Source organism: Arhodomonas aquaeolei DSM 8974, assembly GCF_000374645.1.
GTDB lineage: Bacteria > Pseudomonadota > Gammaproteobacteria > Nitrococcales > Nitrococcaceae > Arhodomonas > Arhodomonas aquaeolei.
Map to the genome: position 1 here is coordinate 1 of NZ_KB894801.1, position 55602 is coordinate 55602.

The window sequence follows — 55602 nt, forward strand, 5'->3', positions numbered from 1 at the left end:
GAGATCCTTGATCCGCTTCAAATCCGACGCCTCAAGGCCGCCGTACTTCGAGCGCCACTGGTAGAACGTCGCCGTGCTGATACCCAGCTCCCGGCAGATATCCTTCACCGCCACGCCCTCTTCGGCGCGCTTCAGGGCGCTGACGATCTGGTGTTCGCTGTACCGGCTCTTACGCATGATGACCTCCAGGTCGAGACCGCCATCATGCCGGAAGTTCTACTAATCCGTGGACCTAATCTACGGGAAGGGGACACCAGATCGTCGCATTGACTATTTAACATAATATACATTACACGCAATTATGGATGCGTTAGGCGCGTGTGGAGCCGTCCGCCGGTCAAGGTAATCTGCCCTGGGCCTTCTGATCTTCCCGTGGGCCTATTCCGGCAACGGGATGTAGTCGTACTCGTCGCCGACGACCTTGGGAAAGGTCTGCGCTCTCCACTCGGCCTTGGCCTGTTCGATGCGTGCCTTCCGGCTGGATACGAAGTTCCACTCGATATGGCGTTGTCCCAGAGGCTCTCCGCCGACGATTGCGATGCGTGCGTCGCGAGTGGCCTCGAGGATGATCCCTGGCGCGTCGGTGAATACCGCCATGGTGTGCTCCGGGATTGTCGTGCCCCTGGCGGTCAGCCCGCCTTCCACGACATAGACGGCGCGTTCGTGCGCTTCCGGTACCGCCAGGCGCTGGCCTGCGCGCAGGCGGGCCTCGACGTAAAGCGTCTGTGCGTACGTCCGCACCGGTGAGCTGACGCCGAATGCGTGGCCCATCATCACCCGGACCGGGACGCCGTCGACCTCCACGCGGGGTATCGTGGTGTCCGGATAGTGATGGAATGCAGGCGCCGTCTCCTCGTCGGCCTCCGGCAGAGCGAGCCAGAGCTGGAGGCCATTGAGACGATGAGGCGCGGCGGTCACCTCCGGGCGCTCGCGCTCGGAATGCGTGATCCCTTTGCCCGCCACCATGAGATTGATGTCGCCGGGCCGAATGGGCTGATAGCTGCCGAGCGAGTCACGGTGCAGGATCTCCCCCTCGAAGAGATACGTCACGGTCGCCAGGTTTATGTGCGGATGCGGCCTTACGTTGATGCCGTCGCCTGGTGGGAAGTCCGTGGGACCCATGTGGTCAAAGAAGATCCACGGCCCGACCAGCTTGCGCTCGCGGGTCGGCAGCACGCGCCGGACGGAGAAGCCGCCGAGGTCGCGCTTGCGGGGCTCGATCAGCAGCTCGATGGCGTCGCAGCTCCGGGGGGCACTGCAGTCCTGCTCGTAGGTTTCACTGGATTCCGGGGCCAGGTTGCTCATCATTCCCTCCGGCGGCGGCGATTTTCCGTCGCGACGTGGTAATGGTAGATCGCACGGCACGGCGATGCCTGTGCCGGGGAAATGCGTCTGCCCCTCTGTCGGATCGTTATCGTTGCCCGTTCGTCGAACTGATTTCTCTTAAAACAATTCTTTATCGACAAAGTCTAGAGAAGGTTCAAGCGTTCCCCGATCACCGCGGCGCGCTCGGCGGTGGTGTTCGCGAACGCGACACGCAGGTAACGCGCCTGGTCCGGGCCGAAGAAGTCTCCCGGCACGGTCACCACGCCGGCGTCCCTCGCCAGCCGCTCGGCGACCCCGCTCGAGGTCTCGTCCGGAAAAGGATGCCGGATGTAGGCGAAGTACGCGCCCATCGAACTCACCGGCCAGTCGGGCACGCCGGTCATCGCGTCGCGGAACGCCTCGGCACGCCGTGCCATTTCGCGGCGGTTGTCCTCGCGCCACGCTGCGAGCGCCGGCAGGGCCCGCGCCACGGCGAACTGCGGGACGCGCGGGGCGCAGATCTGGAGGTTGTCCATGACCTTGGCGATCTCGGTGATGACGTCCGCGCCGGCGGTGACGGCGCCGAGCCGGTGCCCCGGGATGCAGAAGGACTTCGAGAAGCTGTAGAGCTGGATGACGTCGTGCGTCCAGTCCGGCTCGCCGAACAACCCATGGGGCATCTGGTCCTGCGCCGGGAGGAAGTCGCGGTAGGTCTCGTCGACGATGAGCCAGAGCCCACGCCGCCGGCAGACGGTGTGGATGGCCGCGACGGTCGCCGGCGGATAGATCGCCCCGGTCGGGTTGTTCGGCGTGACCAGTACCACCGCGCGGGTCCGTGGGCCGATGGCGGCCTCTACCCCGGTGGGATCGGGTACGAAACCGTATTCCGCGAGGCTTTCCAGGTGCTCCGTGCCGATGCCGAGCATCGACAGCGAGCTCTCATGGTTGAAGTAGAACGGATTGACGAGCAGCACGTTGTCGCCGGCCCCCGCCACGGCCATGACCGCGGCCAGAAACGCCTGATTGCAGCCGGCGGTGATGTGCACGTTCTCCGGGCGGATGTCGCCCTTGTAGAGCGCGCTGACATGTTCGGCGTAGGCACTGCGCAGCGCGGCCTCGCCTTCGATGGGGCCGTAACCGGCGAATTCCGCGCTCCCGGCGGCCTCTGCGAGCCAGCCCAGGATGTCGGGGTGCGGCGGGTAGCCCGGCACGGCCTGGGCCAGGTCCACAAGGGGGCCGTGATCGCCGCTGTATGCCCTCGCCCACTGCTGGACGGCGGCGATGGGGGGCGGCGCGAGGCCGTGCACGGCGGGGTTGAATCCGGCGGTGTCGGTCATGGGTTTCCGGCTGTGTCGCTGTCTCGTGTGTCGTGTCGGGGGCGAAATGCCTGCTGCGTCAGTGATCTGTACCGTCGCGGGGTGCGCCCGCCCCGGTCGCCGCCGCGGCATCGTCATGCCCGGCCCCGGAGGGGACATTACCACTACTGCGCCGCCGCCCGCTCCTGCGTGTGCCGGACTGTGGCTCCGCCAACGCGTTGCTGCCGTCGCGGGCGGCGTAGAGCCAGTCTATGAACACCTTCACGATGGGCGCCGCCCTCGCCTCGCTGCGGCAGGCGACGTAGAAGCTGTCCACGGCCGGCACGGAGCGGTCGAAGGGGCGGACGAGCACGCCCCGGGAGAGCAGTCCGCTGGCGGTCATGGTATCGCCCAGGGCCACGCCGTGGCCGAGCACCGCCGCCTCCAGGCCAAGGCGCGCGTCGCTGAGGAAATGATGGGTGCAGCGCCCGGCGAGGTCCGGGGCATCCAGCGCGCAGAGCCAGGCGTGCCATTCCCGGTGATCGGCGATGTGGAGCATTACGTGCTGTTCGAGGTCCCGGGGCGTGCGTAGCGGTCGGCTGTTCAGCAGCGTCGGGCTGACCACCGGGAAGAGCTCGAGGTTCGACCACAGCCGCACCCAGCAGTCCGTCAGGTTGCCGTCGCCGTAGAGGATGCAGACGTCGTGCTCCGGCGAGTGCACGTTCTGCGGATCGTTGGATGAGGTCAGTGTCAGGCGGACGTCCGGAAACTGCTCGTTGAACTCCCGAATCCGCGGCAGCAGCCAGAACGAGAGCAGCGCCGGCGTGCAGCTCACCGACAGGTCTCCACGCGTGGAAGGCCGCCGGATCTCCGCCATCGCGGTGGCGATCTCCTCGAACGCCGAGGATACCGAAGGCAGCAGCCGTGCCCCCTGCGCGGTGAGCTTGAGGCGCTGCGCCTTGCGCTCGAAGAGCTGCACGTCGAGGGATGATTCCAGGGCGCGGAGCTGGTGACTGACGGCGCCGTGGGTCACGTTGAGCTCCCGCGCGGCCTCGGAGACCGAGCCCCTCCGGGCAGTGGCCTCGAAGGCGCGGAGCGGATTCAGCGGGGGTAACCTGGAAGGCATTGTCAGGCCTCTCTTCGTGAGAAAAACTCACAAACAACAGAATAACATTGTCAATTGAACTTTCATGTCGCGTTGCAATACTTCAGTAATAGCCAAACGGGCAGTTCTGGAACAGCGGGCCGGCACCGATAGCCTCGGTGGCCCGCACAACATTGAGTGGACGTAACATGGCCTGGGATCAGGACAAGCTCGAAGCACTGCGGCAGCGCTACTCGTCCAGCGGCGGTGACGATTTCCACGACCCGCGCTTCAAGCGCGTGGCGGCACAGGTGTTCGAGGGCGGAAACCGCTCCGCGCCCTATGCCGGGGTGCCCACCTTCCTGGATGCGCCCTACTCGCCCGTCGATCCCGCCAATCCGGACTTCGGCGACCTGCAGGTGGGCATCGTCGGCGTGCCCATGGATCTGGGTGTGACCAACCGTCCCGGGGCGCGTTTCGGGCCACGGGCGCTGCGCGCCATGGAGCGTATCGGCCCCTACAACCACGCGCTGGACTGCGCGCCGGTCATGGATCTCCGCGTCGCGGACATCGGCGACGTGCCCATGCGCAGCCGGTACCGCCTGGAGCAGAGCCTGGAGGATATCGAGGCCTTCCTGGCGAGGCTCGTGGATGCCGGCGTGGTGCCGCTCTCAGCCGGCGGTGACCACTCGATCACGCACCCCATTCTCAAGGCCGTGGCGCGGCGCCATGGGCCCGTGGGCCTGGTCCATATCGACGCCCACTGCGACACCGGCGGGCCGTTTGACGACACCAAGTTCCACCACGGTGGACCGTTCCGCAACGCGGTGCTGGACGGCGTCCTCGACCCGACACGCACGATCCAGGTCGGCATCAGAGGTTCCGCGGAATACCTCTGGGAGTTCTCCTACGATGCGGGTATGACCGTCATCCACGCCGAGGAGGTGCCGGGCATGGGCATCCCCGCGGTGATCGAGCGCGCCCGCGAGGTGGTCGGCGGCGGGCCGGTGTACGTCTCCTTCGACGTCGACGGCATCGATCCCTCCTTCGCGCCGGGCACCGGCACGCCGGAGGTCGGCGGCCTGAGCTCCCGCGAGGTGCTGGAACTGCTGCGCGGGCTCAAGGGACTTGAAATCGTGGGCGGCGACGTCGTCGAGGTCGCCCCCGAGTACGACACGACGACCAACACCGCCCACGTCGGTGCCCAGGTGCTCTTCGAGATCCTGAGCCTGATGGTCTACAGCCCGTCGATGGCGCGTCCGTCGCGGGAATGAACCGAAGCAAACGTCCAAAGAAGCCGGGGAGATACATATGAGCGACGAAACCAAGAACGGCATCACGCGCCGGGAATTCATCGGCGCCGGTCTGGCGGGGGCGGCGATGCTGTCCATGCCGCCGATCCTGCGGGCACAGAACCGGACCCTGAAGGTCGGCGTCTACGGCGGCTACTTCAAGGATTCCTTCGACAAGCACATCTTCCCGGACTTCACCAAGGAGACCGGCATCGAGGTCCAGTCCGTCGCCGAGCCCACCGGCGAGGCCTGGCTGGTTCAGCTCCAGAACGCCGCCCGTGCCGGCCAGGCCCCGGCGGACGTCTCGATGATGGCCCAGGTGCCGCGGCTCAAGGGGGCCAATGCGAAGCTCTGGGCACCCCTTGATGCGGCGAAGCTCGACAACCGCAAGTACCTGCTGGATAACTTCGTCCATACCTATGACGACGGCAGCATCTCCGGTCTGGGGGCGGTGAGCTGGTACATCACCCTGGTGACCAATACCGATACCTACCCCGAGCCGCCGGAGAGCTGGGCCGCCTTCTGGGACCCGGCGAACCGCGACAAGCTCGGCCTGCTTGCCCTGGTGAGCAATTCGTTCCTCCTTGAGATCACCGCGAAGACCTTCTTCAACGGCCACGACAGCCTCAAGAGCGAGGACGACATCCTCAAGGTCCTCGACAAGCTCGCCGAGGTGAAGCCGAACGTGCGTCTGTGGTACCGCGATGAGGGGCAGTTCCAGCAGGCGCTGCAGAGCGGCGAGATCCCCATGGGCCAGTACTACCACGACGTCACCGGTCTCGCCGCGGCGGACGGCTTCCCGGTGCGCTCGACCTTCCCGAAGGAAGGCGGCGTGCTCGATTCCGGCTCCTGGTGCGTGTCCAAGGCCTCCAACCGGCTCGAGGAGGCGCACCTGTTCATGAATTACATGTGCCGGCCGGATATCCAGGCCAAGCTCGCCCGCCGGGTGGGCACAGCGCCGACGGTCAAGCGCGAGCACCTGGACCTCAGCGACGAGGAGTTCGCCGCGGTGGCCAGCGACAAGCCCCCGATCCTGCCGTACTACCAGATGTATCTGGATCGTGGCGACTGGCTCTCGGACCGCTGGACGGCGATGATCACCGGATAACCCGGAACCGTGGGCGGTGCCGTAACGGCACCGCCCTCCTCGCCCACTTGAAAAATCATCATTAACCACCTGGAATCCCAATGAATGCAGACAGCCACGACGCGCTGACGCTGCAGGGCGTCAGCCGGCATTTCGGTGACGTCGCCGCCGTCTCCGAGGTGGACCTCACCGTGCCCCGCGGGAAGCTGGTCTGCTTTCTCGGCCCCTCCGGCTGCGGCAAGACCACGCTGCTCCGGCTCATCGCCGGGCTGGACATGCCCACCGGCGGGCGCATCGAGTTCGCCGGCCGGGACGTGACCGCCCTGCCCGCGCACAAGCGCAACCTGGGCATGGTGTTCCAGTCGCTGGCGCTGTTCCCGCACCTGAGCGTCGCCGAGAACATCGCCTATTCACTGCGTATCCGCGGGCAGGACAAGGCCGCCCAGCGCCAGCGCGCCGAGGAGCTGTTGGACCTGGTGCGCCTGCCAGGGGTCGGTGACCGCCACGTCTCCCAGCTCTCCGGCGGCCAGCGCCAACGCGTCGCGATCGCCCGGGCGCTGGCCCTGGAGCCCGAGCTGTTCCTGCTCGACGAGCCGCTCTCCGCTCTGGACGCCAAGCTCCGCGAGGAGATGCAGGTGGAGCTCAAGCTGCTGCAGCAGCGCGTCGGCGTGACCACCATCCTGGTCACCCACGACCAGCGCGAGGCCATGACTATGGCGGACATGGTGGTGGTCATGCGTGACGGCGAGGTGCAGCAGATCGGCACGCCACTGGAGGTCTACCGGGACCCGGCGAATGCCTTCGTCGCCGAGTTCATCGGTACCAGCAACCTGCTCCAGGGCGAGGTGGTGGACGACACCAGCGTGCGCGTCGACGGCCATGTGCTCCAGGCCGCGCGGCTGCCCGCCGGCGCTGCGGCGGGCACCGCCGTCACCGTCTCGGTCCGCCCCGAGGACGTGCACCTCTATGCCGGCGACGAGGATGGTCCGAACCGCCTCTCGGGAACCGTGGCGTTCGTGCGCGACGTGGGTCAGAGCGTCGAACTCTATGTGGACTGCGGCGGCACGCGTATCACCAGTCACGTCCAGCCCCGCGATAAGCCGGATGTCCACCAGGGCCAGACCGTGACGGTGGAGCTTCCCCCCGAGGCCTGCGTGGTACTGAAGCGATGAGCACGACTGCGACCGAAGGCACGACGGCCCGCAAGTGGCTTTTGAGCTATCCGACCCTGATGCTGGGCGTGTTCTTCGTGGGCCCGTTCGGAATCATGCTCGCGGTGAGCTTCTTCCAGCGCGTGGAGAGCGCGTTCTACAAGCCGGCGTTCGTATTCTCGAACTACGCGCGGCTGTTCTCCTCGCTGTTCCTGGACAACCTCGCGTTCTCGCTCTATCTGGGCATGCTGGTCGCCGTGATCAGTGTCTCCGTGGCGTTCCCGTTTACCTACCTGCTCTCGCGCATGCGCATGCGCACGCAGACGATCTGGTTGGTGTTCCTGCTCTCGGTGCTCTCGCTCTCCGAGGTGATCATCGCGTTCAGCTGGTCGATCCTGCTCTCGCGCACCGCGGGGGTGTCCAACCTGCTGGTATGGCTCGGGCTGATGGATCACCCGGTGGGGCTCGCGCCCGGGTTCACCGCGGAGGTGCTGGGCTACTGCTACCTCACCCTGCCCTACACCGTGCTCATGCTCTACCCGTCCATGTCGCGGCTGGACCCGGAGCTCACCGAGGCCGCGCGCACCCTCGGGGCCTCGCCGCAGCGGGCGTTCTTCAACGTGGTGATCCCGGCGATGCGCCAGCCGATCGTGGCCTCGCTGATCCTGGTGTTCGTGTTCACGCTGGGCGTCTACCTGATCCCGCAGATACTGGGCAATCCGGAGCACTGGACCCTGTCGGTGCTGATCACCGACCAGGCGGTCTACCAGTCCAACGTGCCGTTCGCGGCGGCGCTGGCGGTGTTCCTGCTGCTGACCAGCCTGGCGCTCATTCTGCTGACCTTCGTGCTGGGTGCGCGTGAGCGTATCCACACCGCGAGCTGAGGGCCGCTGCCATGACCCGCACCGTCCGCAATCTCTATTTCGCCGCGGTGGCCGTGTTCCTGGCCTCGCCCATCGTGGTGGTCCTCGGCGTCTCGCTGAACGCCAAGAAGCGTCTGTTCTTCCCGCCGGATGGGGTGTCGCTGCGCTGGTACGCCGACATGCTCACCGACGCCGCCTGGCGCGGGCCCATCGAGAACAGCCTGATCATCGCCACGGTGGCCGGCCTGGTCGCGACCTCCATCGCCCTGCCCCTGGCCTACGTGCTCTGGCGCCATCGCCTGCTCTACGCGAAGATCCTCTACGGTCTCGGCATCGCGCCGTTCATGCTGCCGCCGGTGATCACCGCGGTGGGCTTCATGGTCTTCTGGGCGGCGCTGGGCCACTACGGGCAGTTCGAGAATGTCGTGATCGCCCACGGGATCTTCCTGGTGACCCTGCCGCTGATGACGATCTCCCTCGGCCTGGAGGCGCTGGACCGGGAGATGCTGGAGGCCGCACGCACCATGGGCGCGGATGAGAAGACGACCTTCCTGACCGTGGTCCTGCCGCTGGTCCGCCCTTACATCATATCGGGTTACGCGTTCACCTTCGTGCTCTCCATGAACGAGTACATCATCGCGTACATGGTTGCCGGCTTCACGGTCGAGACCCTCCCGATCAAGATCTTCAACGCCCTGCGCTACGGCTACTCGCCGGTGATGGCCGCGGTGGCGGTGATGTTCGTGATGATCGCCATCCTCGTGTTTGGACTGATCGGTCGCTTCGGGAACCTCCCGCGCCTGCTCGGGCGCTGGGAGCCGATGGACCGGTAATGGCCGCGGGAGCCGCCACATGAAGCTCGCGATACACCAGACCGCCGGCAACGCCGGCGACCCCGCGGCGAACATCGCCGATCTGGAGCGCACCGCGGCGCGCGCGGCGGCGGAGGGCGTGGCGCTGCTCGTGCTCCCGGAGATGTGGCTGAGCGGCTACAACATCGGCACCGACGCCTGGTCCCTGGCGGAACCGGCGGACGGCCCGTCCGCCGAGCGCATCGCGGCGATCGCCCGCGAGGCGGGGCTCGCCATCCTCTACGGCTACCCGGAGCGCTCCGCCGCCGGCGTGTACAACGCGGCCCAGCTCATCGACGCGACGGGCGGGCGCGTCGCCGGGATGCGCAAGGCACACCTGTTCGGTGACGGGGAGCGGCGATTGTTCCTGCCCGGCGACACTGGCCTGCCCGTGGTGGACTGCGCCGGGCTGCGCTTCGGCATCCTGATCTGCTATGACGTGGAATTCCCGGAGGCGGTGCGTCACGCCGCGATCCACGGCGCGGACGCCGTGCTCGTGCCCACCGCCCTATTCCATCCCTTCAGTTACGTCGCCACTCATGTAGTGCCCGTAAGGGCCTGGGAAAATGGCCTTTTCGTCGCCTACGCGAACCGCTGCGGTGCCGAGGACGGGGTGCGCTATACCGGTCGCAGCTCGATCTGCTCGCCGAACGGCGAGCCCATCGCCGCCGCCGGGGCGGATGAGGCGCTGCTCGTCGCCGAGGTCGATCCCGCCGCCTTCCGCCGGGACGACCCGGTCGGCAACACCTACCTGCAGGATCGCCGCCCGGAGCTCTATGCCGACCTGAGCGCCCCCGCCGTCCGCCGCTGAGTCCCCGTGACCGGCCCCCGGTGGCCGCGCCAGTCCCCCCGACTCGACGTTGGATGACCAGCGTCAATAATCCAGTCAGCGGAGCGGACTAGATTGGCAGTGGGCATTGGAGCATTCCACAGGGAGGCCGCCATTGGCGACGTCGGGCATCGACGTGCAGGGACTGCCGCTTGCCGGCATCGTCTCGGAGGTACAGGGACCGGTGGTGGTCATCCGCTGTGAGCGGCTGCCGCCGCTGCGCCAGTCCCTGTGTACCGTGCTCGACGGCGAGCACTATGTCTTCGAGGTCCATCAGCATCTCGACCGGCATCATCTGCGTGCGGTAACGCTCCACACCACGCGTGGGCTGAGCCGCGGAATGCCGGTCTACGACCTCGGCACGCCGCTGCACGTGCCGGTCAGCCGCGGCTGCCTCGGCCGTGTGCTCAACGTCTTCGGCGAGCCGGTGGACGACGGCCCGCCGGTCGAGGCGGAGGAGTATCGCAACGTTCACGCACCGCCACCGCCGCTGGAGCAGTCCTACGGCACGAGCACGGTGCTGGAGACGGGCATCAAGGTCATCGATCTGCTCTGCCCCTTCGCCCGGGGCGGCAAGACCGGCCTGTTCGGCGGCGCCGGTGTGGGCAAGACGGTACTCATCATGGAATTCATGCACGCGGTGACGGCGCTGCACCGGGGCGTGTCCGTGTTCGGGGGCGTGGGCGAGCGCCTGCGCGAGGGTCACGAGATCTGGCACGAGCTGGACCGCACCGGTGTGCTGCCGGACGCCACCCTGGTGTTCGGCCAGATGGACGAATCCCCCGGTGTGCGTTTCCGCGTCGGTCTCACCGCGCTGACCTACGCGGAGTACCTGCGAGACACGCTGCACACCGAGGTCCTGCTGCTGCTCGACAACGTCTTCCGCTTCGTGCAGGCGGGCAGCGAGGTCTCCAGCCTGCTCGGGCGCATGCCCGCGACGGTGGGCTACCAGCCGACCCTGGGCACGGAGGTGGCGGAGCTGGAGGACCGCATCAGCTCCACCGCCGCCGGCGCGGTGACCTCGGTACAGGCGGTCTACGTCCCCGCCGACGACATGACCGACCCGGCGGTCTCGACCATCCTCAGCCACCTGGACACGACCGTGATCCTCTCCCGGTCGCAGGCCGGCCAGGGCATCTATCCCGCGGTGGATCCGCTGGCTTCCGGCAGCAAGCTCATGGACCGCCATGTGCTCGGCGACCGCCACTACGCCGTCGCCGAGGGGGTGCGGGAGCACCTGGCCCGCTACCACGAGCTGGAGGACATCATCAGCATGGTCGGCCTGGAGGAGCTCTCCGCCGCCGACCGCCAGGTGGTGCTGCGCGCGCGCAAGCTCCAGCGCTACCTCAGCCAGCCGTTCCACGTCACCGCCGGGCATTCGGGCATCGCCGGGGTGTCGGTGCCGCTGACTGACACCCTCGCCGACTGCGACGCCTTTCTGGCCGGCCGTTTCGACGACGTTCCGGAGGACCAGTGCTATATGCGCGCGAGCATGAACCGGACGACGCAGTGAACACCTTCGAGATGGCGCTGCGCTCGCCCATCGCGGAGGAGACGGTCACCGGGGTGAGCGATTTCATCGGTGAGGACGCCACCGGTAGCTTCGGCCTGCGCGCCCGCCACGAGGCGTTCATGACCGTGCTCGTGTTCGGCCTCGCGCGCTTTCGCGTCGGCGAGGGGGCGTGGGAATACCTGGCGCTGCCCGGCGCCCTGCTCCATTTCAGCGACAACCGCCTGTGGCTGACGACCCGGCGTTATCAGCGCGACACGGACTACGAGCGCATCACCGCGGCGCTGTCGAGCACGCTGGTCGCCGAGGAGGAACGGATGCAGGCGGGCCGGGAGAGCCTGCGGCGCCTGGAGGAGGCGATGCTGCGCCGGCTCTGGGAGATGGGGCGCGGGCGATGAGGATGAACGACACCGAGCGGCTCAAGCGCGAGGTCCGGCGCCAGGCGGCGCGGATGCGCCGCGCCGAGCGCGACCGTCCCACGCTGATGGCGCAGACCGTCTACCTCACCACCCTGGGGCTGCTGCTGGTCATCCCCGTGGTGGCGGGGGCGTATCTGGGCCTGTGGCTGGACGGTCGTGACCCGGGCTACTCGGTGTACTGGACGCCGGTCTGCCTGGTCGGCGGCGTCGTGCTGGGGGCCAGCAATGTCTATCTGTTCATACGGGGGCGGGACCGGTGAACGGCGGCGGACTGCTCGACGGCGGCGGCGTGGCCCTTGGTCCGGTCACGCTCAGCGACACGGTGCTCTACACGTGGCTGATCATGGCCGTGCTGGCGCTCGCCTGCCGGCTGCTCACCCGTCGCCTGGGCGACGACCCGGGCATGGTCCAGGCGGCGCTTGAGGGCATCGTCGAGGCCATCGAGGGCGCCGTGGCGCAGGTCATGCCGGATCATCCGGAACGGGTGGTGCCGCTGGTGGGGACCCTGTGGGTGTTCCTGGTGGTGGCCAACCTGCTCGGTATCGTGCCGGGGCTGCACTCGCCCACCGGTGATCTATCCGCCACCGCCGCGCTCGCGTTCGTGGTGTTCGTCTCGGTGCACGTCTTCGGTGTGCGCTACCAGGGCCTGCGCGGCTATCTCCGGCACTACCTCTCGCCGAGCCCGATCCTGCTGCCGTTCAACGTCATCGGCGAGATCACGCGCACGGTGGCACTTGCGGTGCGGCTGTTCGGCAACATCATGAGCTTGGAGCTCACGGCACTGCTGGTGCTCGTGGTGGCCGGATTCCTCGCGCCGGTGCCGATCCTGATGCTGCACGTCATCGAGGCCCTGGTGCAGGCCTACATCTTCGGCATGCTCGCGCTGGTGTACATCGCCGGCGGCATCGCCTCCCAGCGACTCACCCAGCAAGGAGAGTGACCGATGTCCGATCTCAGCGTCCTGATCATCGCCTCCACCGCCGTGGCGCTGATCGCCATCGCCCTGGGTGTGATGCTGCCCGCCTGGGCCATGGGCAAGGCGATCAGCAAGGCCCTGGACGCCCTCGCCCGCCAGCCCGAGTCCGAGCGCGCGATCACCCGCACGCTGTTCATCGGCCTGGCGATGATCGAGTCCCTGGCCATCTACGTGCTGGTGGTGGTGCTCATCGTGCTCTTCCGCAACCCCCTGCTCGGCTACCTTCTCGGGCAGTAGGAGCCGGTCATGGAACTGAGCTGGACCACGTTCGCGCTGGAGGTCGTCAACTTCCTGATCCTCGTGTGGATCCTGCAGCGCTTCCTCTACCGGCCGGTGCAGGCCGCCATTGCACGCCGGCGCGAGGGTGTGCGCGCTGCGCTCGAGGCGGCGCGCTCCGAGCGGGAGGCGGCCGAGACCCTGCGGCAGGACTACGAGGCCCGCCAGGCGGAATGGGCCGCCGAGCGGGAGCGCGCACGGGCGGCGCTGGACGAGGAGATCGCCGCGGAGCGGCGCCGGGCCATGACGGCCCTGGAGGACGAACTCGACGCCGAGCGCCGCAAGGTTGCCGCGCTCGCCGAGCGGGGGGTGGAACGCGAGGCCGAGCGTCACGAGGCGGAGGTCCGTTCCCTTGCCGCCGGGCTCGCCGCACGGCTGCTGGAGCGTGCCGCCTCCCCCGCGCTGGAGCGCAGTCTCATCGACATGGCCGTCGAGGACCTGGCCGGCCTGGACGAGGCGCAGCTCGCGCGCATGCGCGAGGCCGAGGGGCCCATGGAGGTGGTGAGTGCCTACACACTGGCGGCGACGGACCGCGATGCCCTGCGTGAGGCGGTGGAAGCGCGGCTGGGCGCCGGCCGCGAGTGGCGTTTCAGCGAGGATCCGGCGCTGATCGCGGGTGTGCGCCTGCGTGTCGGTGCCTGGGTGCTCAAGGCCGATGTCGCCGACGAGCTGGCGTTCTTCGCCGGGGAGACCGCATGAGCCGGGGCGCGACCACCGCCGGGCGTCTTGCCGGCTACCGCCCCGGTCTGCGGGTGCGCGAACAGGGCACGGTGATCTCCGTGGGCGACGGCATCGCCTGGGTGGACGGCCTGCCCTCGGCGGGCATGGACGACGTGCTGCGTTTCGAGGACGGCAGCCGCGGGCTCGTCTTCGAGCTCACCGAGGGACGGCTCGGTGCCATCCTGCTGGAGGAGACGGACCGGCTGGAGGCGGGCACCCGCGCCATGCCCCTGCGCGGCGGTCTCGCCATCGGCGCGGGGGACGCCCTGCTCGGCCGCGTGGTCGACCCGCTGGGGCGCCCCCTGGACGGTGATCCGCCGCCGCAGACGCGCGCCCGCCGCCCCCTGGAGGCGCCGTCACCGCCGATCACCGCCCGCGCGTTCGTCGACCGGCCGCTTTACACCGGCACGCGGATTATCGACACGCTGGTGCCTGTGGGCCGTGGCCAGCGCCAGCTGCTCATCGGTGACGAGGGCACCGGCCGCTCCGCCATCGCCATGGACGCGGTGATCAACCAGCGCGACCAGGGCGTGCTCTGCGTGTACTGCCTGATCGGGCAGAAGCGTTCCACCACCCTGTCCACGGTGGAGACCCTGCGCCAGAACGGCGCGCTGGCGCATACGGTGGTGCTGGTGGCCGAGGCGGTAAGCCTGCCGGGCATGAAATACCTCGCCCCGTTCGCCGCCTGCGCCCTGGCCGAGGAGTGGATGTACCGCGGCCACGACACCCTGGTCGTCTACGACGACCTGTCCACCCACGCCCGCGCCTACCGCGAGCTCTCGCTGCTGCTGCGCCGCCCGCCGGGGCGCGAGGCCTATCCCGGCGATATCTTCTACCTTCACGCCCGGTTGCTGGAACGCTCCACCGCCCTGGCGCCGTCGGAGGGCGGCGGCTCGATGACCACCCTGCCGGTGGTGGAGACCCAGCAGGGCGAGATCGCCGCGTACATCCCCACCAACCTGATCTCCATCACCGATGGCCAGGTGTATCTCGACCGCGACCTCTTCGCCGGGGGGTTCCGCCCGGCGATCGACGTCGCCCGCTCGGTCTCGCGCATCGGCGGCCAGGCCCAGCACCCGGCGGTGCGCGCGGCGGCCGCCCACCTGCGGCTGGACTACCTCCAGTTCCTGGAGATGGAGGTGTTCACCCGCTTTGGTGCCCGTCTGGAGGCGAGCATGGAGCGGCGCCTTGAACGCGGGCGGCTGCTGCGGGAGCTGTTGAAGCAGGACCGGCTGGCGCCGGTGCCGGTGGTGTTCGACCTCGCCTGGATGATCGCCTACCAGGCGGGGCTGCTCGATGACCTGGGTCCGGAACAGGCGGCGGCCCGGCTGAATGACCTGCTCCTGCACGTGGGTGCCAGCGGGTTGACCCTGGATTCGCCGCGGGACGCCTGGCTGGAGGCCCTGCGTGGCTGGCTCGGGGGCGGGCCGTGAGTGGCCGGGCCCGGGTGGAGGCCCGGATCGCGACGCTTGGCGAGCTCGGCGAGATACTCGGGAGCATGAAGACCCTCGCGGCCGTCGAGGCACGTACGCTGGCCAGGCTTCAGACCCATCAGGCCGGTGTGAGTGCGGTCATCGACACGGCTTCCCGGGCCTTCTGGCAGCACTATGGCGGGACGCTCCTGCCGGATGCCGGCACGCCGGTAACCCTGGCCGTGGGCAGCGAGCGCGGATTCGTGGGGGACTTCAACCGCCGGGTCGCGGCGGCGGTCCCCGCGGGCGCGCCCTGCCTGACCGTGGGCCGGCGCCTGCCCGGCCGGCTGCCGGCGGGTGTGCCGATGGTCGGGACGCTGGATGGGCCGGTGGTCGCCGACGAGGTGGAGCCCGTGCTCACGGCCACGCTGGCGGCGTTTGCACGGTTCATCGAGGGCCTCGGGCCACCGCGGATCACCGCCGTCTATCAGGTCCCCGGCGGCGTCGGAGTCCGCCAGCGGCAGATCTTTCCGCCGTCCCCAGAGCCGCCGGCGGTGCACGGTGCCGGCAATCCGCCGTTGCTCAACCTCTCCCCCGGGGACTTCCTGCGTGAGCTGCTGGACTACCACCTCACGGCCGCACTCCGGGACGTCGTCCTGTCCTCGCTCACCGCGGAGAACGAGCAGAGAACCCAGCACCTCGACGCCGCCGTGCGCCGGCTCGATGAACGCCGTGCGGCACTCAGGCGGCGCGGCCAGGCGCTGCGCCAGGAGGAGATCACCGAGGAGATCGAGGTGATCCTGCTCGGTGAGACGGCACTGGCGCCCCTGCACCGCGAGTGACGGCTCGGCGGCTCAGCTGATCCCCTCCCGGTGCAGCTCGCGGGCGATGGTGCCGAGCCGGGCGACGGCGTCCGCCACCGTGTCTGTCCACGGGTGCGCGCAGTTCAGGCGCAGGCAGTCGCGGTAGCGTCCGCTCGAGGAGAAGATCGGGCCCGCGGCGATGCTGATCCCCACCGCCCGGGCACGCTGCTGGAGGATGACGGCGTCGGTGCTCCGCGGCAGCTGCACCCAGATCACGAATCCGCCGCGCGGGCGCGTCACCCGTGTGCCTTCCGGGAAGTGGCGGCCGATGGCATCCACGAAGCGCCGCACCTGGCGTTCGTAGCGCCGGCGGGCGCGTCGGAGGTGCCGCTCGTAGCCGCCCTGCTCCAGGTAGTCCGCTACCGCGAGGGTGGTGACCGTGGGGCTCGCCTGGCTGCCGGCGTACTTGAGATACATTACCCGGTCGCGGTAGCGCCCCGGTGCCACCCAGCCCACCCTGAGCCCCGCGCCCAGGGTTTTCGAGAAGGAGCTGCAGTAGAGGACGTCGCCGTCCTCGTCGTAGGCCTTGGCGGCCCACGGACGCACGCTGTTGAAGGCGAGCTCGCCGTAGACGTCGTCCTCGATCAGCGGCACGCCATGCTCGCGCAGAAGCGCCACCAGCGCGGCCTTGCGCGCCGGCGGGGCCAGGTGGCCCAGCGGGTTGCCGAAGCTCGGCATCATCACGCAGGCGCGGATCGGCCAGGTCCTGAGGGCGTGGGCGAGCGCGTCCGGGATCATGCCGTCGGCGGGGTCCGTGGCGATCTCCAGTGCACGCATGCCCAGGGACTCGATTGCCTGGAGGATGCCGTAGAAGGTCGGCGACTCGATGGCCACCACCTCCCCCGGGTTTGCCACCGCCCGCAGGCTCAGCACCAGCGCCTCCTGGCAACCGGAGGTCACGACCAGCTCGTCCGGGCCGGTGCTGCAGCCGGCATCGGCCATGCGCCGGGCGACCTGCACGCGCAGCTCCGAGCTGCCCGGCGGGAAGTCGTAGCCGGCGATGCGCCGGCGTGCGCGCCGGCGTACCCGCGCAAAGGATCGGTCCAGTGCCGCCCCGGGCAGAAACCCGGCATCCGGTACCGCGGCGCCCAGGGACATCAGGTCCGGATCGTGATGGGCCTGTACGAGCTCGAGAACCCGCTCCTGGCCGGAGACCAGGGACGGCCCCGGTGTCTCCTCGGCACTGACCTCCGGTGGCGCCGTGGCGTGGCGTGCACGGCCGCGCACGTAGAAGCCCGAGCGGGGCCGCGCCTCCAGGATCTCGCGCTGCTCCAGCAGCTCGCAGGCGGCCACCGCCGTGGCGACACTGACGCCGTACTGGCGGCGGAGCTTGCGCACGCCGGGCAGGCGCTCGCCCGGGGCGTAGGTGCCCTGTTCGATCTGTGCCTGTATTCCTGCCGCGACGCGTTCGTAGAGGTAATCACTCATCGCGGCCCATGATAGGCCAAACTGTACCGGTCAGCATTGCCCGCAACTGAATCTGTGTCTGCCGCCAGCCTTTCCCTAAGGTAAGCAGCGGTCGTGGTCGGGCCCCACCGGGACCTCCCCGGTGTCGCGGGGCCCGCCGCTCCCATCGCTGACCACCCGTGCCCGGCACGGGCGACGGCACAGCCGTCTACCGATGGGTGAGCGGGCCCGGCCGTCGATTGCGGCCGGGTCATCTGTGACCACGCAATTTCATGAGGAACGACCGATGTCAGCCGTTCTGAATTCCGACAAGGGCAACGAGTACCATCAGTACACCCCGACCTTCGCCGACTACTGGGACGACCTGGTCGGCTGGGAATCCCGCCTCGAGCGCGAGGGCCACTTCTACAACCGTCTGATCGGGTCCCAGGGCGCGAAGGACGTCCTCGACATCGCCTCGGGCACGGGCGTGAACGCCGTCTCGTTGGCCCGCGCGGGCTTCAACGTCACCGCCGTGGACGGCTCCGAGAACATGATCGCGAAGACGCGGGAGAACGCGAAGAAGTATGGCGTTTCCTTCGTCGATTCGAAGGCCGTGGACTGGCTGTCGCTCGACAAGGTCCTGGGCACGGAGCGCTATGACGCCGTCGTCTGCCTCGGCAACTCCTTCACCCACCTGTTCGACCACGAGCAGCGGCGTGATGCCCTGCAGGCGATCCTCGCCGTGCTCCGTCCGGGCGGGATGCTGGTGATGGACCAGCGCAACTACGACACCATGCTCGACGAAGGCTACAGCTCGAAGCACGAGTTCTGCTATACGGGTGCGGGCGTGGATGTCGGCCCGGCCGAGCTCAACCGCCGGCTCGCGAAGTTCGAGTACCGTTTTCCGGACGGCGCGACGTTCCAGCTGAACATGTACCCGCTGCGCCAGGATTACCTGACGCACCTCCTCGAGGATGCGGGCTTCATCAACGTGGAGCGTTTCGGCGACCTGCAGCGGCCCTACGATCGCCGCAACGTGGACTTCGTCCAGCAGGTGGCCTTCCGCCCGCGCTAAAACACGCCCACCGCGGCCGGGGCCCGTCAACGCCCGGCCGCCCACGGGTCGGTTGCGCGGCGGCGAACGTCGCCGTCGCGCGACATCCCCCTCGCGCGGCCCTGAACCCCATTCGACACCTTTGCGGCAGCGCGTAGGCTTCGGCGATAATGCGCCCTTTACTGGCCGCCATCGGATCACCCCCTCCCCATGTCAGAGACCCCCGCGGATCACCTGGTGCGAACGGTCGAGGTCGGCGCGACCACCTTCACGTTGCTGGGCACCGCCCATGTCTCCCCGGAGAGCGTGGCCGACGTGCGCCGCGAGATCGATACGGGGCGCTACGACGCCGTCGCTGTCGAGCTTTGCGAGAGCCGTCACAACGCCCTCATGAATCCCCGCGCGCTTGAGGAGATGGATCTCTTCCATGTCATCCGGACCGGCAAGGCCGGGATGGTGGCGGCGAGCCTGGCGCTGGGCGCCTATCAGCAGCGGCTCGCGGAGCAGTTCCAGATCCGCCCGGGTGCCGAGATGGAGGCGGCGATCCAGCGCGCCCGCGACGGCGGGCTGCCGCTGTATCTCGTGGACCGCGAGATCGGTGTCACCCTCAAGCGCATCTACCGGCGCACGCCCTGGTGGCAGCGGCTGATGCTGGTCTCGGGGCTGTTCGCGAGCCTGTTCTCCCGCGAGCGCATCGACGCGGAGGAGATCGAGCGGCTCAAGGAGGGGGATATCCTGGAATCCACCTTCTCGGAGTTCGCCGACCGCTCCCGGGTGCTCTACGACACCCTGATCCACGAACGGGACCGCTTCATGGCGGCGCGCCTGCTGAGCGAGGCGGCGGAGCACCGGCCGCGCCACGTGCTCGCCGTCGTCGGCGCGGGGCACCTCGCCGGCCTGGAGGCGGCGCTGCGCGAGGGGATCGCGGAACCCGAGGCGGAGGTCCAGCGGCTGAGCTACACGCCGCCGCGGGCGCGCTGGGTCCGCGCGATTCCGTGGCTGGTGGTGGCCCTGGTGCTCACCGGCTTCATCATCGGTTTCAACCGCAGCACCTCGCTGGGCATCGAGCTGGTGCTCGAATGGGTGCTGATCAACGGTGCGCTCTCGGCGCTGGGCGCGGCCGTGGCCCTCGCCCATCCGCTCACCGTGATCACCGCCTTCGTGGCCGCACCGTTGACCTCGCTGAACCCCACGGTCGGGGCCGGGATGGTCACCGCGGCGGCGGAGATGGCCCTGCGCAAGCCCCAGGTGCGCGATTTCCGTGCCCTGCGCCGCGATGTCACCCGCCTGCGCGGGTGGTGGCGTAACCGGGTCGCGCGTACGCTGCTGATCTTCCTGCTGAGCACCCTGGGCTCCGCGGTGGGGACCTACCTCGCCGGATTCCGTATCGCCGGCAAGCTCTTCGGCTGACCTGCCGCCGTCGCGGGCACGCGACGGCGGTGACACACACGGCCTGAGGGCGATCAGGAGATAGCCATGCACGACGAATTCCCCCAGGACGAGTCGCTCATCTACCTCAACCACGCCGGCGTGAGTCCGTGGCCGAAGCGCACGGCGGATGCCGTGGCCGCCTTCGCCGGAGTGAACGCCCGCCGCGGCGCGGCGGACTACCCCGCGTGGCTCCGCACGGAGGCCCGGCTCCGCGAGCAGCTCGCCTGGCTTGTGGGGGCGGAGGGCAGCGACGACATTACCCTGGTGGCGAACACCTCCGAGGGCCTGTCCATGGTGGCCCACGGCCTGCGCTGGCGTGCCGGCGACAACGTGGTGATCAACGACCAGGAGTTCCCCTCCAACCGGATGGTCTGGGAGTCGCTGGCGGAGCGCCACGAGGTGGAGATCCGCGAGGTGACGCTGACCGGGGCGGAGGATCCCGAGGGCGCGCTCATCGACGCCATGGACGAGTACACCCGGGTCCTGCCGGTGAGCGCGGTGCAGTACGGCAGCGGCCTGCGCATCGACCTGGAGCGCCTCGGCAGTGCCTGTTCCGAGGCGGGCGCACTCTTCTGTGTGGACGCGATCCAGCAGCTGGGCGCCTTGCCCTTCGACGCCACCGCCGTCGGGGCGGACTTCGTGGTCGCCGACGGCCACAAGTGGATGATGGGCCCGGAGGGGCTGGGCGTGCTCTACACCACGCCGGCGGCGCGGGAGGCGCTGGAGCTGAACCGCTTCGGCTGGCACATGGCGGAGGCGCTGGGGGACTTCGACCGCCGTGACTGGGCGCCGGCGGCCTCCGGCCGGCGCTTCGAGGCGGGCAGCCCGAACATGCTCGGCATCCACGCCCTGTCCGCGAGCCTGTCACTTTTCGAGGACGAGGGTATCCAGGCCATCGGCGATTTGGTGATGACCAACGCCCGAACGCTGCTGGAACGCATCGCCGATGAGCCGGCGCTGAGTGCGGTCACGCCGGTGGCGCCCGAGCGGCACGCCGGCATCGTAACCTTCCGCGTGGCCGGGGTGGCGGACCCCGGGGACCTGCTCGGGCGTCTGCGCGGCGCCGGCATCCCCTGCGCGGCGCGTGCCGGCGGCATCCGCTTCTCGCCGCACTTCTACAACACCGGCGAGCAGCTCCACGCCGCGGTGGACCGCGTTCTCGCCCTCGCGGGCGGCTGACGGGCTCAGGCGCTGGCGTGCGCCGGGCGGGTCTGCGGGAAGAGCCGGTAGAAGTTCTCGCTGGTCACCGCCGCCACCTCCTCGACGGACTCCCCGCGTACCTCTGCGAGGCACTCGGCGACGTGGCGGACGTAGGCGGGCTGGTTTTCGCGGCCGCGGTGCGGTACCGGGGCGAGATACGGGCAGTCGGTCTCGATGAGCAGCCGGTCCCCGGGGATGTGCGCCGCGGTCCCACGCAGTGCGTCGGCGTTGCGGAAGGTCACGATCCCGGACAGCGAGATGTGGAAGCCCTCGTCGAGCATGGCCCGGGCGGTGGGCCAGTCCTCGGTGAAGCAGTGGATGATGCCGCCGACCTCGCGGGCGCCCTCCTCGCGCAGGATCGCGAGCGTGTCCTGCGGTGCGGCCCGGGTATGCACGATCACCGGCTTGCCGATGAGCCGTGCCGCGCGCACATGCCGGCGGAAGCGCTCGCGCTGCCACTCCGGCCGGTCCTCGTTGTACGCGTAGTCGAGCCCGGTCTCGCCAACGGCGACGATGAGCGGGTGGTCGGCCAGCGCCGCCAGGGTCTCCTCGTCCGGGTCCTCGCCGGTGCCGCTGGGATGCACGCCGATGGAGGTGGAGATCTCGGTGTGGCGCTCGGCCAGCGCGATCAGCGCGTCACGGCTCTCCACGTCGATGGCGACGTTGAGGAAGTGCTCCACGCCCTCGTCGAGCGCGGCGGCCAGGGCACGGTCGGTGTCGGCGTTGTCTTCGAGCAGGTGGAAGTGGCAGTGGGAGTCGACGAACAAGGGCGTCCTCGCGGTCGTGAGTCTACATGGTATGGGTGGGACGCTCGGATTCCAGCGTGCCGGCGAGATAGGTCTCGATCTTGTTGCGCGCGGGGCCGCCGTCCTTCTCGGTGAACTGCACGCCGATGCCCGCGGTGCGGTTGCCCTGGGCGCCCTGGGGGGTGATCCACACGACCCGTCCCACCACCGGGATCTTCTCGCTCTCCTCCATCAGGGTGAGCAGGATGAAGACCTCGTCGCCGATCTCGTAGCGCTTGGTGGTGGGCACGAACAGTCCGCCGTTGCGGATGAAGCCCATGTAGGCGGCATACAGCGCGTTCTTGTCGCGAATGGACAGCGACAGGATCCCCTGGCGCCCTCCGCCCCGGTTACTCTGGGTCATGGTACCCCCACTGACGGTCCCGCGCGTGCGCGCTCCATTCGGCGAACAGCGCCTCCGCCATCAGCTGGCCGTGCAGCGGCTGTTCGGCGGCGGCGCGATACTGCGACAGGCGCCGGTAGAACGCCTGTACGGCCTCACAGTCTACCGTTGCCGCCAGTCGCGACAACCCCTCGACGTCCGGTCCGCGGCCCGCCCCGGACGCGCCCCGGCGCGCGATCTCGCCGACCGCCATCTGCATGAGCTCGACGAAGCCGGCCCGGTCGCCCCCCTGCCAGTGGGCCGCAGCGGCGGTGGGCGTGGTCTCCCCGGCGGCGACGGCGGCGAGCTGGCGCACCACGGTGTCGTAGGCGTCACCGCCCTCGGCGTCGGCCAGCGCCATGGCGCGCAGCGGCGCGCCCCCGGCAAGGCCGAGCAGGCGCCCGGCCTGTGGGGCGTGTTGGCCGAGCCACTCCGCGCCGGCCTCCGGAGACGGTACCGGCACGGCGATCTGGTGGCAGCGGCTGCGGATCGTCGCCGGCAGGGCCGCCGGGCGCTCGCTGACGAGCACGAGCACCGCCCGTGCCGGCGGCTCCTCGAGGGTCTTGAGCAGGGCGTTGGCGGCCTGCGGGTTCATGGCGTCGGCGTCGGGCAGGACCGCGACACGGAAGTCGCCGTACTGGCTGGACAGGGTCACGAATTCGCTGACGGCCCGTATCTGGTCCACCCGCAGCCGGCTGCGCCCCTTCTCCACCGTGGCGATGAACAGGTCCGGGTGGGCGCCGGCGAGACGCATGCGGCAGCCGTGGCACGCGTCGCAGGCCTCGTCGTCCGCCGTGGGGTTGACACACAGCAGCCGGGCCCCAAGGCGGTGCGCCAGTGCCGTCTTTCCCACCCCCCGGGGGCCGTGGACGAGCACGGCATGGGGCATGGTGCCGGCGGCGATGCGACCGATAAGCCGCTGCCACGCCGCCTGGTGCCAGGGCATGCCCCGGGATTCGGCGGCCCCGCTCATTCGGACTCCCCGAAGGCCACGGCCAGCGCGGCGCGGATGCGCCGCTGGACGGTGTCGGTGTCGGCGGAGGCGTCGATCAGCCGCATCCGTTCCGGGTGCTCGGCGCAGCGGCGCCGGTAGACGGCGCGGGCGCGCTCGAAGAAGGTCCCGCCCTCGCTCTCGAATCGGTCCGGGGCACTGCGCGCGGAGGCGCGCTCACGGCCCTGCTCCACGGGTAGGTCCAGGTAGAGGGTGAGATCCGGGCGCAGCCCCTGCTGCACCCAGCGCTCCAGCTCGGCGATGCGTGCCTCGCCGAGGCCGCGCCCGCCGCCCTGGTAGGCGTAGCTCGCGTCGGTAAAGCGGTCGGAGACCACCCACTGGCCCTCGGCCAGCGCCGGGCGGATGACCCGGGCGACGTGCTCGGCGCGGGCGGCGAAGACCAGCAGCGCCTCGGTCTCGGCGGTCATGCCGTGGTAGTCGTGGTTCAGGAGCAGGCCGCGGACGGCTTCGCCCACCGGTGTACCGCCGGGCTCGCGGGTCATCACCGGCTCCAGTCCGCGCTCGATGAGCCAGTCGCGCACGGTGTCCATGGCGGTGGTCTTGCCCGCGCCCTCGAGCCCCTCGATGGTGATGAAGCGCCCCGCGGTCATGTCACTGTCCCCCATTGAGCTGATAGCGGCGTACCGCGCGGTTGTGGGCCTCCAGGGTCGAGGAGAACACGTGCCCGCCCTTGCCGTCGGCCACGAAGTACAGTGCGTCGCCGTCGGCGGGATGGACAGCCGCATGGAGGCTGTCCCGCCCCGGTAGCGCGATGGGCGTCGGCGGCAGGCCCGCGCGGGTATAGGTGTTGTAGGGATTGTCCCGGCGCAGGTCGGCGCGGGTGAGATTGCCGTCGAAGCCCTCGCCCAGGCCGTAGATGACGGTGGGATCGGTCTGCAGTCGCATTCCGCGACGCAGCCGGCGCGCGAACACGCCGGCAATGCGGGCGCGCTCGCCGGCCACACCGGTCTCCTTTTCGATGATCGACGCCAGGATGAGCGCGTCATCGGGGTTTTCCAGCGGGAGATCGTCCGCACGGCCCTCCCAGGCGTCCGCCAGGGCGCTGTTCATGGCGCGGTAGGCGCGCTGGAGGAAATCGCGGTCGCTGGTGCCCCTTGGGAAATGGTATGTCTCCGGCAGGAACCGGCCCTCCGCCTTCTGGTCGGGATGGCCGAGGGCGGCCATCACGGCCTGCGGATCGTCGAGCGCAAGGGTGTGTTCGAGGGCGTCGTGATTGGCGACGGCGTCGAAGAGCTGGCGTGCGGTCCAGCCCTCGACGATGGTCAGCTCGTGCTGGATTACGTCGCCGGTGACCATCGCCCGAAGCAGGCCGGTCGCACTGGCGCCGGGGGCGATGCGGTACTCCCCCGCCTTGATCCGCGCGGCATCGCCGGTGTAGCGGCCGTACAGCCGCAGCGGCCAGGCGGCCTTCAGGCGCTCCTCACGGACGAGCCGCCGGGCGATGCCCGCCAGCGTGTCGCCCCGCGCCACCGTGATTTGTGCCGGCTCGGACCCGGCCGCGACGAGGGGCCGGCTCATGGTGGTCTCGTAGGTCTGCCACGCCCAGGCCGCGGTTGCGGCGGCGGCGAACACGGCGGCCATGCAGAGAGCGGTCAGCCATCGCTTCATGGCGAATGCCATCCCTTCGGGGTGATGATCGCCCCGGCGGCGGCGAGTGCATCGATGCAGGCCCGCGCACCGGCGGCCTCCGGCCAGGCCCGTCGCTCCAGGCGCGCCACCGGCCAGACGCCGACGAGGCTGTTGCTCAGCCACAGCTCGTCCGCCCGGGCGAGCCCGTCCCATGTCAGCCGCCGCACCCGGGGGCGCAGGCCGAGGCGGGGCGCCAGCGCGATGATCCGCCGCCGCATGACCCCGGCGATGCCGCAGTCGGCGACCGGTGGTGTGCACAGGATGTCGTCGAAGCGGGCGAACACATTGCTCATGGTACCGGCCACAACGTTACCACGGGTGTCGGCCATGAGCCCCTCGGCGATCCCGGGGTCGTCCCATTCCCGCCGGGCGAGAACCTGCTCCAGGCGGTTGAGGTGCTTGATGCCCGCGAGCGCGGGCTGTACGGCGAGTGCTGTCACGCAGCGGTGAACGGTGATGCCCTCCCGCCACCAGTGCACCGGGCGTTCGGGTACGCCGCCCCGGTGGGTGAGCACGCGGGGCCCGGCATCCGTGGGCGGGGTGTAGCCGCGCCCGCCGCTGCCGCGGGTGACGATAAGCTTGATGACGCCGTCGCCCTGCCCTGCCAGTGCCGCGACCTCGGCGTCGACCCGTTCCAGCGGCGCGGCGAAGCCGAGGCGGGTACAGCCGCGTGCGAGCCGTGCCCGGTGATCCGGCCACAGCGCAGGGTGGCCGCCGACGACGGCCACCGTCTCGAACACCCCATCGCCGTAAGCCAGCCCGCGGTCGTCCGCCGGGGGGGCGGCGCCGGGTCGACCGTCGACGCGCCACATCGCCGCTGCCGCCGGATCAGTCGATCCGGCGGAAGATCACGGTGCCGTTGGTGCCGCCGAAGCCAAAGGAATTGGACAGCACGCCGCGGACGTCGCGCTCGCGGGCGCCACCGCTGACGATATCGATGCCCAGGTCTTCCTCCGGGTCGTCCAGGTTGATGGTGGGCGGGATCACGCCGTCGCGCAGCGTGAGCACGCTGAACACCGCCTCCACGCCGCCCGCGGCGCCGAGGAGATGGCCGGTCATGGACTTCGTGGAGGTGACCGCCACCTTCGGGGTGTGCTCGCCGAACGTGCCGCGCATCGCGATCGCCTCGGCGCGGTCGCCCAGCGGCGTCGAGGTGCCGTGGGCGTTGACGTAATCGATCTCGTCCGGGTTCATGCCCGCGTCCCGCAGGGCGTTGGTCATGCACCGGCGCGCGCCCTCGCCGTCCGCCGGCGGCTGGGTCATGTGGTGGGCGTCGCCGCTCATGCCGAAGCCGGCGACCTCGGCGTAGATGCGCGCGCCACGGGCCACGGCGTGCTCGTAGTCCTCGAGCACCAGCACCCCTGCGCCGTCGCCGAGCACGAAGCCGTCACGGCCGCGGTCCCACGGGCGGCTCGCCGCCTGCGGGTCGTCGTTGCGTGTCGACAGTGCCTTGGCCGCGGCGAAGCCGCCGAGCCCGGTGGGCGTCGTGGCGAACTCGGCACCGCCGGCGATCATCACGTCGGCGTCGCCGTAGGCGATGATGCGCGCGGCCTGGCCGATGTTGTGGGTCCCCGTGGTGCAGGCCGTCACCGTGGCCACGTTGGGCCCCTTGAGCCCGAGCAGCACGGAGAGGTTGCCCGAGATCATGTTGATGATGGCGCTCGGGATGAAGAACGGCGAGATCTTGCGCGGACCGCCGCCGAGGTAGGCCTCATGGCCCTTCTCGATGGCACTGATGCCGCCGATGCCGGAGCCGACGGACACGCCCACGCGTTCCGCGTTGGACTCGTTGATCTCCAGGCCGGAATCCCGGACCGCGTCGACGGAAGCGGCGATGCCGTAGTGGATGAAGGGGTCCATCTTGCGGGCCTCCTTGCGCGAGAGGTAGTCGGAGACCTCGAAGTCCCGCACCTCACCGCCGAAGCGCACCGAGAACGCGGATGCGTCGAAGCCCTCGACCGGACCGATCCCGGAACGACCCGCGAGCACGTTCTCCCAGGCCCCTTCCAGGGTGTTGCCGACCGGGGAGATGATCCCCAGCCCGGTAACCACTACGCGGCGTCTGCTCACGCCCCACCTCCGTAAATGCCAACCACCCGAAACAGCACAGGGCCGGCGACGACCGGCCCTGTGTCAGCGTATCGATCCGACGGGGACCGTTACTCGAGGTTGGCGTTGATGTAATCGACCGCCTGCTGGACGGTGGTGATCTTCTCGGCTTCCTCGTCGGGGATCTCGCACTCGAACTCTTCCTCAAGGGCCATCACGAGCTCGACGGTGTCGAGGGAGTCTGCGCCGAGATCGTCGACGAAGGAGGCCTCGGAATTCACCTCTTCCTCCTTCACCCCCAGTTGCTCCACGACGATCTTCTTAACGCGCTCTTCGATACTGCTCATCTTGATCCTTCCTCCGGAGTGTAGAAAGTTCCGACCCGCCTACGCGGCCCCCAGCGTCAGACCCCGGGCCGAATCCGGCCGTATTTTAGGTGAACCGTCCCGGGCATGCCAGCGACTCGCGTACGACCGGTTCAGGCCATGTACAGGCCGCCGTTGACGTTGAGCGTCTCACCGGTGACGAAACCCGCCGCCGGCGAGGCGAGATAGCACACCGCCGCCGCGATGTCCTCCGCCCGGCCCAGCCGGGCCAGGGGTGTCTGGCCGACAAGGGCCTCGCGTTGCGCCTCGTTGAGCTCGTCGGTCATGTCCGTCTCGATAAAGCCCGGGGCGACGGCGTTCACGGTGATGCCGCGGGTGCCGACCTCGCGTGCCAGCGAGCGGGTCATGCCCATGACCCCGGCCTTCGCCGCAGCATAGTTCGTCTGACCGCTGTTGCCCATCAGGCCGACCACCGAGGCGATGTTGATGATGCGTCCGCGCCGCGCCTTCATCATGCCCCGTAGCACCGCCTTGCTCATGCGGTACACCGAGCTCAGGTCCGTGTCGATGATGTCGTCCCACTCATCGTCCTTCATGCGCATGAGCAGGTTGTCGCGGGTGATACCCGCGTTGTTCACCAGCACCGTCGGGGCGCCGTAAGCCTCGGTCACGGCAGCCACCGCCGCACTCACGCTGTCGGCGTCGGTCACGTTGAGGGTGACGCCGAAGCCTTTGATACCGGCCTCTTCGAGGTGGGCGGTGATGCGTTCCGCGCCCGCCCCGGAGGTCGCGGTGCCGACCACCCGGGCGCCGGCCTGGCCGAGCCCGGTCGCGATCGCGCGCCCGATGCCGCGGCTCGCGCCGGTGACGAGTGCCGTTTCGTTTTCGAGTGAGAACATCACGTTGCGCCTTATTCCTGAAGTGCCTTTTCAAGCGTGTCCGGGTCGAACACCGGCAGCGCCGGCATGCGGCGCTCGATACGGCGGTTCAGCCCGGCGAGAACCTTGCCCGGCCCGGCCTCGACCAGGCGGGTGACGCCCCGTGCCTGCATGGTGCGGATCGTGTCGACCCAGCGGACCGGGCTGTGGAGCTGGGCGACGAGTCGCTCGCGGATCGCCCCGGCGTCCGCCGCCGGCTCGGCGTCGACGTTGTGGATCACCGGCACGGTGGGCTCGCCGATGGTGACCGAGGCGAGCCGTTCCTCCAGGCGTTCCGCGGCCGGGCGCATCAGCGCGCAGTGGGACGGCACGCTCACCGGCAGGGCCACCGCCTTCTTGGCGCCCGCCTCCCGGGCGGCCTCGATGGCCCGGTCCACGGCGGACCGGTCCCCGGCGATCACCACCTGTCCGGGGGCGTTGTAGTTCACCGCCTCGACGATCTCGCCCTGGGCGGCCGACTCACAGGCTGCGCGCACGGCGTCGTCGTCCAGGCCCAGGATCGCGGCCATGGCGCCCTGCCCCTCCGGCACGGCGCTCTGCATGAACCGGCCGCGATCGTGAACGACCGCGACCGCGTCGGCGAACTCCATGGCCCCGGCACACACCAGCGCGGTGTACTCGCCGAGGCTGTGCCCCGCCATGATCCCCGGAGCGGCGCCGCCGCGTGCCTGCCAGACGCGCCATACGGCGACGCCCGCGGCGAGCAGCGCGGGCTGGGTGATTTCGGTACGGTTGAGGCTGTCCTCCGGGCCGTTGACGGCGATGTCCCAGAGGTCGGTGTCGAGGATCGCGCCGGCTTCCTCGAAGGTCTCACGTACCGCCGGATAGGTCCCGGCGAGCGCATCGAGCATGCCCACCGACTGCGAACCCTGGCCGGGGAAGACGAATCCGAGGGTGTTGTCTGTCGTCATGATCGTCTGTGCTCCACTCGTGCGCGTCAGAAGCGGACCAGTGCCGAGCCCCAGGTGAAGCCGGCGCCGAAGGCCTCGAGCAGCAGAAGCTGCCCCGGCTGTATGCGCCCGTCGCGGACGGCGACGTCCAGCGCGAGGGGGATGGACGCCGCGGAGGTGTTGCCGTGGCGGTCCACGGTCACCACCACGCGGTCCATGGGCAGCTCCAGCTTGCGTGCCGTCGCCGCCATGATCCGGATGTTTGCCTGATGGGGGACGAGCCAGTCGATGTCGCCGCGCTCCAGGCCGTTGGCGGCGAGGGTCTCCTCCACCACGGCGCCCAGGGTGCGCACGGCGATCTTGAAGACCTCGTTGCCGCGCATGGTGACCTTGCCGGAGGCCGGGTCGGTCATGAGGGCCTCGACGCCCTTGGAGACGCCCCAGGGCACGTTGAGCAGCGGTTCCTGGCGGCCGTCGGAGTGCAGGTGCGTCGACAGCACCCCGGGGGTCTCGTCCGCTTCCAGGATGACCGCGCCGGCACCGTCGCCGAACAGCACGCAGGTCCCGCGATCCTCCCAGTTGAGGATGCGCGAGAAGGTCTCCGCGCCGATGACCAGGGCGCGCCGGGCGCCGCCGGTGCGGATGAAACGGTCGGCTGCATCGAGGGCGTAGATGAACCCCGAGCAGGCGGCGGCAATATCGAAGGCGATGGCGCCGCCCGGGATGCCCAGCCGGTGCTGGATGAGGCAGGCGGTGCTGGGGAAGACCTGGTCCGGCGTGGACGTCGCGAGGATGAGCAGGTCGATGTCGCCGGGGCCGACGCCGGCGGCCTCCATCGCGGCCTCGGCGGCACGCGTGGCGATATCGCCGCAGGTCTCACCGTCGGCAACGACGTGCCGCTGGGCGATGCCGGTGCGTTCGCGGATCCAGCGGTCCGAGGTCTCGACAAGACGTTCCAGCTCTTCGTTGGTGACCACCCGCTCGGGCAGGTGGCTCCCCGTCCCCCGGATCCTGGCGTATACGCTCACGACGTCTGCAATCCTCTCGTCAGGGTCTCGCCGAGGCGCTGGTCGATGAGCGTCGGCACGGCGTTACGCGCCTCCAGGACGCCCACGTCGATGGCGTGCTCGAAGGCGACGGCATCCGCGCCACCGTGACTCTTGACCACCACGCCGCGCAAGCCGAGGAGGCTCGCGCCGTTGTAGCGCCGGGTGTCCAGCCGCCGGCGCAGCGAGCGCAGCACCGGCATCGCGACCAGGCCGGCGAGCCGAGTGAGCAGGTTACGGCAGAATTCCTCGCGCATGTAGTGCGAGATCATGCCGGCGACGCCCTCGCTGGTCTTGAGCGCGACGTTGCCGGTGAAGCCGTCGCAGACCACCACGTCCGCGGCCCCACGGAACATCGAGTCGCCCTCGACGTAGCCGACGTAGTGCAGGCTGCTGTCCTGCAGGAGCTGGCCGGCCTGCTTGACCTCGTCGTTGCCCTTGATCTCCTCCTCGCCCAGGTTGAGGAGGCCGACCCGTGGGGCCTCCAGTCCGCCTACGGTCTCGGCGAGCACCGAGCCCATGACGGCGAACTGGAAGAGGTGTTCGGCGGTGCAGTCCACGTTGGCACCGAGGTCGAGCATCTGGAAGGCGCCACCCTCGCAGGGGATGGTGGTGCAGATCGCCGGCCGGTCGATACCCGGCAGGGTCTTGAGCACGTAGCGGGCGGTTGCCATCAGTGCGCCGGTGTTGCCCGCGCTCACGCAGGCGTCGGCCTCGCCGGACTTCACGAGGTCGACGGCGACCCGCATGGACGAGTCCTTTTTCGCGCGCAGTGCCTGTGAGGGCAGCTCGTCCATGCCGACGAGCTGACTGGCGTGGTGCACGCGCAGCTGCCCGCCCTCGTCCGCGCCGTGGCGGGACAGCGCGTCGCGCAGGGCATCCTCCTGGCCCACGAGGATCAGGCTGACCGTATCCCCGTGGCGGCGGCAGGCGGCGAGTGCCGCCGGTACGACCACGTCCGGACCGTGGTCGCCGCCCATGGCATCGACCGCGATGGTTTGACGCCGTGTCATGCTGCTCTCTCGAACTGCCTCGGGCGCAACGCGAACGGCCGCCGCGCCCGGTCCGGGCGGCCGCGCGGCCGGGGGCCGCTCGTTCAGTCTTCCTGGCCCTTGGCGACCTTGCGGCCGCGATAGTAGCCGTCGGCCGAGATGTGGTGGCGGCGGTGGGTCTCGCCGGTGGTCTGCTCGGTGGACAGCGTGGGCTTGCCCAGCGCGTCGTGGGACCGGCGCATGCCGCGCTTGGACGGGGTCTTGCGGTTCTGTTGGACTGCCATGGAGGCTACTCCTGTATCGGATCCAGCGACTCAGTGATCGTCCCGCCGCTTGAGCTCGGCGAGGACGGCAAACGGATTCTCGCGCTCGGGCTCCGGTTCGCCCGGCGGGCCGAAGTGCTGCTTTGAGTCCGCGCAGCCACTGTCGGCGTCGTGTAGCGCCACTACCGGCAGCTCGAGGATCAGCTCGTCCTCGAGCAGCGCGAATACGTCGAGGCGATCGTCCAGCGCGACGACCGCCTCGTCATGACCCTCGGTGTCGGCCTCGGTGGCGACCACCACCACGCGGAAGTCCGCGTGCCTCGGCACGGTCACCGTGCCGAGGCAGCGCTGACACTGCAGTGCCAGCCCGGCATCGACCTGCCCTTCAGCGATGACGAGCCCGCCGGGCTCACGGCTCACGCGGATGTCGGCGCTGGCCGTGCCGGTCGACTCGACGAGGCTCCCTGCCAGCCGTTCCCGGCCTGCCAGAGGCATGCTGCCGGTGAGACTCGCGCCGTCGTCGCCGAGCCGGCGGAGGTCGACAAACTGCGGCAAGGTTTCCTCGTGCATAAGGCAGCCCATATTATCCACGGCACGGGACGGTGTCAAAACGCTGTCAGACGACCATCAACCCCCCGCCAGCGCGCGGGCGCAGGAGGTGACGACGTGACGGAACCCCGGCGGCTCGTTCTCGGCTCCGGCTCGCCCTACCGTGCGGCGCTCCTCGAGCGCCTGGGTCTCTCCTTCGAGCAGAGGAGCCCCGAGATCGATGAAGTCCGGCACGGCGACGAGTCCCCGTCCGCACTGGTTGTACGCCTGGCGGCGGAGAAGGCCCGTGCGGCGGGCGCCGGCCTGGATGACGCACTGGTCATCGGCTGCGATCAGGTGGCCTGTCTCGACGACGGTCACGTCCTTGGTAAGCCTGGGGATCGCGCCGGCGCGATCGCGCAGCTGCGGGCGGGCAGCGGCCGCCGGGTGGGTTTCCTGGTCGGTCTCGCCCTGCTCGACACCCGCACCGGGGCGCTCGCCGAGCGCCTGGAGACCGTCGACGTCGTCTTCCGCGATCTCTCCGCCGCCGAGATCGAACGCTACGTCGACCGGGACCGGCCCTGGGACTGTGCGGGGGCGTTCCGCGCCGAGGGCCTCGGGATCGCGCTGTTCGAGGCGATCGAGGGCCGGGACCCGAACACCCTCGTCGGCCTGCCCCTGATCGCCCTCGCAGAACTGCTGCGCGAGGCGGGGGTACCCCTGCCCTGACCCGGCACGGAACCGTCTAGCGCACGGCACCGGTGAACGGCCCGCCGAACCGCTGGGCGAGACGCACCGCGGTCACGCCCAGGCGGTTCATGACCCGCTCCAGGAAGCCGCCCCGCGGGGTGTAGTCCACCGTGCGGGCCACGCCGACGACGTCCCGTGCGACCTCGTCCGGGGTGGCCAGTGCGTCCGCCAGGCCCAGGTCCACCGCGCGGGCACCGGTCCAGACCAGCCCGGAGAAGATGTCGTCGCGGTCGCTGGCGAGCCGGTCGCCCCGGCCCTGCTTTACCGCGTCGATGAACTGCTGGTGGATCTCCTCGAGCATCGACTGCACATGCTCCTCCACCGCCGGGTTTGTCTCGCTGAACGGATCGAGCATCGCCTTGTTGCGTCCGGCCGTGTAGAGCCGGCGCTCGATGCCGAGCTTCTCCATGGCCCCGGTGTAGCCGAATCCGCCCATGATCACGCCGATGGAGCCGACCAGCGATGCGGGGTCGGCGTAGATGCGGTCAGCCGCGGCGGCGACGTAGTACGCCCCGGACGCCGCGATGTCGCCGGTGACGGCGTACAGGGGTTTGTCCGGATGGGCGGCACGGAGCCGCTGGATCGCGGCGTAGATCCGGCGTGCCTGCACCGGGCTGCCGCCGGGGCTGTTGATGCGGAGCATGACCGCCCGCGCCCCGGAGGCGGAGAAGGCCTCCTCCAGGCCGTTGATGACGCGGTCGGCGCTGGCCGGGGTGTCGGCCGCGATGGTGCCGTCCAGGTCGACCACGGCCGTATGCGGCGCCGTGCCGGGCATCTGGGCTTCGCCCTGCAGCGACGGCAGGGTGAGCAGGAGGATCGCCACCAGGTAGGCCAGCAGCAGGAATTTGAACAGCAGGCCCCAGCGGCGCGCCCGCCGGCGCTCGCGGATGCCCTCCAGGGCGATGTCGCGCAGGGTCGCCTGCGCCCAGTCGTCGCGCTCGTCCGTGGCCATCTGCTAGCTCTCCTTGTCCTGGTGGTGTTCGGAAAGGCGGTCGAGAAATCCGGTGAGTTCCGTGGGCAGCGGCGCCTCCACGGTCAGCCGCGTGCCGTCCGCTGCGGGCAGCGACAGCCGGGCGGCATGGAGGAACATCCGCCGCAGTCCGAGGCGGCGGGCCTCGCGGTTGCGTTCGTGCTCGCCGTAGCGGTCGTCGCCGGCGAGCGGCGTGCCCAGGTGGGCGGCATGGACACGGATCTGGTGCATCCGCCCGGTTTCGAGGTCGACGTCCACGAGGGTCCAGCCGGTATAGCGCCGGCGACGGTGAAAAACGCTGCGTGCCGGCCGCCCGGCCGCGCTCACCCGGACCATGGATTCCCCGCCCGGTCCGCTCTGGCGCTCCAGTCGTGCCTCCACGGGTATCGTCGCCGCGCTCATCCCGCCGGCGAGCAGCGCGGTGTAGCGCTTGTCCAGCCCGCCCTCGCGCAGCGCCGCGTGCAGACGTTTCAGGGCGGCCCGGCGCTTGGCGACGACCAGGCAGCCGCTGGTGTCGCGGTCCAGGCGGTGGACCAGATCCAGGAAGCGGCAGTCGGTGCGCAGCTGGCGCAGCGCCTCGATAACGCCGTAGCCGATGCCGCTGCCGCCGTGCACTGCCATGCCGGAGGGTTTGTCCACGACGATGATGTCGTCGTCCTCGTGGAGGATGCGGCTGCGCAGCCGCTCCAGCACCCGTGTCGAGGCCTCCTGCTGACTGCCCCGGCCTTCCCGCACGGGCGGCAGGCGCAGGCGGTCACCGGCACGCAGGCGATACGTCGGTTTGGTGCGTGAGCCGTTGACACGGACCTCGCCGCGGCGCAACAGCCGGTAGACCAGGCTTTTCGGTACGCCACGCAACTCACGGCTGATGTAGTTGTCTACCCGCTGGCCGTCGTATTCGGGGTCGATCTCGATGTGGCGGACCTGACTGCCCATGCGCGCTCCGCGGCGTGAGAAAGGGAGGTTTATGGCGGAAGCTCATCATACTAACCCGGCCACGGCCGGTGTCACCCCCTCGCAGTGTCCGAACGCCCGGCCGAAGCCGCCGGCCGGCCCGCCGGAGGGCGGTGCTGGCGGTGGCCGCAGGGGTGACAATGCATTCATTGCTTGGAAGGCAACTGTCAACGTTGGTATATTTGCAACGCTGTTACACGGCCCAAAAGCGCGTGATCAAAGCGCCGGCCGGTAGCCGCATGGATAAAGATTGCAGGCTGCGCGCGGCATCTTCACCGGCGCGCGGCCAAACTGCAGTTGCCCGTTACTGTCAATCACCCGCGCGGACGCATGTTCCGTGTGGCCAATGCGCCCCCCGGCGCCGGCGTCTTATCCGCGAAATGTCTGGATTCATCGTGTCCCGAATGATTGCTGCGCTTCTCGGCCCCTGGCTGGCCGAAGGGGCTGCGGCGCTGGCCGGAGACGGTCGTGGCGCGCACGCGCCACGGCTGGCGGCACGATCGCTTCCCAACGGATTTGGCGAGGCGGCTGACCGGGTCGAGCGCCGGAGACCCCCCCGTTATGAAACGAATGCTGATCAACGCCACGCAGCCGGAAGAGCTGCGTGTCGCCCTCGTGGACGGCCAGTCCCTCTACGACCTGGACATCGAGACCCCTTCCCGGGAGCGCAAGAAGGCGAACGTCTACAAGGGTAAGATCACCCGCGTCGAGCCCAGCCTCGAGGCCGCGTTCGTCCAGTACGGCGCGGAGCGCCACGGCTTCCTGCCGTTCAAGGAGATCGCACGCAGCTATTTCCAGGGCGGCGACGACGCCGACCCCGGCAAAGTCAGCATCCAGGACGTCATCAAGGAAGGCCAGGAGGTCGTCGTCCAGGTCGAGAAGGAGGAGCGCGGCAACAAGGGCGCGGCGCTCACCACCTTCGTCAGCCTCGCCGGGCGCTATCTCGTCCTGATGCCGAACAATCCCCGTGCCGGCGGCGTCTCCCGCCGCATCGAGGGTGCCGACCGCACGGAGATCCGCGACGCCCTGCGCGAGCTCGAGGTGCCGGAAGGCATGGGCCTGATCGTGCGTACCGCGGGCGTCGGCCGTACCGTCGAGGAGCTTCAGTGGGACCTCGACTATCTCCTCAATCTCTGGAAGGCCATCCAGAAGGCTGCTCATGAGCGTTCCGCCCCTTTCCTGATCTATCAGGAGAGCAACGTCATCATCCGTGCGCTGCGCGACTACCTGCGCTCGGATATCGGCGAGGTCCTGATCGACGACGAGGAGGTCTACGGCCAGGCCCGTGAGTTCATGCAGCAGGTGATGCCGCAGAACCTCTCGCGGCTCAAGCGCTACGACGACGAGGTCCCGCTGTTCACCCGCTACCAGATCGAGAGCCAGATCGAGTCCGCGTTCCAGCGCGAGGTCCGGCTCCCGAGCGGCGGCGCCATCGTGATCGATCACACCGAGGCGCTGATCTCCATCGACATCAACTCCTCGCGTGCCACCAAGGGCGCCGATATCGAGGAGACCGCCTTCAACACCAATCTCGAGGCCGCCGATGAGATCGCGCGCCAGCTGCGCCTGCGTGACCTCGGCGGCCTGATCGTCATCGACTTCATCGACATGGGGCCCAACCGCAATCAGCGCGAGGTGGAAAACCGCCTGCGCGAGGCGGTGAAGCAGGACCGTGCCCGTGTCCAGGTCAGCCGCATCTCGCGCTTCGGCTTGCTGGAGATGTCGCGCCAGCGCCTGCGTTCCTCGCTGGGCGAGTCCAGCCAGGAGATCTGCAGCCGTTGCGGGGGCCAGGGTACGATCCGCAGCGTCGAGTCGCTGGCACTGTCGATCCTGCGCATCGTCGAAGAGGAGGCGATGAAGGACAAGACGGGCAAGGTGCTCGCCCAGCTGCCCGTCGACGTAGGCACCTTCCTCCTCAACGAGAAGCGCTCGGCGATCAGCGAAATCGAGCAGCGCAACAGCGTCGACATCATCCTGATCCCGAATCGCAACCTGGAGACGCCGCACTACGAGGTCCATCGGATCCGCAGTGACGACAGCTCCCACGACGACGCCAGCTATCAGCTCGCCTCCTCCGACGAGGGCCAGAGCGAGGCGGAGCGGCTCATGACCTCGGAGCGGCCGAAGGCCGAGCAGCCCGCGGTGAAATCGGTGCGCCCGAGCAAGCCGGCACCCGCGTCCAGGCCCGCTGCCAGCCGTTCCGAGGGCGAGGCGGAGGACAAGACCGTGTCCGAGCCGGCCCAGACCCGTAACGAGGCGCAACGCCCGGCTGCGGCGCTCCCGGCGGAGCCGGCCCGTGCGCTGGGTGGCTTTTTCGGCTGGCTGCGCAAGATCGTCGTCGGCGACGGCGAGGATGAGAGCGCCCGCCGTCAGGCGATGGCGACCCCGGCCGAGGATGGTTCCCGCAAGGAGGATCGCTCCCGCAAGGAAGAACAACCGAAGGCCGCCCCCGCGGCCTCCGGCAAGAGTGGCTCCGGCAGCAAGGGCAACGCGCAGGCGGCCCAGGAGGCCCGGTCCGGCGGCGGCGAAGGGAAAGGCAAGGCAGGCGGTCGCGGCGGCCAGCGGGACGAGCGCTCCGGCAAGGGCCGCAAGGACGGCGAGAGTCGCAAGGACGACGGTGGTGGCGACCGCCGGCGCGGTGGCGATGACGAGTCCGCCCCGCGCAAGCGCAATGGTAACGGCGGCCGCAAGCCCGCCTCTGCGGATGAGCGCGGTCGCAGTGCCGGAGCGGAGACAAACGAGACCAAGGTGGCGGACGAGACGAAAACGGCCGAGGCCGCCGAGGCCGGCAAGTCCGAGAGTGGCGGTGAGACAGCCCGCAGCGATGACGGGCGCGGCGGCAGCCAGCGCAGCTCCGGCCGCAGCCGCCGGGGACGCCGGGGTGGCCGTCGTCGCCGCCGTTCCAGCCGTCCGGGCCAGGAAGGTAACGGCAGCGAGACCGCCGAGGCCGGCACCGATGGTGACGCTGACACGGATACCGCTGCAGCGCCGTCCCCGCAGTCCGGGAAGGATGCCGGCAGCGGGAAGCCGTCGAAGCAGCCGGCGGGTGGCGAGTCCGGGCAGGAAAGTGCCGTGGCGGCTGACGGGGACGACAAGCCGGTGAAGGAGACCGCGGCGAAGGCGGCCCGTGACAAGGACGGGACCCGCTCCGGCAAGGACAGGAAATCCGACCGGTCCGGGGCCGACGAACCGGAGAAGTCCGGCGAGGGCCGCAAGGGCGGCAAACGCCGCGACGAGGCGGCCAATGATCCCCGCCGCTGGTCGGGGCGGCCGCGCATCCCGGCCGACGGCGGACAGCCCCGGGGCGCCGGAACTGATACCACGGGATCGGACAGGACCGGTACGGCGGCTTCTGCCGCGACGGATGGGGCCGCGGCCGGGGCGCCGGTGCAGGATACGGCCGCGGGTACAGAGCCCGCGGTGCCGGAGAAGCCGCAGCGCGCGGCGGAGGACGCCGGTACGTCGGGGGATACCGCCGGCGAGGCGTCCGGCGACCGCCCTGCCCCGGACGCGGCTGCGCCGGCGGCCGGGACTCGGGCCGCATCCCCGGCAGCGGGTGACACCGTTGAGGAGAAGGCACCTGCGGGCCAGCCGGAGGCGCCGTCGGTGAGCGACGCCCCGGAGACGGCGGCGGGAGCGGCTGACCGGGAGCCGGAGTCGGGTGCCTCGACGGCGGCGAGCACCGGGAGCGGGGTCGGCGGCGAGGACGAGGCGCACGACACGTCCTCGACGAAGGCTACCGGTAACCCCGAGGCGGAGGAGCCTGCGGCGTCGGACGGCGATGATGATCACCGGCGTCACGAGTCCGGGTCGCCCGCCACGGAGGAGTCTTCGGACGAGTCGGACCCCGGCTCGGACTCCGACGGCGGACCGGTCCATCACGGCTCCGGATCGTCCGTGACCTGACTGCGGACGATGCCGTCGGGGCGGTCGGCCCCGGCACGGGCATACCGGGCGGCATCATGCCGCCCGGTATGTTACCCGCCTTCCTGCCGGCGCGACCGGCTCTTGAGAATTCCCTTGTATATAATGACTTGCGGCATATTTGCGATGCCGCCGTGAAGGCCGTTCGTCCGGTTCAGAGGCCGTGATCGCGCCGGATGGCCGTCAGCAGTCCGGCGGACGCCTCGTCCACGAGGTCGAAAACGTGCTCGAAGCCGTCCCCGCCGCCGTAGTAGGGGTCCGGTACTTCGCTTTCCGGACGGTCCGCGGCGAAGCTCAGGAAACGGTGGATATGCTCCCGCGCGGACGGCGGTGCGTCGGCGACGAGGATGCCGTAGTTCGCCTCGTCCATGGCAAGGATGTAGTCGAAGGCCTCGAAGTCGTAGCTGTCCACCTGGCGGGCTCTCAGCCCGGAAATATCGATCCCCCGGGCCGTGGCCGCTTCCTGCGCACGCCGGTCCGGGGCGCGGCCGATGTGGAATCCGTGAGTGCCTGCGGAGTCGACGTCGATGATGTCACCGAGACCGGCGGCCTCCACGTGGGCGCGGAACACACCCTCCGCCGTCGGTGAGCGGCAGATGTTGCCCATGCACACCATCAGGACCCGGATAAACCGCTTTTCAGTCATAGGCTTGCTCTGTCTCCATCGTGTCGGTAACAGTGGGCCCGCACCCGCGCGTGGTGTGGGCCGGCCCCGGGGCGTGAGGTTGCCGCCGGATCATTCCGGGGACCCGTCGCGCAGCGCCGCCGTGACCCGGGAGACGTCCTCCGGCGTGTCCACGCCGTGCCCGGGTACCGCCGGCGCGGGCGCGACATGAATGCGGTAGCCGTGCCACAGGGCGCGTAGCTGCTCGAGCTTTTCGGCCTCTTCCAGCGGGCTGGGTTCCAGTGAGGCAAAGGCACGGAGGAACCCGGCGCGGTATCCGTAGACGCCGAGATGGCGGTGGTGCAGCCCCGGGTGCGGGGCGCCGTCGCGCACGTAGGGGATCGGCGCGCGGCTGAAATACAGGGCGTAGCCGTGACGGTCGGTGACGACCTTCACCACGTCCGGCCGCGCCGCCATGTCGGCGTCCAGCGGCGTGGACAGGGTCGCGATGTCGGCGTCGCGGTGATGCTCCAGGGCATCGGCGACCCCCTGCAGTAGTGCGGGCGGCATCAACGGCTCGTCGCCCTGGAGGTTGACCACGATGGCGTCGTCCGCCAGTCCGCAGTGCCGGACCACCTCGCCGAGGCGGTCGGTGCCGGTGGGGTGTGCCGGGTCCGTGTGCACCACCTCGCTCCCGATGGCGCTGCAGGCGCCCGCTATCCGGGCGTCGTCGGTGGCGACGATCACCCGGGCGGCACCGCTCTCGCGGGCGCGGCGGATGACGTGGGCGATCATCGGCTCGCCGGCGAGCTCGATCAGCGGCTTGCCGGGCAGGCGCGTCGAGGCGTAACGCGCCGGGATGACAACGGTGAATGCCTGCATCAGCTCGCTTGCCCTCCTTGTGTGAGGCGGTCCAGGAGACGGTCTATCGCGGCCGCCGCTGCCGGGTCCGGAACAGCGGTCACCGGCAGGAACCACGCCTGCGAGGCCCCGGGGCATTTCACGGCGTCCTTCTCGGTCATGATCACCGGCAGGCCGTCGCCGAAGTCGAGCTCTCCAGGCACAAAGGCATGGTGGTCGGCGAAGGCATGGGGGATCACCTCGTAGCCCATCGTGCGTAGTGTGGCGAAAAAGCGCCCGGGATGCCCGATCCCGGCGACGGCGTGCACCCGCTGCCCGGCATGCGGCGTCGGCCCGGTGTCACCGGACAGCGGCCGGAGCTCGCCGGGCGCCAGTGCGTAATGGCCCCTGGCCCCGGGCCATGCCGCGCCCTGGGCGATGACGATATCCACGTCCGCGAGCCGGTCCGGCGGCTCCCGCAGCGGCCCGGCAGGCAGGCAGCGACGGTTGCCGAGCCCCCGCGCGGCATCCACCACGGCGATTTCCGCGTCCCGGTGCAGGCGGTAGTGCTGCATGCCGTCGTCGCTCACGATCAGATCGCATCCCGCCTCCACCAGCAGCCGGGCCGCGGCGACGCGGTCGGGACCGGCAGCGACCGGGCAGCCCGTGCGCCGTGCGATCAGCACCGCCTCGTCACCCACTGCCGCGGGGTCGCTGTCCGGGGCGACGCGCTGCGGCCAGTGCCGGGCACCGCCGCCGTAGCCCCGGAGCACGACGCCGCAGCGCCGGCCACGGTTCCGGAGGTGCTCCGCGAGGTGAATGACCAGCGGTGTCTTGCCGCTGCCGCCCACGAACAGGTTGCCCACCACGAGCACCGGCACCGGCAGGCGTACCGCCCGTGATTGCCAGTAGCGACGGCGGGCCCGTCCGGCAGCGGCGTAGAGTGCGCCCAGTGGTGACAGCAGCCGGTCCGTCAGGCGGCGGTGTAGCCACCAGCCCGGGATGCCCGTCATTCGCCGGCGCCCTGACGTTCCGGTTGCTGATTACGGAACTGCATGCGGTGCAGCGCGGCGTACGCCCCGCCCCGTTCGATGAGCGTATCGTGGTCGCCGCTCTCGATGATGCGGCCGCCATCGAGCACGAGGATCCGGTCCGCGGCCTCGATCGTGGACAGCCGGTGCGCGATGACGAAGGTCGTGCGCCCGCGCATCAGCGTCTCCAGCGCCCGCTGGATGTGGTACTCGGATTCCGTGTCCAGCGCCGAGGTGGCCTCGTCCAGGACCAGGATCGGGGCATCCTTGAGCAGGGCCCGGGCAATGGCGATGCGCTGGCGCTGACCGCCGGAGAGCATCACGCCGTTCTCCCCCACCACGGTGTCGAAGCCCCGGGGCAGCGCCTCGATGAACTCGCGGGCGTTCGCCAGCGCCGCCGCGCGTTCCACGTCGGCGCGGTCGGCTTCGCCGGCGGCGCCGAAGGCGATATTGGCGGCGATGGTGTCGTTGAACAGCACGACCTGCTGGCCGACGAGCGCGATCTGGCGGCGCAGGTCATGGAGCCGGTAGTCGGTGAGCGGGATGCCGTCCAGGCGGATGGTACCGCTGACGGGCTCGTAGAAGCGCGGCAGGAGGTTGACCAGGGTGGTCTTGCCGCTGCCCGAGCGGCCTACCACCGCGACGGTCTCGCCGGCCGGCACGTCCATGTGGATGTCGGTGAGGACCGCGGGGCCGGCGGGGTCGTAGGCAAAGCCGACGTCCTCGAAGCTGACCCGTCCCTCGGCGCGGTCCAGGGTGAGCGTGCCGTTGTCGGTCTCCGGCGTCTCGTCGATGACCTCGAAGATGCTCTCGCCGGCGGCGATGCCGCGCTGGATCGTCGAGTTCACGTTGGTCAGACGCTTGAGCGGTTGCATGAGCAGCAGCATGGCGGTGATGAACGACACGAACCCGCCCACCGTGACCTCGGCGATCATCTCCTGGCGGGTCGCCAGGTAGATCACGAATGACAGCGCGGCGGCGGAGACGAACTGCACCACCGGCGTGCTCAGCGCCTTGGTGGCGGAGAACTTGATGTACTGGCGCATGTTGAGGTCGTTGACGCTGCCGAAACGCCGGCGCTCGTGAGCCTGTGCGCCGAAGACCTTGATCACCTCGTGGCCCTCTATGGCCTCCTCGGCCACGTAGGCGACGCTGCCGACACTGCCCTGGATACGGCGGCTCAGGCGCCGGAAGCGCTTGCTGATGTAGACCACCAGCACTGCCAGTATCGGGCCGAGGCCGAGGAAGATCAGCGCCAGACGCCAGCTCACGAAGAACATGTAGCCGAGCAGAGCGACGGCGGTGGCGCTGTCACGCACCAGCACGATGAGCGCGTCCGTGCCCGCCTGTGCCACCTGCTCCACGTTGTAGGTCAGCCGCGAGAGCAGCCGCGCTGAGGAGCTGTTGTCGAAGTAGCGCTTGGGCAGCGTGAGCAGCCGCTCGAAAACCTGGCTGCGCAGCTCGTGGATCACCCGCCGGCTCACCCACATCATCCCGAAGCTCGCGCCGAAGCTCGCCACGCCACGGAGCAGGAAGATGCCCATGAGGGCGAACGGGATCAGCCGGATCATCTCCGGGTCCCGCTCGACGAAGCCACGGTCCAGCATGGGCTTCATCAGCCAGGCGAACACGCTCTCCATGCCGCCGCTGACCACCATGCCGATCACCGCGACCAGCGCTATGCCCCAGTAGGGGCGCACGTAACCGAGAAGGCGGCGGTACACGCCGCCGTCGCCCGGGCGGGCGACGGCGTTCAGCCCCGGATCCGTCATGGCTGTGCGCCGGCCGCCGCGGCCATGCCGACGTGGGTGAGCCCCGCTTGGCCGGCCGCGTCGAGGGCGCGTACCACCACCTGGTGGCGTGCGTTGGCGTCAGCGTCCACCACGACCGGCACATCGGCGGCGTCACGGTCGCCGAGCGCGTCCTCCAGGGCCTGGCGGATGGTGGCGACCTTGCCGTTGGCGAGCGTGCGTCCGTCCACGCTGATTCGTCCGTCCGGGGAAATAGTCACGTGCAGCGTCTCGCGCTCCGGGGTCGTGGCGGACTGTTCCGCGCTGGGCAGGGTCACGTCCAGGCGTGTCTGCTGAACGAACGTGGTGCTGACCATGAAGAAGATCAACATCAGGAAGACCACGTCGATCAGCGGGGTCAGGTTGATCTCGGGCTCGTCACGGCGTCGCGGGCTCAGGTTCACGCCGCCCTCCCCTCGTTCGCCGGCCGCTGGCCGTGGATGGCCTCGACGAGCTTGAGGGCCTGCTGCTCCATGTCCACGATCAGCTCATCGACGCGGCCGCGCAGGTAGCGGTATGCCATCAGTGCGGGGATCGCCACCACGAGCCCGGCGGCGGTGGTGATCAGCGCCTGGGAAATGCCGCCGGCGAGCGCCGGCGCGTTGCCGACGCCGTGGCTGGAGATGGTGCTGAACACGTCGATCATGCCGACCACCGTGCCGAGCAGGCCCAGTAGCGGGCTGATCGCGGCGATGGTGCCGAGGGTGTTGAGGTAGCGCTCGAGGTTGTGGGCCTCGTGGCGACCGGTATCCTCGATGCTCTCCATCATCACCTCGCGGCTGAGGTGCCGGTTGATCACACCGGCGGCGAGTACGCGCCCGAGCGGGGAGTGCCGTCGCAGGTTGCGGATGGCGTCGCCGTCCATCGCGTCCACCTTGAGCTTGTTCCAGACCTCCGCGACCAGGTGCCTGGGCAGGACGCGGTTACGCTGCAGCGACCACAGCCGCTCGATGACGATGGCCAGCGCCAGCACCGAGCACACGATGATGGGCAGCATCAGCCAGCCGCCGGCCTTGACCAGTTCCCACACGTCTTGCCACCTCCGTTGTCGGGGCGATCGCCTAGTCGCCCGGAATCATACCGATTTTGCCGGCCCGCCTGAACTCCGTGCGGGCGTTCGTGGTAGAGGCGCCGGCGTGCAGGGCGTTCCCGCCGCACCCACCAGGCGCCGGCGCCGGTCTCGCGCACGGTCACTGCGCCGCTCTCGGCGAGGTTGACCACACGGGCGCCGCAGCGCGCGAGCCGCGCGACCACGGCGGGGGCCGGCAGGCCATAACGGTTGTCGTAGCCGGCGGATATCACTGCGAGCCGGGGCCGGGCCGCCCGCAGCAGGCCCGGCGTGGTGGACGTCGCACTGCCGTGGTGGCCCACCTGCAGAACGTCTACCGGGCTCCGGATTCGGGCGGCCACCGCGGGTTCGTCGGCGGCGACCAGGTCGCCGGTGAGAAGAACGCGGTGCCTGCCGGTGTCCACCACGAGCACACAGGAGGCGGCGTTACCGCTTCGACCGGTCTCCACCGGCGCGAGCATCCGGAATGTGACGCCGTCCCAGCGCCACGACTGGCCGGCACGACAGGGCGAGCCCCCCGTCTCGCCGGGTTCGCCGCTGACCAGCCGGTCCACAGCGACGGCGCGGCGCACTGCCGCCAGCCCGCCAGCGTGGTCTGCGTCCGCGTGGCTGACCACCAGACGGTCGATGGTACTCACCCCGTGCCCGCGGAGATAGGGCACCAGGCTGTAACGTGCGGCACTGGCGCCGGCGCCCCAGCGCGGCCCGGTGTCGAAGACAAGCACGTGCCGCCGGGTTTCGACGACGGTGGCCGCACCCTGCCCCACCTCCACGAAGGTGACCTTCAGGGCTGGCCGGGGCGGTGACGGTGCGGTCAGCGCCAGCCCGGCGAGGGCGAGCGTGAGCCATCGCCCGGGGAAACCGCGGGGTAGCAGCGCGATGCCGCCGGCGGCGCCGAGCAGCGGCCAGAACGCGGGTGCCAGCGGCCCTGGCCGAACCATCGTGATCCGCTCGGCGAGCCATGCGGCGGCCGTCAGCACGGTGTCCAACACTGCCGCGAAGGCCGTCAGGACGTGGCCGGCCGGCCATACGGCGTCCGCGGCCGCGGCGAGGAACGCGCCCGGGACAATGAGCAGCCCGGTCAGTGGTACCGCGATCAGATTGACCGGGGCGCTGACCCAGGAGAACGCACCGAAGCTGTGCAGCAGCAGCGGCGTGAGCCCGGCGGTCACGGCGATCTGGACGCGCAGTGCGCCGCCGAGTCTGCGCCGCCCTGGCCGCCATGCCAGGAGGATTAGGGCGACAGCACCGAACGACAGCCAGAAGCCGGGGGACAGCGACGCCCAGGGGTCGGGCGTGAGTACCGCGGTGGCGGCCAGCGTCAGTCCGCGCCAGCGTGACGGCCGGCGGCGCCATAACAGCGCGCCGGCGACAACCGCGGCCATCACCAGTGCCCGGCGGGTCGGCAGCGAAAAGCCGGCGGCGGCCGCATACGCGAGCGCCGCCGACATGCCACATAGGGCGCCGGCGACGCTGGCCGGCCAGCGCCGCGCGAACGCCGGCACCCGCCGCCACAATGCCGCCGAAAGAAGACCGGCAAGTCCGGCGACGAGGCCGATGTGCAGCCCGGAGATCGCCACGAGGTGCGTGACGCCGAGGGTGCGCAGGGTCTTCCAGAGGTCGCCGGAGATCCCTCGGCGGTCGCCCACCAGCAGGGCCCGGACGACGGCGGCGCCGTCGCCGCCGCCGCCCAGCCGTGTTGCCAGCGTTCCGGCGAGGCGGCCGCGCCAGCCGGCCACCCCGGCCGCTGCGGCGAGCCGTTCGCCACCGTGGATGTAGCCGGTGGCGCTGATGCCCCGGCGGGTCAGCCAGGCCTCGTAGTCAAAGCGAACCGGATTCATGAAGCCCCGGGGGCGCTTGAGACGGACGCGAAGTCGCCAGCGCTCGCCGGCGCGGACCACCGGGGCCTCGCCGTACCAGCTCAGGCGCATCCGCTCCGGCCGCCGCGGCAGCGCCGGATCGATGGTGTCGACATCCAGGACGAGCCGGGTGAGCCGGCCGTTGTCCTCCGGCAGCGCGGCGACCTCGCCGGTCACGGTAAAATCGTCGCCGGAGCGGGCCTCCGGCAGGCGCGCTTCGAGGTCCAGTGCCATCACGGTTGCGGCCCAGGCGACCGCGGCGCCGAACAGCGCCAGTCGCCGTGCGAGCGGGTGCCGCGCCGGGGCAAGCAGCACCAGTGCGAACGCCGTCGACAGCGCCCATGCCGCCGACGCCGCCGGCACGTGTACCGGCACCAGCAGACCCAAGACCCATGCCACCATCCCTGTGGCCCTCCTGTCGTCAGCCGTTCACCCCGCCGTCGCGGCGGACACCGCCCGGTCACCGGCACGGCCGCCGTGGCCGATTCGGCGACGGCTACCGCGCTCCCCCGGCGTCCCCACGGCCGGACGGACAAGCGCGCCGAGGGGTGACAATGCCAATGAGCGGGTTAGTATGTGCGCCAGCGACAGGGGGGTACCATGCCGAGGCGGTTTCTCAAGCGATACCTACCCGAACCGCATCGGGTCACCGGGCGGCGGGAACTGCGGTGGCTCGGCCGTCTCCTGGAGGACCCCTTCCTGCTCCACCTCAACCGCCGCTCCGTTGCCGGCGGTGTCGCCGTGGGGCTGTTCACGGCGTTCCTGCCGATACCGTTCCAGATGATCCTCGCCGCGGCACTCGCGATCTTCTTCCGTGTGAATATCGTGCTGTCGGTGGCGCTGGTCTGGGTCAGCAACCCGCTGACCATGCCCGCGCTGTTCTACTTCACCTACATGGTAGGGACGTGGTTCCTGGGCACGCCCGTCTTCCCCGCGGCCTTCGAGCCCAACCTCGCGTGGTTCTGGCACGAGCTGGGCGCCATCTGGCGCCCGCTGCTGCTGGGCTCGGTGGTCACCGGCCTGCTCGTGTCCCTGGCCGGCTACGGCAGCGTCCACCTGCTCTGGCGGTTCTATATCATCGCCCATCTGCGCCAGCGCCGGCGTCGTCGCCAGCGTCGCGCAGCCGGCCGTCCTCGAGGGTAACGGTTCGGTCCAGCCGTGCGGCGAGCGCGCGGTCGTGGGTGACCACCACCACGCTGGTGCCGTGATCCCGGTTTACCGCCTGGAACAGTTCGAACACCGACTCCGCGGTCTGCCAGTCGAGATTGCCCGTGGGCTCGTCGGCGAGCACGCAGGCGGGCTCGGTCACCAGCGCCCGGGCGATCGCTACGCGCTGGCGCTCGCCACCGGACAGCTCTCCCGGCTTGTGACGGTGGCGCGCCGTGAGCCCGACACGCTCCAGCATCGAGGCCGCGGCCTCACGGGCGCTGCGGGTGCTGCTGCCGCCGATGAGCAACGGCATCGCCACGTTCTCCAGCGCGGTGAACTCCGGCAACAGATGATGAAACTGGTAGATGAAACCGAGGGCGCGGTTGCGCAGGCGTCCCCGGGGCACGGGGCCGAGCTCGGTGAGGCACTGGCCGTCCACCCAGACCCGCCCGCGTTCGGCGCTCTCGAGCCCGCCGAGGAGGTGCAGCAGCGTGCTCTTGCCGGAGCCGGAGCGACCGACGACGGCGAGCTGCTCGCCCCGGCGGACCTGCAGGGAGACGCCGTCGAGAACCTGCAGGCGGTCGTTGCCCTCGCGGAAGCTCAGTGCCAGATCCTCGCAGGCGAGCACGGTATCGGTCTCACTCATAGCGCAGGGCCTCCGCGGGGGCGACGCGCGAGGCGCGCCACGCCGGGTATAGGGTCGCGAGCAGCGACAGACCGAGGGCGGCGAGGGTTATGTGCACTACATCCCCCTGATGAAGTTCCGAAGGTAAGGTGCTGATCAGATAGACATCCGCCGGTAGGAACTTGGTGTGAAAGAGCTGCTCGATGGCCGGCACGATGGTCTCGACGTTGAGCGCCAGCGCGACGCCGCCGAGCACGCCGATGAGTGTACCGGCGATGCCCAGGACCGCGCCCTGTACGATGAATATCCCCATGATGCTGCGCGGGCTGGCACCGAGGGTGCGCAGTATCGCGATGTCCGAACGCTTGTCGGTCACCACCATCACCAGGGTGGAGACGATATTGAACGCCGCCACGCCCACGATCAGCAGCAGGATGACGAACATCACCGTCTTCTCGGTCTGCACGGCGCGGAAGAAGTTGCGGTTCTGCATGGTCCAGTCGGAGATCCGGTAGAGCCCCGGCAGGTCCTGCGCGATCTGGCGCACGAGCCGCGGTGCATCGAACAGGTTGTCGAACTCCAGGCGTATCCCGGTAACGGCGTCCCCGGTGCGGAACAGCGTCTGCGCGTCCTTGAGCTGGATGAGCGCCAGCGAGTTGTCGTACTGGGACATGTCCACCGAGAACACGCCGACCACGTGGAAGCGACGCAGCCGTGGCAGCACACCGGCGACGGAGACCCGGGCCTCCGGGGCGACCACGGTGACGGTGTCGCCACGGCCGACGCCCAGCCGGTCGGCGAGCCCCTGGCCGAGGACGATGCCGTAATCCCCCGGAGTGAGTGCGGAGAGGCTGCCGGTGACCATGTTGTCGTCGACGCTGGATACGCCGCGCTCCTTGTCCGGGAGCACGCCGCGTATCAGCGCGCCGGTGACCTCTTTGCCCCGGGTGATCATGACCTCGCCGCGCACGTAAGGGGCGGCCCCCTTGACCTCGGGGCGCTGGCCGAGGCGTTCGGTGAGGCCGGCCCAGTCCTCCAGCGGCTGCTGGTAGCCGCTGACGGTGCCGTGGGCAACCATCCCGAGGATGCGGTCGCGCAGCTCCGACTCGAAGCCGTTCATCACCGAGAGCACGGTGATGAGCGCGGTAACGCCCACGGCGATGCCGAGCATCGAGGAGGCCGAGATGAACGAGACGAAGTGGTTGCGGCGTCTCGCACGGGTGTAGCGCAGTCCGATATACAGCTGTAACGGCTTGAACATGCCGGGCCCTTTGCTGGGTCAGGGACAGATGACGGGCACCCGCCGGGCGGGCTCGATGGCGTGGTCGCCCGGCGCGGCGGTGAAGGCGTAGACGCCGACGCCGTCGGCGATCGCCGCACGCAGTGCCCGTCCGTAGTCGGGATCGATGTCGTCGGCCGGACGGACCTCGGTCACATCCGTACGCTGGACGCAGAATATCAGGCTCGGGCGCAATCCCGCGCGGGCGAGGCGCGAGAGCACCTCCAGGTGGCGGGTACCGCGCGTGCTCACCGCGTCCGGGAACAGCGCGACGCCGTCCGTGACCGCGGCGGTGACGTTCTTCGCCTCCACGAACCGCTCCGTGCCGTCGCTGTCGGTCACCAGGAAGTCGGCACGCATGGGCTCGTCCGGCACCCCGACCTCACGCCGGAGCCGGGCGGTGTCGCCGAGCTCCGGGAACCAGCCCGCGGCCAGGGCGTCGGCGACCACGTCGTTGGTGCGCCCGGTGTGGATGCCCACGCGCACGCCGTCGGCCACGGCGACCTGCTCCCAGGTCCACGCGTACTTGCGTCCGGGGCGGGTGGAGTGGCTCAACCACACCGCCTGCCCCGGCTCGGCGCAGCCGAGCATCGAGCCGGTGTTCGGGCAGTGGGCCGTCAGGTGCTCGCCATCGTCGCACTCGACGTCGGCGAGGAAACGTTTGTAGCGGCGCAGCAGTCGTCCCCTGCGCAGCTCCCCCGGATACTCCAAGATCACCTCCCGGTGTGGCGCGGCGGCCCGCGGCGTCAGTTTTGCCGTGTCGGGGCCGGTGCTATAGTGGACGCGGTCAACAGGGAGTAAGTTCTATGCCACGCGTGTTTCTCGCCGTCCTGCTCCTCGCCTCGGTCGTCGTCCCGGCGTCGGCGGAGACGCTGCTGCTCGACCAGGTCGAGGCGACCAAGGGCGTCGGTCCGCACAACGGCGTGACCATGGAGACGGTGCGCGAGCGATACGGCGAGCCGCAGACCCGCGAGGGCCCGGTCGGCGAGCCACCGATCACGCGCTGGCAGTACGACGGCTTCGCCGTATACTTCGAGCGCAACCTGGTGATTCATACCGTCGTCCGCCGCTGATCCGGCGCGGGGCCGAGCCCGCGGGCGAAGGCCTCCGCGTAGCCGGCGAGCCCGGCGACGTCGTACCCCCCTTCCAGCAGGACGAGCACCGGCAGCTCGGTCGCGGCCAGCCGCACGCCGATCGCCTCGAAGTCTGCCGCCGTCAGCCCTACCGCGGCATCCTGGATGGTGTCCGTCGCCGCGGTATCGAATCCCAGCGACAGGACCACTGCGTCCGGCCGTGTCGCCGTCAGTGCGGTCAGGGCGTCGTCGAGCTGCGCCAGATAGGCCTCGCCGTCGGTGCCCTCTGCGAGCGTGGCCAGGTGCACGTGTGTCCGCCCGGCGCCGTCCCAGCCGGCGTCCAGGTGCGGGTAGTTCCGCCACGGGTCGGCGTGCAGCGAGAAGTACGGTGCGGCCTGGTCGGCGAACTCCACGCTGCCGTCGCCGAGGTGGTAGTCCACGTCCAGCACCGGGCAGTGCCGGCCGGCGGCGGTGAGGGTACGCGCGGCGACGTAGGCATTGTTGTAGAAGCAGTACCCGCCATAGCGCCGGTAGCCCGCATGATGGCCCGGCGGGCGGCACAGCGCGACGACATGGCCGCCGTGCTCGGCGAGGTGCGCCGCCGCCCGGCGCGCGGTCTCGGCGGAGTCCAGGGCCGCCTGGCGCGTCGCCCGGGTGATGGGGGTGCCGATCTCGGCGGTGAACATGCCGCCGCGGAAGCGCAGCGGTCCGGCGCTCAGGTCCCCATGGAAGATCGAGGGGACGTATTCTTCCCCCTCCTCCAGGGTCTCGCCGATCCCGCGGAGGAAGGCGAGGTATTCCGGGGCATGCAGCGCGGCGACGGTTTCCTCGCGGCCGCCTTCCACGGGATGTTCCGCGAGCGGCCAGGTACGGCCGAAACCGGTCAGGACCTCGCCGATACGCTCGGCCACCTCCGGGTATGGCACCGGCGGGTAGCCGTCGGAGAAGTCCCAGCGGGGCTGGTGGGCGGCGTGGCGGGCCGGGCGGAAGACCGGTACCGGGGTAACAGGTTCAGTCATAGCTCACCTCGGACTGGCTGCCCGTGGCGGGCGCCTCGTGGAAGCCCTGCCGGCGGCCCCAGCAGGAGATCATGCGCTGGCTGAGCTTGGCGGCGACCATCTCGGAGACGCAGCTCGGCTCGGGGACCAGCTCGACAATGTCGCAGCCGCGCAGATCGATGCGCGGGTTGGCGATCAGCGTCTCGACCAGCTCGACGACGTCGTACCAGCCGAGCCCGCCGGGCTGCGGCGTGCCCACGCCGGGCACCTCCGCCGGACTGAACACGTCCATGTCCACCGTGAGCCATACCGGGCCGTCCAGGCCGGCGAGGCGTTCGAGCAGCGCCTGCCAGGCGGCCGGACGGTGGAGTGCGCGGTCCCGGTGGCACTCGATGGCGTCGTCGTCGCGCACCCGTGCGGCCTCCTCGTCCATCAGCGAGCGAACGCCGGCGAGGAGGACGCCGTGCCCGGCCGCGCGGATGTGATGCATCGGGCACGCATGGCTGAGCTCGGTGCCCTCGAAGTGCCGGCGCAGGTCGGCATGGGCATCCAGGCAGACCACGGTGCCCGGCTCCGGCATGCGTGCCTGCACCAGTGCCGGAGTGATCGAGTGTTCGCCGCCGAGGGCAAGTATCAGCGGTCCGTCCGGCAACGCGGCCGCCGATCGGGCCAGCCGCCGGTGGTAGTCGACGGCGCGCTCGTAGAGCTGCTTGCCGAGCGGTGGTACCACGCAGATGCCCATGTGCATGAGCGGTGACCAGTTGCCGTCCTCCTCGAAGTACTCGAGCTGGGCGGTTGCGTCGAGGATCGCCTCGGGGCCGTTACGGGTCCCGGGCTTGTAGGAGACGGTCTGCTCGTGCGGCACCGGCAGCACGAGGATATCGGCCGTGTCGACCGGGCGGTTCGGGAGGAGCTGGTAACGAAGGTTCGACATCAGGTTATATTTTCAGGTTGCGGGTTTTTGGAGCTTTTCGTAGATGGAGACCGGCAACGCGAAGGTCGCCGCCAGGCTCGCCGGGCCGGTGGCCGGCAGGGCCAGCCGGCGGGCGGTGGCGCGCTGCGCGAAGCGCTCCATCGGCAGGGCATCGACATCGGGGAGACGCTCGTCGGAGGCCAGGACGTAGCTCCAGAGGTGGTAGAAGCTCGGCACCACGATGCCGTAGCTGGAGACGTTGGTGAAGGCGGCGTCGAGCGTCGCGCGCACATGGGCATGGGCCGCGGTGCGGCCGGTGGTCAGCCCACCGGCCTGGGTCGCGGTGATGGCCCCGGGGTTGAGCCGGCGGCGCAGGCGCTCGTAGAGCTGCCGGCTGTAGAGGGCTGCGGCGGGGTCGTCCGGATCGTTGAAGTCGACCAGGTCCCCGATGACGACGTCGAAGCCCTCGCCGGGTTCGTCCAGGAATTCATTGATGTCGCGGCATTGCACGTCGAGCCGCGGGTCCGCGAATGCGCCGGCGTTCCACCCCGCCAGGTGGGTGCGGCAGAGCTCGACGAACTCGGCATCCATGTCGACCATCACGACCCGGGTGACCCCGGGGTGGCGCAGCACCTCGCGTGCGGTCGCGCCCTCGCCGCCGCCCATGATCAGGACCCGGCGGGGGTCCGGGTGGACCAGCATCGCGGGATGCACCAGGGCCTCGTGATAGATCGCCTCGTCCGCCTCGCAGGACTGGATGTCGCCGTCGAGCGCCACGCACACGCCGTGGACCGGCGAACGGAAGAACAGATAGGACTGGAACGTGGTGCGGCCGGCGGCGATCACCGACTCTGCGGTGTGCTCCACCCAGTCGCCGTCCTCGCTATATTGACCGAAGCTCAGCATCCTCAATCCTCACCCTCTCCGGTATCCGCTCCAGCTGCCCGGTCAGCCGTGGATCCCCGGCCGCCAGACCGTAGCCGTCGATGAAGGCCTGCCGTACCCAGCGGGCGACCGTCGCACCCGGTATCGCCGTCGCCCACTGCTGGCGTGGGTGGACCATCAGCGCCATCGCCTGGGTGGCCGCCGGATCATCGTAGTGCGGCACGCGGTAGTCCAGCGCCAGCCGCCGGAAGCCGCAGCGCGCATACAGCCGCGCCGGGCGCGGCTCCGCCTCGACCACTAGCCACGCCCCGGGACCCTCGGTGGCGAACCGCCGGGCCGCCGCCGTGGCCAGTCGTACGCCGAGCCCCCCGCCGCGCCACCCCGGCGCAATGGCCAGGAACGTCAAGACTGTGCAGCCAAGCCCCGGCGGTACGTCCGCGACATAGAATCCGGCGATCCGCCCTTCCGGGTCCGTGAGCCGCTCGCCGCGGTAGCGCCCGGCATCCAGTCGTGCCAGCACCCGGGGCGTGGGCTCGCGCTCCCACGCCGGGAAGGTCGCCTCGTAGAGCGCCACGAAAGCGTCATCGTGCGGAGCGATCGGTTCCAGGGACGGTTCGGGGGTCATGGGCTCCGGGTCGGTCTCGACGAGTGCGTGCCCATCCGCGGGCGACTCCGCCCGGGGACCGGGCGTATGATGCCAGATTCCATCCGCCCCCATAAGGTCCGGCACGGCGTTACGGCTGGTCTGGTCCGGGCCCATTGAGTACACTCACCGGCCGGTGCCACTCTCGGCAAGCCGCCCAACCGCCAGCGTCCTCGAAGCTCGTCATGGCCACCACCGACAACGATCCCCTCGTCCCGCGCCTGCCCAAGGGCCCGGGCGACCGTCTCCACTGGTACGACCTGGCCGGTGACAGTGCCGCACTGGCGGTCGTCGCCGCCGCGCGGCAGCACCCCGAGCCGACCCTCGTGGTGACGGCGACACCACAGCAGGCCCAATCGCTGGAGGCGGCGCTGGGGTTCTTCGCCGGCGGGGAACTGCCCGTGCGTGTCCTGCCGGACTGGGAGACGCTGCCCTACGACGTCTTTTCCCCGCACCAGGACATCATCTCCCAGCGCCTGCGCGCCCTGCACGGCCTACCCTCGATGGGCCGCGGCGTGCTCATCGTGCCGGGGGCGACGCTGATGCAGCGCATCGCGCCGCCGAGCTTCCTGGAGGCCACCACGCTCTTCCTTGCGGAGGGGGACCGGCTCGCGCTGGAGCCGATGCGCGAGCGCCTGGAGCGGGCGGGCTACCGCTGCGTCTCCGAGGTCATGGAGCACGGCGAGTTCGCGGTGCGCGGCTCGATACTCGATCTCTTCCCGATGGGCGCGGACAGCCCGCTGCGCGTGGACCTCTTCGACGACGAGATCGAGACCATCCGGCGCTTCGACCCGGAGTCCCAGCGCAGCAGCGAGCGCGTGCCCGAGGTGGCGCTGCTGCCGGCGCGGGAGTTCCCCACCGGCGAGGAGGGTATCCGGCGCTTCCGGGGCAACTGGCGCGCCCGTTTCGCCGGCGATCCCACCGACAGTGTGGTCTACCGGGAGGTCAGCGAAGGCCACCTGCCCAACGGCATGGAGTACTACCTGCCGCTGTTCTTCGAGGAGACCGCGACGCTGTTCGATTACCTCCCCGAGGGCAGCCTCGCGGTCCGGGTGGCCGGACTGGACGAGGCCCTGGACGGCGACTGGGCGCAGATCGGCGAGCGTTACGAGCAGCGTCGCCACGACCGCGAGCGCCCGCTGCTGACGCCGGAGTCGCTTTACCTGCGCCCGGACGAGCTGCGCGAGCGGCTCAACGCCCTGCCCCAGGTCTATCTGCACGAGGAGGCGCCGGAGGGGGCGCACGGCGGCAGCATCCGTCACCCGGTGACGGGACTGCCGGACCTGCGCGCCGAGCCGGCGGCGGCCCGGCCGCTGGCGGCGCTGGAGTCGCTGCTCGCCGATGAGGCGGGGCGCGTGCTGTTCCTCGCCGAGACCGCGGGCCGGCGGGAGCGCCTCATGGAGCGCCTGGAGCAGGCCGACCTGCGCGTGCCGGCGGTCGCGGACTGGACGGCGTTCGTGGCCGGAGATGCCCCCCGCGCGATCACCACCGGTCCGCTGGAGCGCGGCTTCCGCCTGACGGAGGCGGGGATCACCCTGATCCCGGAGGCGGCGCTGTTCGCCGAGCGGGCCAGCCAGCGGCGCCGACGCGAGCGTCCGGAGCGGGACCCGGACACGATCATCCGCGACCTCACCGATCTCAGTGTCGGTGCGCCGGTGGTCCACGAGGATCACGGCGTCGGCCGCTATATTGGGCTGCAGACGCTCAACGTCGGTGGCGTGGACACCGAGTTCCTCACCCTGGAGTACGCCGGCGGGGACAAGCTCTACGTCCCGGTGGCCTCGCTGCACCTGGTCTCGCGCTACACGGGACTGGATACCGAGCACGCCCCGCTCCACCGGCTCGGCAGCGAGCAGTGGGACCGCGCCCGGCGCAAGGCCGCGGAGCGTGCCCGCGATGTCGCCGCCGAGCTCCTCGATATCTACGCCCGGCGCGCCGCCCGCGGCGGCCACGCCTATCACTACGATCCGGAGGATTACCGGCGTTTCGCCGAGCAGTTCCCCTTCGAGGAGACCCCGGACCAGGAGCGCGCGATCGCGTCCGTGGTCAATGACCTCGCCTCGGAGCAGCCGATGGACCGGGTCGTGTGCGGCGATGTCGGCTTCGGCAAGACCGAGGTCGCGATGCGCGCGGCCTTCATCGGCGTCCAGGAGGGCCACCAGGTGGCGGTGATGGTGCCCACCACCCTCCTCGCCCAGCAGCACTACCAGAACTTCAGCGATCGTTTCGCCGACTGGCCCGTGCGTGTCGAGCTGCTCTCGCGTTTCCGCTCGAAGAAGGAGCAGAACGCCGTGCTCGCCGATCTCGCCGCCGGCAAGGTGGACATCGTCATCGGCACCCACAAGCTGCTCCAGTCCTCGGTGAGCTATCACAACCTCGGGCTGGTGATCCTCGACGAG

57 protein-coding genes (1 of these 57 only partly in view) are annotated in these 55602 nt (G+C 70.0%); 22 read left to right on the forward strand and 35 right to left on the reverse strand.

What is annotated here, in order from left to right; all coding sequences use genetic code 11:
• The 4 genes from C516_RS0102255 to C516_RS18290 all read right to left on the reverse strand — a co-directional run.
• Window positions 1–177 (reverse strand): transposase (locus C516_RS0102255; RefSeq protein WP_018716734.1); only part of this gene is annotated, 177 nt, incomplete at its 3' end.
• 201 nt (window positions 178–378) lie between these two features.
• Window positions 379–1305 carry a pirin family protein gene (locus tag C516_RS0102260; protein WP_018716735.1) on the reverse strand — a complete coding sequence of 309 codons (927 nt, stop codon included), beginning with the start codon at window positions 1303–1305 and terminating at the stop codon, window positions 379–381.
• A gap of 164 nt (window positions 1306–1469) precedes the next feature.
• Window positions 1470–2642 carry an aminotransferase gene (locus C516_RS18285; protein ID WP_018716736.1) on the reverse strand — a complete coding sequence of 391 codons (1173 nt, stop codon included), beginning with the start codon at window positions 2640–2642 and terminating at the stop codon, window positions 1470–1472.
• A gap of 58 nt (window positions 2643–2700) precedes the next feature.
• Window positions 2701–3726, reverse strand: a complete 1026-nt coding sequence (locus C516_RS18290) for a LysR substrate-binding domain-containing protein (protein ID WP_084594046.1) — start codon at window positions 3724–3726, stop codon at window positions 2701–2703.
• A gap of 167 nt (window positions 3727–3893) precedes the next feature.
• Between C516_RS18290 and speB (C516_RS0102275) the strand changes: the two genes are divergently transcribed.
• From speB (C516_RS0102275) to C516_RS20295, 14 genes are all read left to right on the forward strand, one after another.
• Entirely contained in the window at window positions 3894–4958 is a 1065-nt protein-coding gene (speB, locus tag C516_RS0102275) for an agmatinase (protein WP_018716738.1), read from the forward strand.
• 37 nt (window positions 4959–4995) lie between these two features.
• On the forward strand, window positions 4996–6084 hold the full coding sequence (locus C516_RS0102280; RefSeq protein ID WP_018716739.1) for an ABC transporter substrate-binding protein: 1089 nt from the start codon (window positions 4996–4998) through the stop codon (window positions 6082–6084).
• A gap of 80 nt (window positions 6085–6164) precedes the next feature.
• The gene (locus C516_RS0102285) at window positions 6165–7235 is read left to right on the forward strand and encodes an ABC transporter ATP-binding protein (RefSeq protein WP_018716740.1); all 1071 of its coding nucleotides are present in this window, start codon (window positions 6165–6167) and stop codon (window positions 7233–7235) included.
• The gene (locus C516_RS0102290) at window positions 7232–8098 is read left to right on the forward strand and encodes an ABC transporter permease (protein WP_018716741.1); all 867 of its coding nucleotides are present in this window, start codon (window positions 7232–7234) and stop codon (window positions 8096–8098) included. Before C516_RS0102285 ends, C516_RS0102290 begins: the two co-directional genes overlap by 4 nt.
• Before the next feature lie 11 nt (window positions 8099–8109).
• Window positions 8110–8910: an ABC transporter permease gene (locus C516_RS0102295; protein ID WP_018716742.1), complete on the forward strand. Its 801-nt coding sequence runs from the start codon at window positions 8110–8112 to the stop codon at window positions 8908–8910.
• Between the two features lie 19 nt (window positions 8911–8929).
• Entirely contained in the window at window positions 8930–9739 is an 810-nt protein-coding gene (locus tag C516_RS0102300) for a carbon-nitrogen hydrolase family protein (protein ID WP_018716743.1), read from the forward strand.
• Window positions 9740–9872: 133 nt separating this feature from the next.
• Entirely contained in the window at window positions 9873–11270 is a 1398-nt protein-coding gene (atpD, locus tag C516_RS0102305; protein ID WP_018716744.1) for a F0F1 ATP synthase subunit beta, read from the forward strand.
• Window positions 11267–11665: a F0F1 ATP synthase subunit delta/epsilon gene (locus C516_RS0102310; RefSeq protein WP_018716745.1), complete on the forward strand. Its 399-nt coding sequence runs from the start codon at window positions 11267–11269 to the stop codon at window positions 11663–11665. The genes atpD and C516_RS0102310 overlap by 4 nt, the downstream gene beginning before the upstream one ends.
• A complete protein-coding gene (locus C516_RS0102315; protein WP_245558732.1) occupies window positions 11662–11946 on the forward strand; it encodes an AtpZ/AtpI family protein in 285 nt (94 codons plus the stop codon). The genes C516_RS0102310 and C516_RS0102315 overlap by 4 nt, the downstream gene beginning before the upstream one ends.
• The gene (locus C516_RS0102320) at window positions 11943–12626 is read left to right on the forward strand and encodes a F0F1 ATP synthase subunit A (RefSeq protein WP_018716747.1); all 684 of its coding nucleotides are present in this window, start codon (window positions 11943–11945) and stop codon (window positions 12624–12626) included. Before C516_RS0102315 ends, C516_RS0102320 begins: the two co-directional genes overlap by 4 nt.
• 3 nt (window positions 12627–12629) lie before the next feature.
• Window positions 12630–12899: an ATP synthase subunit c family protein gene (locus tag C516_RS0102325; protein WP_018716748.1), complete on the forward strand. Its 270-nt coding sequence runs from the start codon at window positions 12630–12632 to the stop codon at window positions 12897–12899.
• Window positions 12900–12908: 9 nt separating this feature from the next.
• On the forward strand, window positions 12909–13637 hold the full coding sequence (locus C516_RS0102330) for a F0F1 ATP synthase subunit delta (RefSeq protein WP_018716749.1): 729 nt from the start codon (window positions 12909–12911) through the stop codon (window positions 13635–13637).
• Window positions 13634–15091: a F0F1 ATP synthase subunit alpha gene (locus C516_RS0102335; protein ID WP_018716750.1), complete on the forward strand. Its 1458-nt coding sequence runs from the start codon at window positions 13634–13636 to the stop codon at window positions 15089–15091. The genes C516_RS0102330 and C516_RS0102335 overlap by 4 nt, the downstream gene beginning before the upstream one ends.
• Window positions 15088–15912: a F0F1 ATP synthase subunit gamma gene (locus C516_RS20295; RefSeq protein ID WP_018716751.1), complete on the forward strand. Its 825-nt coding sequence runs from the start codon at window positions 15088–15090 to the stop codon at window positions 15910–15912. The genes C516_RS0102335 and C516_RS20295 overlap by 4 nt, the downstream gene beginning before the upstream one ends.
• Window positions 15913–15924: 12 nt before the next feature.
• On the opposite strand, the gene C516_RS0102345 is transcribed toward C516_RS20295, so the two are convergent.
• Complete coding sequence (locus C516_RS0102345; RefSeq protein ID WP_018716752.1) at window positions 15925–17361, reverse strand: aminotransferase-like domain-containing protein; 1437 nt, start codon at window positions 17359–17361, stop codon at window positions 15925–15927.
• 265 nt (window positions 17362–17626) lie between these two features.
• Between C516_RS0102345 and C516_RS0102350 the strand changes: the two genes are divergently transcribed.
• The 3 genes from C516_RS0102350 (at window position 17627) to C516_RS0102360 (ending at window position 20986) form a co-directional block, all read left to right on the forward strand.
• Complete coding sequence (locus tag C516_RS0102350; RefSeq protein WP_018716753.1) at window positions 17627–18397, forward strand: class I SAM-dependent methyltransferase; 771 nt, start codon at window positions 17627–17629, stop codon at window positions 18395–18397.
• A 189-nt stretch (window positions 18398–18586) separates the two neighbouring features.
• Window positions 18587–19786, forward strand: coding sequence for a TraB/GumN family protein (locus C516_RS0102355; RefSeq protein WP_018716754.1), 1200 nt, complete (start codon window positions 18587–18589; stop codon window positions 19784–19786).
• A 66-nt stretch (window positions 19787–19852) separates the two neighbouring features.
• Window positions 19853–20986, forward strand: coding sequence for an aminotransferase class V-fold PLP-dependent enzyme (locus tag C516_RS0102360; RefSeq protein WP_018716755.1), 1134 nt, complete (start codon window positions 19853–19855; stop codon window positions 20984–20986).
• A gap of 5 nt (window positions 20987–20991) precedes the next feature.
• Here C516_RS0102360 and C516_RS0102365 read toward each other — a convergent pair whose 3' ends face one another.
• From C516_RS0102365 to C516_RS18310, 14 genes are all read right to left on the reverse strand, one after another.
• Complete coding sequence (locus C516_RS0102365) at window positions 20992–21774, reverse strand: TatD family hydrolase (RefSeq protein WP_018716756.1); 783 nt, start codon at window positions 21772–21774, stop codon at window positions 20992–20994.
• Between the two features lie 22 nt (window positions 21775–21796).
• Window positions 21797–22156, reverse strand: coding sequence for a PilZ domain-containing protein (locus C516_RS0102370; RefSeq protein ID WP_018716757.1), 360 nt, complete (start codon window positions 22154–22156; stop codon window positions 21797–21799).
• A complete protein-coding gene (gene holB, locus C516_RS20300) occupies window positions 22143–23147 on the reverse strand; it encodes a DNA polymerase III subunit delta' (RefSeq protein ID WP_018716758.1) in 1005 nt (334 codons plus the stop codon). Before holB ends, C516_RS0102370 begins: the two co-directional genes overlap by 14 nt.
• The gene (tmk, locus tag C516_RS0102380) at window positions 23144–23776 is read right to left on the reverse strand and encodes a dTMP kinase (protein WP_026320883.1); all 633 of its coding nucleotides are present in this window, start codon (window positions 23774–23776) and stop codon (window positions 23144–23146) included. The genes holB and tmk overlap by 4 nt, the downstream gene beginning before the upstream one ends.
• Window position 23777: 1 nt before the next feature.
• Complete coding sequence (gene mltG, locus C516_RS0102385; protein ID WP_018716760.1) at window positions 23778–24794, reverse strand: endolytic transglycosylase MltG; 1017 nt, start codon at window positions 24792–24794, stop codon at window positions 23778–23780.
• Window positions 24791–25627 (reverse strand): aminodeoxychorismate lyase, encoded by an 837-nt coding sequence (gene pabC, locus C516_RS18305; RefSeq protein WP_018716761.1) that lies wholly within the window; start codon window positions 25625–25627, stop codon window positions 24791–24793. Before pabC ends, mltG begins: the two co-directional genes overlap by 4 nt.
• 16 nt (window positions 25628–25643) lie before the next feature.
• Window positions 25644–26885 (reverse strand): beta-ketoacyl-ACP synthase II, encoded by a 1242-nt coding sequence (gene fabF / locus C516_RS0102395; RefSeq protein WP_026320885.1) that lies wholly within the window; start codon window positions 26883–26885, stop codon window positions 25644–25646.
• A gap of 89 nt (window positions 26886–26974) precedes the next feature.
• Window positions 26975–27211, reverse strand: a complete 237-nt coding sequence (acpP, locus tag C516_RS0102400) for an acyl carrier protein (protein ID WP_018716763.1) — start codon at window positions 27209–27211, stop codon at window positions 26975–26977.
• 131 nt (window positions 27212–27342) lie between these two features.
• On the reverse strand, window positions 27343–28089 hold the full coding sequence (fabG, locus tag C516_RS0102405) for a 3-oxoacyl-ACP reductase FabG (protein WP_018716764.1): 747 nt from the start codon (window positions 28087–28089) through the stop codon (window positions 27343–27345).
• Between the two features lie 11 nt (window positions 28090–28100).
• Window positions 28101–29039, reverse strand: a complete 939-nt coding sequence (gene fabD, locus C516_RS0102410) for an ACP S-malonyltransferase (RefSeq protein ID WP_018716765.1) — start codon at window positions 29037–29039, stop codon at window positions 28101–28103.
• Window positions 29040–29065: 26 nt separating this feature from the next.
• Window positions 29066–30046 carry a beta-ketoacyl-ACP synthase III gene (locus C516_RS0102415; RefSeq protein WP_084594048.1) on the reverse strand — a complete coding sequence of 327 codons (981 nt, stop codon included), beginning with the start codon at window positions 30044–30046 and terminating at the stop codon, window positions 29066–29068.
• A complete protein-coding gene (gene plsX, locus C516_RS0102420) occupies window positions 30043–31077 on the reverse strand; it encodes a phosphate acyltransferase PlsX (RefSeq protein ID WP_018716767.1) in 1035 nt (344 codons plus the stop codon). Before plsX ends, C516_RS0102415 begins: the two co-directional genes overlap by 4 nt.
• 83 nt (window positions 31078–31160) lie before the next feature.
• Entirely contained in the window at window positions 31161–31340 is a 180-nt protein-coding gene (rpmF, locus tag C516_RS0102425; RefSeq protein WP_018716768.1) for a 50S ribosomal protein L32, read from the reverse strand.
• A gap of 30 nt (window positions 31341–31370) precedes the next feature.
• The gene (locus C516_RS18310; protein ID WP_169509121.1) at window positions 31371–31874 is read right to left on the reverse strand and encodes a YceD family protein; all 504 of its coding nucleotides are present in this window, start codon (window positions 31872–31874) and stop codon (window positions 31371–31373) included.
• A gap of 111 nt (window positions 31875–31985) precedes the next feature.
• Here C516_RS18310 and C516_RS0102435 point away from each other — a divergent pair, with 111 nt between their 5' ends.
• Window positions 31986–32576, forward strand: a complete 591-nt coding sequence (locus C516_RS0102435; protein WP_018716770.1) for a Maf family protein — start codon at window positions 31986–31988, stop codon at window positions 32574–32576.
• Window positions 32577–32592: 16 nt separating this feature from the next.
• On the opposite strand, the gene C516_RS0102440 is transcribed toward C516_RS0102435, so the two are convergent.
• Both C516_RS0102440 and C516_RS0102445 read right to left on the reverse strand, forming a co-directional pair.
• On the reverse strand, window positions 32593–33549 hold the full coding sequence (locus C516_RS0102440; protein WP_018716771.1) for a S49 family peptidase: 957 nt from the start codon (window positions 33547–33549) through the stop codon (window positions 32593–32595).
• A 3-nt stretch (window positions 33550–33552) separates the two neighbouring features.
• On the reverse strand, window positions 33553–34503 hold the full coding sequence (locus tag C516_RS0102445) for an RluA family pseudouridine synthase (protein WP_018716772.1): 951 nt from the start codon (window positions 34501–34503) through the stop codon (window positions 33553–33555).
• A gap of 579 nt (window positions 34504–35082) precedes the next feature.
• Here C516_RS0102445 and rne point away from each other — a divergent pair.
• Window positions 35083–38427 (forward strand): ribonuclease E, encoded by a 3345-nt coding sequence (gene rne / locus C516_RS18315; protein ID WP_084594049.1) that lies wholly within the window; start codon window positions 35083–35085, stop codon window positions 38425–38427.
• 172 nt (window positions 38428–38599) lie between these two features.
• Here rne and C516_RS0102455 read toward each other — a convergent pair whose 3' ends face one another.
• From C516_RS0102455 to C516_RS18320, 7 genes are all read right to left on the reverse strand, one after another.
• Window positions 38600–39091, reverse strand: coding sequence for a low molecular weight protein-tyrosine-phosphatase (locus C516_RS0102455; protein ID WP_018716774.1), 492 nt, complete (start codon window positions 39089–39091; stop codon window positions 38600–38602).
• A gap of 90 nt (window positions 39092–39181) precedes the next feature.
• The gene (gene kdsB / locus C516_RS0102460; RefSeq protein ID WP_018716775.1) at window positions 39182–39931 is read right to left on the reverse strand and encodes a 3-deoxy-manno-octulosonate cytidylyltransferase; all 750 of its coding nucleotides are present in this window, start codon (window positions 39929–39931) and stop codon (window positions 39182–39184) included.
• Window positions 39931–40902, reverse strand: coding sequence for a tetraacyldisaccharide 4'-kinase (gene lpxK / locus C516_RS0102465; protein ID WP_018716776.1), 972 nt, complete (start codon window positions 40900–40902; stop codon window positions 39931–39933). The genes kdsB and lpxK overlap by 1 nt, the downstream gene beginning before the upstream one ends.
• Window positions 40899–42692 (reverse strand): lipid A export permease/ATP-binding protein MsbA, encoded by a 1794-nt coding sequence (msbA, locus tag C516_RS0102470; protein ID WP_018716777.1) that lies wholly within the window; start codon window positions 42690–42692, stop codon window positions 40899–40901. Before msbA ends, lpxK begins: the two co-directional genes overlap by 4 nt.
• Window positions 42689–43114, reverse strand: a complete 426-nt coding sequence (locus C516_RS0102475; RefSeq protein WP_018716778.1) for an ExbD/TolR family protein — start codon at window positions 43112–43114, stop codon at window positions 42689–42691. The genes msbA and C516_RS0102475 overlap by 4 nt, the downstream gene beginning before the upstream one ends.
• Entirely contained in the window at window positions 43111–43740 is a 630-nt protein-coding gene (locus C516_RS0102480) for a MotA/TolQ/ExbB proton channel family protein (protein ID WP_018716779.1), read from the reverse strand. The genes C516_RS0102475 and C516_RS0102480 overlap by 4 nt, the downstream gene beginning before the upstream one ends.
• Window positions 43707–46040, reverse strand: coding sequence for a ComEC/Rec2 family competence protein (locus C516_RS18320; protein WP_018716780.1), 2334 nt, complete (start codon window positions 46038–46040; stop codon window positions 43707–43709). Before C516_RS18320 ends, C516_RS0102480 begins: the two co-directional genes overlap by 34 nt.
• 198 nt (window positions 46041–46238) lie before the next feature.
• On the opposite strand from C516_RS18320, the gene C516_RS0102490 reads away from it, so the two are divergent.
• The gene (locus C516_RS0102490; RefSeq protein ID WP_018716781.1) at window positions 46239–46781 is read left to right on the forward strand and encodes a DUF2062 domain-containing protein; all 543 of its coding nucleotides are present in this window, start codon (window positions 46239–46241) and stop codon (window positions 46779–46781) included.
• On the opposite strand, the gene lolD is transcribed toward C516_RS0102490, so the two are convergent.
• Genes lolD through sfsA form a run of 3 tightly spaced genes read right to left on the reverse strand, consistent with a single transcriptional unit; the run spans window position 46714 to window position 49402 of the window.
• Window positions 46714–47433, reverse strand: coding sequence for a lipoprotein-releasing ABC transporter ATP-binding protein LolD (gene lolD / locus C516_RS0102495; RefSeq protein WP_018716782.1), 720 nt, complete (start codon window positions 47431–47433; stop codon window positions 46714–46716). The genes C516_RS0102490 and lolD overlap by 68 nt on opposite strands.
• Window positions 47426–48673, reverse strand: a complete 1248-nt coding sequence (locus C516_RS0102500) for a lipoprotein-releasing ABC transporter permease subunit (RefSeq protein WP_018716783.1) — start codon at window positions 48671–48673, stop codon at window positions 47426–47428. Before C516_RS0102500 ends, lolD begins: the two co-directional genes overlap by 8 nt.
• An 18-nt stretch (window positions 48674–48691) precedes the next feature.
• Window positions 48692–49402, reverse strand: coding sequence for a DNA/RNA nuclease SfsA (sfsA, locus tag C516_RS0102505; RefSeq protein WP_018716784.1), 711 nt, complete (start codon window positions 49400–49402; stop codon window positions 48692–48694).
• A gap of 95 nt (window positions 49403–49497) precedes the next feature.
• Here sfsA and C516_RS0102510 point away from each other — a divergent pair, with 95 nt between their 5' ends.
• A complete protein-coding gene (locus tag C516_RS0102510) occupies window positions 49498–49764 on the forward strand; it encodes a hypothetical protein (protein ID WP_018716785.1) in 267 nt (88 codons plus the stop codon).
• On the opposite strand, the gene C516_RS0102515 is transcribed toward C516_RS0102510, so the two are convergent.
• Genes C516_RS0102515 through C516_RS0102530 form a run of 4 tightly spaced genes read right to left on the reverse strand, consistent with a single transcriptional unit; the run spans window position 49743 to window position 53320 of the window.
• On the reverse strand, window positions 49743–50783 hold the full coding sequence (locus tag C516_RS0102515; RefSeq protein ID WP_018716786.1) for an arginase family protein: 1041 nt from the start codon (window positions 50781–50783) through the stop codon (window positions 49743–49745). The two genes, C516_RS0102510 and C516_RS0102515, sit on opposite strands and share 22 nt — an antisense overlap.
• Window positions 50776–51696 carry an agmatinase gene (gene speB / locus C516_RS0102520; protein WP_018716787.1) on the reverse strand — a complete coding sequence of 307 codons (921 nt, stop codon included), beginning with the start codon at window positions 51694–51696 and terminating at the stop codon, window positions 50776–50778. Before speB (C516_RS0102520) ends, C516_RS0102515 begins: the two co-directional genes overlap by 8 nt.
• Before the next feature lie 12 nt (window positions 51697–51708).
• Window positions 51709–52581, reverse strand: coding sequence for a spermine/spermidine synthase domain-containing protein (locus C516_RS0102525; protein ID WP_018716788.1), 873 nt, complete (start codon window positions 52579–52581; stop codon window positions 51709–51711).
• On the reverse strand, window positions 52559–53320 hold the full coding sequence (locus C516_RS0102530) for a GNAT family N-acetyltransferase (RefSeq protein WP_018716789.1): 762 nt from the start codon (window positions 53318–53320) through the stop codon (window positions 52559–52561). Before C516_RS0102530 ends, C516_RS0102525 begins: the two co-directional genes overlap by 23 nt.
• A 68-nt stretch (window positions 53321–53388) precedes the next feature.
• Between C516_RS0102530 and mfd the strand changes: the two genes are divergently transcribed.
• A protein-coding gene (gene mfd, locus C516_RS0102535) for a transcription-repair coupling factor (RefSeq protein WP_018716790.1) crosses the window boundary here: on the forward strand, window positions 53389–55602 show its 5' portion. It continues 1305 nt past the right edge of the window; only the first 2214 of its 3519 coding nucleotides appear in the window; it begins with the start codon at window positions 53389–53391; its stop codon lies beyond the right edge, outside the window.

Coding starts and splice junctions, on each gene's coding strand:
- C516_RS0102370 (WP_018716757.1), bottom strand. CDS start 22,156: ATGACCCAGAGTAACCGGGGCGGAGGGCGCCAGGGGATCCTGTCGCTG.
- C516_RS0102360 (WP_018716755.1), top strand. CDS start 19,853: ATGCACGACGAATTCCCCCAGGACGAGTCGCTCATCTACCTCAACCAC.
- speB (WP_018716787.1), bottom strand. CDS start 51,696: ATGTCGAACCTTCGTTACCAGCTCCTCCCGAACCGCCCGGTCGACACG.
- C516_RS0102345 (WP_018716752.1), bottom strand. CDS start 17,361: ATGAGTGATTACCTCTACGAACGCGTCGCGGCAGGAATACAGGCACAG.
- C516_RS0102325 (WP_018716748.1), top strand. CDS start 12,630: ATGTCCGATCTCAGCGTCCTGATCATCGCCTCCACCGCCGTGGCGCTG.
- C516_RS0102280 (WP_018716739.1), top strand. CDS start 4,996: ATGAGCGACGAAACCAAGAACGGCATCACGCGCCGGGAATTCATCGGC.
- speB (WP_018716738.1), top strand. CDS start 3,894: ATGGCCTGGGATCAGGACAAGCTCGAAGCACTGCGGCAGCGCTACTCG.
- C516_RS0102350 (WP_018716753.1), top strand. CDS start 17,627: ATGTCAGCCGTTCTGAATTCCGACAAGGGCAACGAGTACCATCAGTAC.
- kdsB (WP_018716775.1), bottom strand. CDS start 39,931: ATGCAGGCATTCACCGTTGTCATCCCGGCGCGTTACGCCTCGACGCGC.
- lolD (WP_018716782.1), bottom strand. CDS start 47,433: ATGAGTGAGACCGATACCGTGCTCGCCTGCGAGGATCTGGCACTGAGC.
- C516_RS0102445 (WP_018716772.1), bottom strand. CDS start 34,503: ATGGGCAGTCAGGTCCGCCACATCGAGATCGACCCCGAATACGACGGC.
- pabC (WP_018716761.1), bottom strand. CDS start 25,627: ATGTGGCGCGTCGACGGTCGACCCGGCGCCGCCCCCCCGGCGGACGAC.
- C516_RS0102500 (WP_018716783.1), bottom strand. CDS start 48,673: ATGTTCAAGCCGTTACAGCTGTATATCGGACTGCGCTACACCCGTGCG.
- C516_RS0102300 (WP_018716743.1), top strand. CDS start 8,930: ATGAAGCTCGCGATACACCAGACCGCCGGCAACGCCGGCGACCCCGCG.
- C516_RS0102525 (WP_018716788.1), bottom strand. CDS start 52,581: ATGCTGAGCTTCGGTCAATATAGCGAGGACGGCGACTGGGTGGAGCAC.
- mltG (WP_018716760.1), bottom strand. CDS start 24,794: ATGAAGCGATGGCTGACCGCTCTCTGCATGGCCGCCGTGTTCGCCGCC.
- msbA (WP_018716777.1), bottom strand. CDS start 42,692: ATGACGGATCCGGGGCTGAACGCCGTCGCCCGCCCGGGCGACGGCGGC.
- C516_RS0102285 (WP_018716740.1), top strand. CDS start 6,165: ATGAATGCAGACAGCCACGACGCGCTGACGCTGCAGGGCGTCAGCCGG.
- rne (WP_084594049.1), top strand. CDS start 35,083: ATGAAACGAATGCTGATCAACGCCACGCAGCCGGAAGAGCTGCGTGTC.
- fabG (WP_018716764.1), bottom strand. CDS start 28,089: ATGTTCTCACTCGAAAACGAAACGGCACTCGTCACCGGCGCGAGCCGC.
- plsX (WP_018716767.1), bottom strand. CDS start 31,077: ATGACACGGCGTCAAACCATCGCGGTCGATGCCATGGGCGGCGACCAC.
- tmk (WP_026320883.1), bottom strand. CDS start 23,776: ATGACCGCGGGGCGCTTCATCACCATCGAGGGGCTCGAGGGCGCGGGC.
- C516_RS0102260 (WP_018716735.1), bottom strand. CDS start 1,305: ATGAGCAACCTGGCCCCGGAATCCAGTGAAACCTACGAGCAGGACTGC.
- C516_RS0102315 (WP_245558732.1), top strand. CDS start 11,662: ATGAGGATGAACGACACCGAGCGGCTCAAGCGCGAGGTCCGGCGCCAG.
- C516_RS0102490 (WP_018716781.1), top strand. CDS start 46,239: ATGCCGAGGCGGTTTCTCAAGCGATACCTACCCGAACCGCATCGGGTC.
- C516_RS18320 (WP_018716780.1), bottom strand. CDS start 46,040: ATGGTGGCATGGGTCTTGGGTCTGCTGGTGCCGGTACACGTGCCGGCG.
- C516_RS0102295 (WP_018716742.1), top strand. CDS start 8,110: ATGACCCGCACCGTCCGCAATCTCTATTTCGCCGCGGTGGCCGTGTTC.
- fabD (WP_018716765.1), bottom strand. CDS start 29,039: ATGACGACAGACAACACCCTCGGATTCGTCTTCCCCGGCCAGGGTTCG.
- C516_RS18290 (WP_084594046.1), bottom strand. CDS start 3,726: ATGCCTTCCAGGTTACCCCCGCTGAATCCGCTCCGCGCCTTCGAGGCC.
- C516_RS0102290 (WP_018716741.1), top strand. CDS start 7,232: ATGAGCACGACTGCGACCGAAGGCACGACGGCCCGCAAGTGGCTTTTG.
- acpP (WP_018716763.1), bottom strand. CDS start 27,211: ATGAGCAGTATCGAAGAGCGCGTTAAGAAGATCGTCGTGGAGCAACTG.
- lpxK (WP_018716776.1), bottom strand. CDS start 40,902: ATGACGGGCATCCCGGGCTGGTGGCTACACCGCCGCCTGACGGACCGG.
- C516_RS0102440 (WP_018716771.1), bottom strand. CDS start 33,549: ATGGCCACGGACGAGCGCGACGACTGGGCGCAGGCGACCCTGCGCGAC.
- C516_RS0102515 (WP_018716786.1), bottom strand. CDS start 50,783: ATGACTGAACCTGTTACCCCGGTACCGGTCTTCCGCCCGGCCCGCCAC.
- rpmF (WP_018716768.1), bottom strand. CDS start 31,340: ATGGCAGTCCAACAGAACCGCAAGACCCCGTCCAAGCGCGGCATGCGC.
- C516_RS0102355 (WP_018716754.1), top strand. CDS start 18,587: ATGTCAGAGACCCCCGCGGATCACCTGGTGCGAACGGTCGAGGTCGGC.
- C516_RS0102510 (WP_018716785.1), top strand. CDS start 49,498: ATGCCACGCGTGTTTCTCGCCGTCCTGCTCCTCGCCTCGGTCGTCGTC.
- C516_RS0102530 (WP_018716789.1), bottom strand. CDS start 53,320: ATGGGCCCGGACCAGACCAGCCGTAACGCCGTGCCGGACCTTATGGGG.
- C516_RS18285 (WP_018716736.1), bottom strand. CDS start 2,642: ATGACCGACACCGCCGGATTCAACCCCGCCGTGCACGGCCTCGCGCCG.
- holB (WP_018716758.1), bottom strand. CDS start 23,147: ATGAGCGGGGCCGCCGAATCCCGGGGCATGCCCTGGCACCAGGCGGCG.
- C516_RS0102330 (WP_018716749.1), top strand. CDS start 12,909: ATGGAACTGAGCTGGACCACGTTCGCGCTGGAGGTCGTCAACTTCCTG.
- C516_RS0102455 (WP_018716774.1), bottom strand. CDS start 39,091: ATGACTGAAAAGCGGTTTATCCGGGTCCTGATGGTGTGCATGGGCAAC.
- C516_RS0102335 (WP_018716750.1), top strand. CDS start 13,634: ATGAGCCGGGGCGCGACCACCGCCGGGCGTCTTGCCGGCTACCGCCCC.